The following is a 57,671-nucleotide window of genomic DNA, read 5'->3' on the forward strand; positions in this document are numbered from 1 at the left end:
ATTAACACCATGAAGCGTTTTGGTGGCAAGCTCAGCTCACGCACCACACCAAAAGGTGAAGCCAAACCATACGAAATCAACATCAGTTTATGGGATGCCTTGTCAGGTTCCGCTCACCAAGGGCCAGACCAATGGCAGTTTGCTCGTTTCCTTTGTGCCGCTGGTGTGATGATGGCGTTGGAAGGCGTTCCCGCGTTTTATATTCACAGTCTATTCGGGACAGAAAATGACTTTGAACGGGTCGATAATACGGGGCACTTCCGATCAATCAATCGCCATATTTGGGACATGGATGAATTAGATCACGCGCTGAATACACCGACGCACCATCAAAAAGTCTTTAACAGCGTCACCAACTTGTTAAAAGTTCGTCGCGCTCAACCGGCTTTTCACCCCAATGCTACCCAATACATATTGCACATGGGGGAAAACCTCTTTGCCTTTTGGCGCCAAAGCCTAGACAGGAGACAAAGCCTCTTTGCGGTATACAACATGACAGATCAGCCACAACATTTTAATTTGTCAGAGCTAAATCTAATCGCAACGGACATTTGGACCGATCTTGTTTCGGAACAGGTATATGAAGATCATCTGGGCAAAGTCACCCTAATGCCTTACCAATTTGTTTGGTTGGCCAATAAGAAAGGCAAAATCAAAGACGACTAAACCTTTCATGAATGCAGACCAAACGTAAAAGCTCACGCGAATCTGCTCTCAAAAAGACAAATAAAAATGCGACCTCGTGAGGTCGCATTTTTTGTCACTAGAGAATCAATAACCCATTCATCTAAACAACAATCATGTCAGCGTTATACGGTCTCATCTGACTCTAACGCCACATCTTCGGCCAAAAAACCACCTGTCTGATGTGCCCAAAGCGCCGCATAAATGCCTTTTGCATTGACTAGTTCGTCATGACTGCCCTGCTCAATCACATGACCCTTGTCCAATACGATCAATCGATCCATTGCAGCAATGGTCGATAAACGGTGGGCAATGGCGATGACGGTTTTGCCTTGCATGAGCTTGTACAAACTGTCTTGGATCGCTGCTTCGACTTCAGAATCGAGGGCGGACGTGGCCTCATCTAAAATCAACAAAGGCGCGTCTTTTAGCAACACCCGAGCGATGGCCACACGCTGGCGCTGACCACCAGATAGCTTAATGCCGCGCTCTCCGACCATGGCGTCGTAGCCCACATTGCCATATGGGTCGGTTAACGTCTGAATAAACTCATGAGCTTCGGCTTTTTTCGCTGCCGCAATCATCTCTTCTTCTGTCGCATCAGGGCGACCATATAGCAGGTTCTCACGCACTGTACGATGCAATAATGACGTGTCTTGCGTCACCATGCCAATTTGTGCCCGTAACGATTCCTGAGTCACTTGGCTGATGTCTTGACCGTCGATGCACACTTGACCTGACTCCACATCATGAAAGCGCATCAGCAAATTAACAATGGTTGATTTACCCGCGCCTGAACGCCCAACCAAACCCACCTTTTCACCTGGTTTAATCGATAAAACCAAATCCTCAATGACTTTACGGTCTGTCTTGCCGTAATGAAAATTCACCGCTTTGTAATCAATTTGACCTTGTGTCACTTGTAATGCAGGCGCGTTTGGCTTGTCTTCAATTTCAACCTCACGGGACAGGGTTTTCATGCCATCGTTGACCATACCAATGTTTTCAAACAAGGCACTGACTTCCCACATAATCCACTGGGACATGCCATTCAATCGAAGCGCTAAGCTCACCGAAATGGCAATGGCACCGACACTAATCACACTGCCTGACCACAACCAGATAGACAGAGCGGCAATCACGAACGCCAATATATAATTACATGCTTGCACGCCAACATTCAGGAAGGTTACTAGGCGCATTTGCTTGTACACTGTTTTCAAAAAGCCATCCATACCTTCTTTGGCATAGTCCGCTTCACGATCATGATGCGAAAACAACTTCACTGTCGAAATGTTGCTGTAACTGTCGACCACACGACCTGTCATAATAGAACGGGCATCCGCTTGCTCCGCCGATATTTTTTTCAACTTAGGCACAAAGTACAGCTGCAGCAACACATAGCAAACCAACCAACCCAACATAGGCAGCATGAGACGATAATCCGCCTTAGCAATTAACACCACCATGGAAATAAAGTAGACACCAATGTAAACCAATACATCCAATAACTTCATCACTGTTTCACGAACGGCCAATGAGGTTTGCATCACCTTAGTAGAGATCCGCCCAGCAAATTCGTCCTGAAAAAACGACATACTTTGCTTGAGAATAAATTGATGTGACAACCAACGGATTCGCATTGGGTAATTACCCAACAGTACCTGATGTATGATGGCTGAATGGAAAAAGGTTAACAGCGGCATGGCCACCAAAATCATCAAGCCCATTAACATCAAATGCGTACCCTCTTCAGCAAAAAAGGTACTTGGATCCTTGTCTATCAACCAATCCACCAACTGCCCCAAGAAGCTGAATAATGTCACTTCCAAAATCGCAATGAATGCCGTCAAACACGACATCAGTACCAATGGTAGCTCAACGCCTTTCGAGTAATAACGACAAAAAGCGTAAAGGGTATTTGGCGCTTGCCCAGCATCCTGTTGAGGATAAGCAGCAACCCATTTTTCAAAAAGTCCTAGCATAATAGTCCTTGTCACAGCCCAATGCAGATCAATTCAAGCATCCACTAAAATAGGGTGAGAAAATAATAAATTGACGAAATTGAAACATGTAAGGCATTTGAAAACCACACAATATGGAGCATCAAACGATATCCGACAACGCCTTTACTTAGTGTTTACACAATTAATTCCGCCTAATAGATCTGCAAAAACATTATAATAACGGCTTCTTTTATCCACTACCTCAATCGAGAATCCCTCAAGCCATATTATGTCCTTAACCTTACCCATTATTCTCATTCTAGGCTTATTGTCTGGTCTCACGCCTCTCGCCGTGGATGCGTATTTGCCGAGTATTCCCAGCATCGCCAAAGATCTGAACATTGATATCAGCTTGGTGCAAATGACCTTAAGTTTGTATTTAATGGTGTTTGCTTTTTTGCAAATCCTATTTGGCCCAATCTCCGATGCCATTGGACGCCGTAAAGTGGTCGTGGGCGGGCTAAGTGTCTTTGCTATTGGTAGTTTTATTTGTGCTTTATCACCTAACTATGATGCCCTCATGGTGGGACGTGCGATACAAGCATTAGGCGGTGCGGCCGTGGCCGTATGCATTCCAGCCCTAGTAAAAGACGGCTTATCGATTAATGAGTTTGCTAAAGCCATGTCGATGATCATGTTGGTGATGGCGTTAGCCCCTCTCGCCGCACCGATTTTGGGCGGCGCTATTCTCACCTTGTTTAGCTGGCATTCTATTTTTACCTTTCTAGGGATTTTAGCCTTACTTGCCATTGTGCTCTTTTGGATCAAAATTCCAGAAACACTCGCCAAAGAAAAACGCACTCCTTTTTCTTTATGGGGCGCCATCCGCAACTATGGCATTCTCATCAAGAACCCAACTGTGTTAGGTTACATTGCTGCTGGCGCCTTTTTCTTTTCCGGAATGATGAGCTTCATCACTGGCTCTTCCTTCGTTTACATTGAGCTTTATCAAGTCGACCCGTCTCATTTCGGATTTCTCGTTGGAGTAAACGTCATTACCATGATGATCGCCTCAACCATCAATAGCCGCGTTGTTGATAAACTGGGGACCGAGGTGCTCTGCAAGTACGCCAGTTTTATTCCCTTAGCCGCATCCCTCTTTATGCTAATACTGTGTTTATTTGACAAGCCACCTTTGCCACTTATCATGCTTGCCAGCATGCTTTTTGTTGGGCCGATGGGGATTTTAAGCAGTGGTTTTATGGCTGGCGCCTTGAAAAATGCTGGCAACAATAATGGCAGTGTAACCGCTTTAGCAGGCACCTCACGCTTTGCCTTGGGTGCTTTCAGCGGCGCCATGGTCAGTCTGTTTCACAATGGTAGCTTTGTGCCCATGCTTGCTACTATGGCGAGCTGCGGATTATTATCCTTTATCATTTTTAAATTGACCGTCAAATACAGCCAATAAAGCGAATGTATTTGAGGTGACCACCAACCTAGCTGGAGTTGTCATGCTAAGCACACAAACCTTAATCGAATTAGTCAAATCATCACCAGAACAGGTGGCATTTAAAGACGTCATTGCCGTGATTGATCATGAATACGAGTTCACACCCACTGCCTTTACTAATGGCAACCAGAGTAATGCCACTAACGAGAACAATGGTTCTTGCAAGATTTTTGCCTTTGCCTCACTAAACCAGTTAAGCGAAGCCGAAACTCTGGCTTTATTTGGTGATTTTTATCGTATTGATGTATTGCAAAACCCACAAGGCAACGACCACCAAAACATCCGTCAATTTATTCTAAAGGGTTGGAAAGGCATCGTTTTCTCAACGCCAGCATTGGCTCAAAAATAGTTATCTATGAGGGCTGTTTTCCTCCATAAAAACGGCCCTCTCTTCTCTTACAGATCCTTTTTTTCTAACCAAAAACAAAAAATCCACCTGGCAAAGGTTGAAGTCCAAAGTCACAAAGTGCGATAGTGCTCACTCAATGAGACGAGGTGACTATGGAACTAGTAGCATTTGATTTAGACGGTACCCTACTTAATCGACATCAGCGTTTATCTAATTACACCCTAGAAACACTTGAGAAGCTTAAAGCCGCTGGTGTTTTTTACACCATTGCCACTGGACGAACCCATTTGGCCGCCATGCCTTGTATTGCTGGTCATGACTTCCCCAATTGGCAAATCTTTAAAAATGGCGTGGAATGGTGGGAACCTCAAGCCAATCAATACCGCCATCGTCATTTGCTAAACCATGATCACATTGATGATTTATTACATGCCTTTACCGAACACGGAGTAACCCCTTTTATCTTTTGTTTAGCCGATGACGGCTCTCATCAAGTTTACCACGCACCACTTATTGGCCACTTGAGCGATCACATTGCCAATGAACTCGGCAACCATAAAAACATGAGTTTGCATCCTCTAACGGAGCTTTCTAAACATTCTAAAATCACCAACATCAGCGCATTAGGCCATCCAGATTTTATTGAGAAAATTGTTCAAGAAAGCCACAAGCACCATCATCTCACCGCGTATTCCGGTGGTGGCATCTATAACCCTGATGCTCATTGGATCGACATTCATCACAGCAATGTCTGTAAAGGCTCAGCTTTAATGGAACTCAAACAAGAATCTGGCGCCGAAAAGCTCATCGTGTTTGGAGACGGTGACAATGATTTGTCGATGTTTAATCAGGCGGATGAAGCCTTCGCCACAGACAACGCCCATTTGCATATCAAAGAAGCCGCTACCGAGGTCATTGGCCACCATGATGAAGATGGTGTTGCCCGATATTTACGCGCCAGATACAACCTATAAAACACAGGACTTGAAACCCCAAAATTTGACCCTATTAACGAAAAGACAACATATTTCACTTTACCCTGTGGTCATAATGAACCATATTGTTATAAGAATAATTAGTTTGGAGAAATGCCATGTTTGAATTTGTATTGTTCGTAGCTGCTTGTGCGGTTATTGCTTTCTTGGTAGCCAATATCCAGAAATCAGTCTCTCAGCCAAAAACCAAGTTACAGCCGATCAAGATTGAACGCGAAGAAAAGCGTCAACCGGTTCGCCGCCAACGTCCTTACTAAGTTATTTACTTGTCTGTTTTTTGAAATCCCGTTCATCTAGTGCCAACACTGGGTCGGCGGGATTTTTATTTGGCTTGAATACCATACTCTTTGAGCTTATTCGCAATTGAGCTGTGACTCATTCCGACGGCTTTCGCTAAGCGTCTGGTACTTGGATAATGCGGATACAGCTGCTGCAATAATTTCGACTCCCAAGCCTTCACCGTTTGCTCTAGAGAATCATTTTGCAGTGTCAGGGAGAGATGCTTGTCTTCCGGAAGCTCAATGTCTTCCGCCTGCCATGTCTTGTTTTTTGCTTGCAACAAAGTCTGTAAACACACATTTTGTAGCTCTGACAGGTTTCCACTCCATGAATGCAAACTTAGTTTGGTCAAGGCTTCCTTCGAAAGGGTTGGCATTGGCTTACGATAGCGCTCTGTTAAATTCCGCAACAAATGCATCACCAGTCCCTCGAGGTCTTCTCGTCGCTCCCTGAGCGTAGGCATGGTTAAACTGACCTTGGCTAAAGAGAAATACAAAGATGCCTCCAAGCCCGAAGCCAACAAGCTCGCTTGCGTCAAACTCGACAAGGTCACCAAGCGCATTTGACGGTCAAAACTGGTCACCGTATCCGTTTGCTGATGCAACCAACTTGATAGGTTTAACTGTTGTTCAGGAAGCAAATATTCAATCTGATCGATTACGAACCAACCGGAATGTTTGTCCAAACCTCTAATATCGTCCAATTGAATGTCTTTCGCATGACGTACCACCAGCTCTGCATCCTGATCAGATTGACGCTTCTGCCAGTATTGAAATAAGGCCTCGATTAAATGACGCTTTCCCGTTCCAACCTCCCCTTGTACAAATAGTGGTACATTCACCTCTGCAAAGGCTTTCGCTTGTTTTAAGGTATGAGCCATCGCTGCGCTCTTTATCACTTCCGGCTGAAAAAAAGTTTCGAGATGGTTTTCCGCTTCCGGTACTAATTTAAGGTTGGCTGCTTGTCGATCCAAACGTTGCTCGGATTTTAAATAAATCACCGTACCAGCCGGAATGTCGCCCCCTTCATCGTCTACGACAAAAAAAGGCCGCATCTCTAATAACAAGGTCTTATTGCGAATACGAATTCGTTTGCTCATCCCTGCTTTGGGATTGGCCCAAGCACTTTTTGAAAAGTGAATGCCTTTAATAAACTGCTGCAATGGCTGATGCATCAAGTCAGTTACCGATGCCCCTAAATCATCCGCCGCCAATTCAGTCAGCATGGTAATGCGACCAGTAAGATCAACCGCAATCACCCCATCGGGTAGACTTTCCAATAAGGTATAAAGGGCATTATGTTCCCGCTCAAAGGGTGTAAAACGAATGGTTTTAACATCTTCAACACTGTCTAACTTTCGAATTTCAGCCAACAGACTCTGCAATTGCGCAAAAGGAATATCAGAGAAACCACAATAAATACAACGCTGTTTAGAGTCTGCTTCCACTAAGCGCATGTCGATTTGATGAGGGATAAAAATGTCCAGGATTTCCCGTATCATCCCCACTCTATCTTCGCATTGAATTTCTAGCCTCATGCTGTCGCTACCCTTTTGAGCTGAGCAATAATACGTTTTGCTGCGGTGCAAACGTTTCATATAACGGCAATACCGCAGCACCTAACACGCCAGCAGTATAACCAGTTTGTGCGATTTGTATGTCTGGCAGAGGCAAGACAATATTCGCCGATGCCACCTGACGTAACGCCATGATCAGCTGCGTTAAGACCACTTCAGGCAAGCGTCCACCAATTAATATAACCTGAGGATCATACAGAGCAATGACAGACACTAAGGCTGTTTTCACTTCCTCTGCCACCTCCCTAGCCCAGCGCTCAATCTCAATGCGATAAGAAGACGACAACCAGTCGTGATCTTGTTTAGGCCAAGCAAGGCCTTTCGACATAAAATAACGATGTAAGGAGGACAATGACAAAGCCTCTAACACCCATTGGCCATGCTTCCCCGTCGCCGTTGGAATCAGACCAAAGCTACCTGCTTTGCCATTTGCACCAAAGTAGCATTCACCATTTGCTACTAAGCTGCCACCACAAGCCGTACTAACAAACAAATAGAAGAAATCTTTTGAGGGTGGTTTTGGTGCCAATAATAATTCACTGGTTGCCGCCGCTGCGGCATCATTCTGGCAAAAACAGGGCAACCCTGTAACGTCAGCCAACCAATCTTCAAACGCATCGGATTGCCAATAAGCTAATGCACTTTTCAAGGCTTCTAGATCACCACGCTGGTCTGAATTAGTCACCAAACTGTCCAGCCAAGAGTCCATATAATCCGGTTTGGCCAAGCCTATCCCTTTGACTTTTAACCAATCATGGCCAAGCTTTTGTTTCACTTCTTCAATAACATCTTGGGCAATGCTTTTCGCCGAGGATTCAGTTGGAAATGATACGGCTCGCTCCAACAGTAAAACTTGCGCGCCACTAAAATCTAATAAGGCAGCACTAATATGGTTACGGTCCACATTAATCCCTAAACCATAAGCGCCTTGCTGATTAATGCTTAATTTAATAGAAGGTTGCCCGCGACGCCCAGTAACCTTTCCCAGCACACACAGCAACTCTCTCTCCAACAAAGAAGAGGTAATCACAGAAATAGTTTGGGCACTTAATCCAGTCCGTTTCGCAATTTCCACTCTGGAAATCTCGGGGTACTGTCGAACCAATTGTAAAATGATTCTTTCGTTGTATATGCGACTTTGCTCAGAAGTACTGCCTGACGACTTCATTTCAACCTTACCTTTTTTAGAGGCCTGTAAACTAACCACTTCTATTTATTAAATCTAGTTGATTTAATAACCTAACCTATTAACATAGACTTGACACCTAATTACGTAACAAAAATAACAAGGTCATCTCGACCACATTAAGGATAATACCATGCCAGCACTTGCGAACTTTCAATCTATCGACTTTCTCAAGTCTCATATCCAATCTACCTTAGCGTTTTATCACCCTCGTTGTATCGACCCTAATGGCGGCTTCTATCATTTCTATAAAGACAATGGCGACATTTATGACGTCGACACCCGCCACTTAGTTAGCAGCACTCGCTTTGTCTTTAACTATGCAAAAGCCTATCTTGCCGATCCACAACAAGCTTATCTTGACGCCACCAGACACGGTGTTCACTACTTGCGCCAGCGCCATTTACGAGAAAATGGCGGTTATGTCTGGCTGCTCAATGGTGAGGATAACCTAGACGAGACCAATCATTGTTATGGTTTTGCCTTTGTCATGTTGGCGTATTCAATGGCTTACAAAGCTGGCATCCGGGAAGCAAAAGCTTGGTTAGAAGAGACCTTTGCGACAATGGAAGAACATTTCTGGGATGATAATCACGAGCTTTATAAAGACGAAATCTCAGCGAATTGGCAAACTGTGTCACCGTATCGAGGGCAAAATGCCAACATGCATTCATGTGAAGCCTTGCTTGCCGCTTATGACGCTACTCAAGAGATTCATTACCTAGATCGTGCGGAAACCTTAGCCCATAACATTTGCGTGCGCCAAGCTGGACTTGCAAAGGGAGAAATCTGGGAGCATTACCAGCAAGACTGGCAAGTCGATTGGCAATACAACCAAGATGACCCGAAGCATTTATTCCGCCCGTGGGGATTTCAGCCAGGTCATCAGACAGAATGGGCTAAGCTGTTACTATTGATTCATCAGCGTCGCCCACAAGACTGGCTTATCCCAACCGCTGAACGCCTGTTCAATCAAGCCTGGAACAAGGCTTGGGACCAACAACACGGCGGTCTTTGCTATGGTTATGACCCACAAGGAAAGGTGTGTGATGGCGATAAATACTTCTGGGTACAAGCTGAATCCTTTGCCGCCGCCGCGATGCTCGCCATTATGACGCAACAAACTCACTATTGGGACAAGTATCAGCAGCTTTGGCAATACAGCTGGGAGCATATGATTGATCATCAATATGGCGCATGGTTCCGTATTCTGACACAAGACAACCAAGCCATTGATGATTGTAAAAGCCCTGCCGGAAAAACCGATTACCATACCATGGGCGCTTGTTACGAAGTCATTGAACAACTAAGCCAAGAAGCCTAACCCCTAAATTGGCATAAGCGAATATGGGGCAGTCATTCTATTCATTCGAGAAATAGAGTATGATGCAGCCCCATTGTTAGTGGACACGGCCCCCTCTTCATATGCAGCTAGACAAAATAGATCTCAATTTACTTCGTTATTTAGACTCTTTATTAAGAGAACAAAACGTGACTCATGCGGCCAACCAGCTTGGCATCACACAACCTGCCATGAGTAATGGACTAAGACGACTCAGAGATTTATTTCATGATCCTCTATTGGTTAGAACCAGCGATGGCATGATGCCAACCGCTCTAGCCATTCAGTTGCAACCAAGAGTGCAAAATATTCTGCAATCAGTCGATGAGGTATTGCATCTGGGTCAAAGCTTTGAGGCCGAATCCAGCTCCCGTGTATTTCGCATCATGGCCAGTGATTATGCAGAAGCCACACTCATCCCCCCGCTGATGAAAAAACTACAGGAAGAAGCCCCTAACGTCATTCTGGATGTGATGAACCCGAGCGATGTCAGTTTTCATGATGTTGAAAAGGGCAAGGTCGACTTGGTTATCAATCGATTTGACACCTTACCTCAGTCGTTTCATCAAAAATCCGTTTGGGTCGACCAATTCTCTTGTCTCATTCCAACCAATTCAGACATTGCCAAGAACTTCAGTCTAGAAACCTATTTGTCTTCACCACACGTTTGGGTAAGCAAAACGGGATTCGGTGTTGGGGTAGGCATTCAGCCTGAAGAAGTACAAAAACTGGGCTGGGTCGATGGCACTTTAGCGGATCTAGGTTTCAAACGTAATATTCGACTTTTTACTCGAAATTATAATGTCGCTATGCGTGCAACCGAACAACTGGGGTTAATTGCAACCTTACCTTCATTAGCCACACGTCTAATGAAAGACAATCCTCATGTGGTGGTTGTACCGCCCCCTTTTGAGATTCAACCAGTCGAGCTAAAAATGCTCTGGAGCCCACTATTGCAGCACGACCCGGGCCATATCTGGTTGCGCTCTAGCATTGCGGTTTGCGCTAAAGCCATTGCTGAAAGCAACAATCTATAAATATCGGATCTAGCTTGCGCTAAACACCATGCGCCAGTAAAAAAATAAAAAGCCTCTGAGCCTTAGTAACAAAGGATCAGAGGCTTTTTTATTCATGCCAATTATAAGTTATCTAAACTTTCTTTTGCTTGCTGGGCATCAGATACCGAGACGTTCAAATCCGTAATATGGCCGTTATCAATGCTGTAACACCAACCATGTACATGCAATTCTTGTCCTTGCTTCCAAGCATTTTGCACTATGCTGCTTTGGCACACATTGGACACCTGTTCCATAACGTTCAATTCACACATGCGATCAAAACGTTGATGTTCATCTTCAATGGCATCGACTTCCTCACGGTGAAGGCGATAAACGTCTTTAATATGACGCAACCAATTATCAATCATGCCATGCTCTTCTGTTCCCATCGCGGCTTGAATACCACCACAACCATAATGTCCCACGACCATAATGTGCTTTACTTTCAGGACATCGACGGCAAACTGAATCACGGACAAACAGTTTAAATCTGTATGAACGACAACGTTAGCAATGTTGCGATGAACAAACACCTCACCCGGCAGTAAATCGACAATCTGATTGGCAGGCACTCGACTGTCAGCACAACCGATCCATAAGTACTCTGGTTGTTGCTGCTCTGATAGAGTCGAAAAAAAATCAGGATCTTCCGCGGATACTTTAGCTGCCCAATCTCGGTTCTTCTTAAAAAGGTCTTCTATTTTTTTCTTTGGCATAGTCTACTTCTCTCCCGTCTTTTTTCGATACCAGCGTAACTTAATGTCGGCGGTAATGGTCATCGTCTCTATCTTTTGAATGGCCAACTTACCCTCATATGACGCTTTGTGAATGTGTGGCGTCATACTCAATAAATCTTGGATTTGTGCTTGGCCGTGTAACTCAAATGAAAAGCATTTGGATGTTTCTGACTGCAATTCAAAGCTTGCAATACCATCTGGATAGGTTGGCTTATAATCATGAATGCGATCATAGAGAACCTCTCGCAATTCAATCAAATGACGCGGTCCAGATTCGACTAAAAGCAAGCTGCCAGAGTCGTCTAATGCGCGTGAAAACTCCTCAAAAACAGGAAAGCCGAACAAACATAAAATCACATCAAAGCGTTCGTCAGGCACAGGCAAACTGGCATTACTACCGACAATCCAGCTGATGTTTTTATCACGCTTACTGGCTGACATTATGGCCCATTTGGATATATCCAAACCAACTCGATCGACCTCAATATTGTGTTTTTCGAGCGCTTCACCAAGGTGTGATAAATAATACCCTTCACCACAACCCGCATCCAAAATACGAACAGCTGAAGAAGTTTGGGGATTCGGCCAAGACGCTAATATCGCCTCAACAATCGGATAGTAGTGCTGTTGATTAAGAAAAGTTTGACGTGACAATACCATTTCTTTGCTGTCACCAGGGTCTTTCGAGCGCTTGTTTTGCACTGGTAGTAAATTCACATAACCTGTTTTGGCTAAATCAAAACAATGGCCATTAGGACATCTTAAACTCCGACCTTCAAGTTGAAGATCAGCATCATCAATAGGACAAGATAAATTTTCGAGGGAAGGCACAGTTAATCCGTCAATTACAATCTGGCGCCTAGGTTAAAAGGTTCCTGATAGGGTCGCAAGTAATCATTCAGAAATTGACGAATAATTGCAATTTATAATGAGCCCGTTTCAACAAGAGCAAAAGACTCATGCCCCACTTGCTTTTGCATGAATTGCACAAAATCATCACTGGGTAATGGTTTGGAATACAAATATCCTTGAACTTCCTGGCAATCATAACCACCCAAGGCATTCACTTGTGATCTGTGCTCTACCCCTTCTGCAATGACTTTAAGATTCAAACTTTTAGCCATTGCAATAGTGGCTTTAACAATCGCATCATTATCACTGTCGATGCCAATATCATGTATAAAAGAACGGTCAATTTTTAGCGTTTGAATAGGAAATTTCTTTAGATAAGACAGTGAGGAATAGCCGGTACCAAAATCATCGATGGAAAGTGTTAATCCCAGCTTTCTAAAACTATGAAGCTTCTCAATGGATTGCTTGGCGTCCGTCATCAACATACTTTCTGTTAACTCTAATTCCAGATACGCAGGATCCACCCCAGTTTCTTCCAGTATCGCCTGCACCATATCCACCAGATCGGCTTGCATAAATTGACGACTAGACAGATTAACCGACAAACAAATCGCAGGATAACCTTTTTCACGCCACTCTTGTAACTGGCGACAAGCACGACGAATGACCCACTCCCCCAAAGGCAAAATCAAACCACTCTCCTCTGCTAGTGGGATGAATTTAGCCGGGCTCACCATACCTAAATCAGGATGATTCCAGCGAATTAACGCCTCTGCACCCACGACATTTTCATCTGGCAAGGCCACTTTCGGTTGATAATGTAATTCAAACTCTTCATTTTCAATCGCCTTACGCAAACCGCCACCCAAGGTTAAATGGGCGTTAATATTATCGGCCATATGATTTTCGTAGACAAAATACAAATTATGTCCCGTGGATTTAGCACGGTACATAGCGGCATCAGCATTTTTAAGCAAATTATCTACGTCATCAGCATGTTGTGGGTAACTGGCGATGCCAATACTGGCGCTGATCATCATTTCCATCTTCGCAACAGGATAAGTGTTACTGGCATTTTTCATAATGCTCTGAGCAATGTCCTCAAGTTCAGACAAATCATGCGTATTTTCTAAAACCACAACAAATTCATCACCACCCAAGCGGTATAAACAAGCACCGGAAGGAATACTTGATTTAATGCGTTCGGCAACTCGTTGAATGAGCTCATCTCCAACTCGATGGCCAAAGTTATCATTCACTACCTTGAATCCATCAAGGTCCAGATACATCAAACCAAATTGACGATCGCGCTTTTTAGCATTCTGCAACGCACTTTCAAGTTGTTGGTACAATAAATTTCGATTCGGTAAATTGGTCAAATTGTCGTAATTATTTAACCGATATAAAGCAACTTCGTGATCTCGCTCTTCCTGAATATCATGCGCTAATAAATATATTTGACCTAAATTGGCATCAAAACTGGCCTCAATTCTATGCCAACGAACGCCATTTACCGTCGACAACATAATCTCTTGCGATAGATTCGACAAACCGTTAACACGAGACATAAAACTTTTTGCCGCAGAAGACACGGCAAACAGATAATTAATGTGGCTTACTTCACCAAAATGGTTAATAAAGGAATCACTGGCGTTGATAAATTGACCATCAAGGGAAAAGATAGCAAAAGATAAGGTTTTGAACTGTTGCAACAAACTCGTGTCTGTTTCTAGAACAAGTGAAGGAGGTTGAGTAACCTTTTCTAATCTTACCTCAAGCAACATGCCATAGCGGCCATCTGGTAACTGAACTGCACGACCGACGCACTGATGACTTTGTTCTAGATTGGATGAAAAAGGCCATCGACATGAAAAACTCTGACCTTTGTTACAACTGGCCAATCGGCTTTGCCATTTCTGTTTTAACGGAAGTGGGATTTGACGCTGACCAGACTGTATTGGACCCAATGAATTCACCAGTAAACTTTCTGCCGCCTGATTCAACATAGGTATTGTCGAGTGTTCGACATCAATAACCCATGCCGCCGACGGCATTTTATTTTGGAGAATTTCTTCTAAGTCAGTCATTTAATACTACTCAAATACATCAGATGCTACAGCGACTTTAACTAGGCTAGATGAGCCGTTTTACCACGTATCGGGAACCACAAAAACATGTTTTTTTACCCCTTCCATCTCCGCTAAAGTAGAATTCAGACAGAGATGCAAAGGGCGATCATCATGTAGGAAATTGCTTACAAGATTGTATGCAGTTTCAGGAGAAAAGAAAGTAAAATCCTCCTTAAAACACGGAAAAGCCATCCAATGTGGTTTTTCCAAAATAATAAAGTGCGAAAAGTATTTCCTTAACCATAAAATATCACCAGCTCGGATCCATGCCCCACTTTCTTCAGACAGCCACTCATGCAAATCGGATGCTGTGCGAAGCGCTCTATACAGACGACCAAATACAAGTAAACTGGCCGCAATATCATTATCGTGAGACAAATCTCGAACACTGTCCGCACCTTCTTTTGTCTTCAGAATTTGCAGCTGATGCTGCCTTGCTCGAGTGACCTTTTTAACCAAACTATCATTCTTATTTGGTCCAATCCAGTCATTGGGTGCCAAATCAGCTCTGTGCAGATAGAACTTAATGGCCACTTCAAATTGTTGCAGTTGCCCGTCAGGCAAGGCGACAAGCATATCCACTTCACCTAATGTCTGACCTTGGCGAGTTATTTGAAAATGCTCACGTTTGATACTCAATATAGACAACTCAGAAACAGCAAAACTGAATAGGGTTTCAAAATAGCTGCCTAAGAAATGGGATTTGGTTTGCTCAAGCTTTGCCATCAACGGGGTTGGATTTTGCTTGAGCAAGGCAAGCTTTTCCTTCCAATCGGTTCGCCAGTATGAAGCCAACTGAAAATCAGCAAGAATATAATGCCCTGTTACCAGCCACTCCAAGTCCTCTAACACTTGCTCGACATTCAACGACATCATCCTTTACTGGCCGCTCAAATGTTGATCGATTTGATCCAAACATTCGATTATGCGAGATAAATCGACACTGTCATCCCCTTTAAAAGCCTCTTCCGCCATGGGCGAAATATGACAACGATTGGGCAAAGCTGAACCACTTTGTAGCAGATCTTTAAACTTTTCAATCATCACATATCGAAGCCACTGTTCAAACGACATAGTATCAATGCAAAAGGGTTGCTGACTTTGCAACGCTTCGTGATTGGGTTGCTCACACTCCCATAGCCCACTGTCTTGTAAGCTGATTTGCAGAGCAATTAAAAGATCCGCCAGAGTATGATGACCAGAAAAGGTTTGATTCAACCTGATTTCTCCTTATAAAAACGGTAAAATAGGTTTTCTGTTTATCACCGATAAAAACACATTGGGTAGTTTATCGGCCACTTGAGCAAATATTTAGCATGAATAAAATTGAATCCCTTGGCGACTTATTTGATATGGTCGGTTGTGATGTGACCTACTACGATCTTGGACGTTGCCTTCATAAAATCACACCGCAACAAGCCATCCAATTTGATCGTAAGCAACAGGCTTATCCTTACCCTTTTCGCCAACACGCATGGTTAGCTTGCCTATTAAAAGACAAAAACGCCACAAAAGATGACATCCTTAACGAAGGCGTTATTTGGTTTTTGAAGTTACCACTGGATGAAGCTGGCACATTGAATTTAGGGACTCGCGACCACTTTATCAAAACCATCGTTGATAAAATTCTACACAAGGGCGAGCAACAAGGTTTATCCGAAGCCCTAGAAGATAGTCCTTATGCCTTTAAGCCAGATCAAGAACGCATGGCAAGCTTTCATGCGCTATTAGCCAGAGACTTAAATAAAACGGCCTCCCATTACTATCACGATGTCATCCGCTATTTGCAAAATGACATTGCCGCCCAACAAGACCAATGGCAGAACCTTGGCTTACAGGGCATTGCTGAGATGGCCGTTCGAATAGATGATGAAACACATTGTGAGTTAGCACGAAAAGCATTATCTCACGCCCCTGCAGCCTTTGTTTCTGCTCTTTGTCATGCCTTAGAGCATCAACACTTACCAGAGAACCTGCAAAACAATTTGATTGAGAAACTGTCGTCTGAACAAGATGCGTTATTAAAAGCCAGCTATGTTCGTGGCCTTTCTAAAGCACCATTCAATGATGCATTATTGTTACCTTTGTTTGGTATGTTAGGAGACTTAGCCAGCTGCACAGATGACGACATTCACTTGATCGCAGCGTTAGCAGCCAAATGCCCTCATTGGCTGAGTACCAACCCACAACTGCTTAGAATTGTGATGGAAAAACTCGCACATCGTGACGATGGCTATATTGCTTTCAAGCAAGTCACCGCTGAACTGAGCCAACATCCAGAAACCAAACAACCATTATGGCAACTGCTACGGAGTGAACGCATTAGCCCTAATTTGGCTCAAGCCGTCGGTCATTTATTTACTCAAACTCACAGTTCAATTCAATAAATGCGATTAAAAAAGGCTAAAAAAAACCCAAACTTTTCAAAAATGAAAGGTTTGGGTTAAACAAGCAGAAACACCACTTAATGACGAACAGGAACAACTTCGTTGGTTTCTCTCATACGTTTACGATGGGCTACAAATTCTGCACTTAAAATGTAATCACCTTGATCTGTGTAAGATAATGCACCTCGGTTGACTAAAGCATCTAACGTTTTGGGAAGCACTTTTTGCCTTCTCTCTCCCTTCACAAAGTAATATTGCTCCCCCATCTGGACCAATTTAAACCCGGACTCTAAAAATCCAACACATAAATTTTGAGTTGGCGTTAACTTGAGCTTCATCATTTCCCTCTCATTGCCGTCTCGTTAAATGACCCTTAAAAGTAACTATAGACGTTTTTTTGGAAAACGAAATTTCAACTAACTTAATATTACAAAAAGATAAAAAACATAAAAAAAAGGGAAGACTTTTAACAAAGTCTTCCCTTTTTCATCAAGCTTTTAGCGATCTAATCAGCAAAGACTACCGTCTTATTGCCATGCACTAATACTCTGTCTTCTAAGTGGTAACGCAAACCTCGAGACAGAACCAACTTTTCAATGTCTTTACCCAGCCTCACCATGTCTTCTGCAGAATGACTATGACGAACTCGAATGACATCCTGTTCAATGATTGGACCCGCATCCAAATCCGCAGTGACATAATGACATGTCGCACCAATCAATTTCACTCCTCGTACGGCCGCCTGATGATAAGGTTTAGCACCGATAAAGGATGGTAAGAAACTGTGGTGAATATTAATGACTCGATGCTTGTATTTCTCACATAAATACTCTGGAAAAATCTGCATATAACGAGCCAATACAATCGTATCCGCACCTGTCTCATCGATACGTGCTTCAATTTCTTGGAACGCCGGCATCTTGTTTTCTTTCGGTACTGAAATGCAAAAATAAGGCACATTATACCATTCCACCATAGAGCGAAGATCTTCGTGATTGGCAATAACCCCGACGATCTCACAATTCAGTTCACCTGTGTGCCAACGATGCATGATGTCATTTAAACAATGAGACTCTTTTGTTGCCATCAAAATGACTTTTGGACGGTCTTCACTGTCTTTAACATACCAGCGCATGTTGTATTCTTCAGCAATTGGGGCGAATTCCTCGCGGAAAGTCTCGACATCAATTGAAAGGCTCTCTGCGTCAACATCATGACGCATGAAAAACCATTTTTGCTCTAAGTCTGTGTGGTGACTCGCTTCAATAATCGAACCAGAGCGTTCGTTTAAGAATTGACTCACGGCCGCTACAATCCCCACTCGGTCGGGACAACTAATCACAAGACGAAATGTTTTTCTCATACTAGAAACTTATAAACCTTTTAAAATCAGTAAGTTAAACAACTTACAAGTAACCCAAATTAATTTTTAGGAAATTATACTGGATCCAACGCTTAAGGCACAGATTTATGTTTAATAAGATAGCACTGGTGAATCTTATTATTACGCTCAAAATCCGGATCCAATGTAGAACGTGTAATGTCCTGTACGTCAAATTCACTCATGAGGTCCTCATCCAAACGAAAACGGCGGTAATTATTGGAGAAAATAAGCTCGCCTGTAGTCGCCAGTCTGGCCATTGCCAACCTAACCAAATCGCCATGATCCCGCTGAATATCTAGCACATCCGCCATTTTCTTTGAGTTAGAAAATGTTGGTGGGTCCATAAAAATCAAATCGAATTCGTCACGACTCTGCTTTAACCACTCAAAACAATCTGCTCGCACCACAGCGTGATCTCGCTCTGAAAATTCATTTAGCTCGATATTACGACGTGCCCAGTCTGTATAGGTGTTTGACATATCAACACTTAACGTCGTCAAGGCACCACCTTGACCAGCATGAACAGACGCCGAAGCGGTATAACAAAATAGATTTAAGAAACGCACACCATCGGCTTTCTGTTGAATCAATTTACGAACCGGTCGATGGTCTAAAAACAACCCAGTGTCTAAATAATCTTTGAGATTCACAATAAAGTCACAACCGTATTCTTCTACAATCATTTCATGTTGTGATTGATCCAGCTTTTCATACTGGCCTTTACCCGCCTGACGCTGACGATGTTTTACCACCACGTTCGATTCCGCTATGTTCAATGCGTTCGGGATCGCGGACACCACTTCGAATAAGCGTTGCTTAGCCTTTTCTGGGTCAACACTTTTTGGCGCTTGGTATTCTTGTACATGAGCCCAGTCGTTATACAAGTCAATAGCAACGGCATACTCAGGCATATCTGCATCGTACACTCGAAAACATTGAATCTTGTTTTTGTCCGCCCATTTTTTCATTTTCTTCAGGTTTTTTTGCAAACGGTTCGCCACCATTTGCGCGCCTGGTGTCATCACAGATTGAGCCACCGCGTCCGCTTTAATATTGGCATCCGTCACTGGAAATTGATAAGCGCGACACTCAATACCACCATTAATAACCCGTGTACTTTTTTCCGGACGAACAGGAATCTGACGAGCCAGATGATCATTACTGGTTAGCATCATAAATGGCCAGCCATGAGCATGCTTCACGACCCATTCACCCAGTTGACGATATAAGGCAATCAATGCCATTTCATCCCCCAAACGCTCACCATAAGGAGGGTTCGTAATCACCAAGCCAGGTTGCGCTTCTTCAACAATGAATTCATGTTCCTGGAATGGCGACATACTCACATCAATAATGCCAGTCAAACCCGCTCGTTTGATGTTTTCTCGTGCGGCGGCAATGGCTTTTTGCTCTCGGTCTGTCCCCTGAAAACGAATACCTAAACTTTCAGGATCTTTTTTACGATTTTTAGCAAAGTCATTTAACTGCTGCCACAAACGATGGTCGTGCTGCTTCCATCCCTTAAATCCCCAGTATTGACGACGCAAGCCAGGCGCGATATCCAATGACATCAATGCCGCCTCAACCAAAAATGTGCCCGAACCACACATGGGATCAATTAGCTGCTTCAGGTCTGAGTCAACGCCCCAGCCCGCCCTGAGTAGCAAACCCGCGGCTAAGTTTTCTTTTAATGGTGCCATTGCCCCTTGCTGACGATAACTGCGTCGATGCATACTCTCGCCTGACAAATCAATGCTTACCGTGACGACATCGCGTTTAATACGCACCGCAATGCGGACATCAGGTTGATTCTTCTCAACACTTGGACGCTCCCCTGTTTGAGCGACAAAGTAGTCCGCAATGGCATCTTTTGTTCTCACAGCACCAAACTGAGTGTTACGAATGTGATGGTTAGTGCCATGACAATCAATCGCAATGGTATTACTGACCAACAAATGCTGCGACCAATCAATCACCTTTACCCCATTATACAAATCGTCCGCTGATTCCATTTTAAATTGGGCGATGGGCAACATAACGCGAGTCCCAACACGGGACCAAAGACACGCTTTGTAGATGCCTTCCAAGTCCGTTGTCAGTTTAACTTGCGCTTCACCTAAGCGAGTTTGTGTTAAGCCTTCAGCGTGCAGCTCTTTTTCAAGAACATTTTCCATGCCTATCGGACAGGTTATTTCTAGTGCGTACATAGCTTGTTCTGGTACTTCTGTGTTTGGGTTCATTAATCAATACTTTTGTTCAGTGTCATGACAATATGGTCAAGCCATAAATAAGAAAGGCGGGATCAAATCCCGCCTTGGCATAAGGGCAACACTTTCGCCACTCATGCTGAATTATGTTTGGTCAATCAGTTATTCAAATCTCGCTCTCGATAATAAGCATCTGTACTAGCAATGGCCTCTTTAACCAATTCAGGTCCACGATAAATAAAGCCAGAATACATTTGTACTAATCGGGCCCCCGCTTGCAACTTCTCAACGGCATCCGCACCACTTGAAATACCACCAACACCAATAATAGGCAGAGTATCTTTCAGGTGTTCAGCCAACACTCGCACCACATGAGTAGAGGCATCGCGTACTGGAGCACCGCTCAAACCACCCGCCTCTTCAGCAAAACGATGTCCGCTTACAGCATCACGCGACAAGGTTGTATTGGTTGCAATGATGCCGTCAACTTGTTGTTCAACCAAGGTATCGGCAACCAGTTTAATTTCATCGTCCGACATATCTGGCGCGATTTTTACCGCCAACGGAACGCGTTTGCCATTCTCATCTTGATAGCGATCTCGCGCTTCCACCAAAGGAGAGATCAATTCAGCAAGACTCTCACCAAATTGCAAACTACGCAGACCTGGCGTATTCGGAGAACTGATGTTCGCCGTAATATAATCCGCATAAGGTATCACCGCTTCCAAGCAAGCAAGATAATCGGCGGCCGCATCGTCAACCGAAGTACTGAGATTCTTGCCGATATTCACCCCTAACATACCAGGGTAACGATGCTTTTGAATACGCGAAACCAGATGATCGACACCCTTATTGTTAAACCCCATGCGGTTAATAATGGCATCGTGTTCAGGCAATCGAAATAAACGCGGTTTTGGGTTGCCTGCTTGGCCTTTCGGCGTCACTGTTCCGACTTCCACAAAACCAAACCCGCACGCACCAAGTGCCTCAAACGCATCCGCATTCTTATCTAAGCCTGCTGCTAACCCAACGGCGTTTGGAAAGCGTAAGCCCATCACATCCACCGGTTTCGTGGAGGGTAAGCTGGCAAAGAACTTATTCAAGCCCAATCGACTACTCGCTGCAAGCAAATCCAAAGACAGCTCATGAGACACTTCTGGGTCTAATTTAAACAATAGCGAGCGGGCAAACTGATACATAAAAAAGCTCCTGAATGGGATCATCTGCAATGCTGGGTGTCATCTCAGTTTAGTCACACCCAGCAATTTATTCCTATTATCAAATTCGACTTCAAACAGACCATAAATGCCTTGATGGGTAACAAAAGATTGAAAGGCCGACAAAGGTAATTGTACTTTACGTCCATCTAAGCTGCTTGCCACCAAATTCTTTGCCGCACCAGCATACATAGCTTTATACTTAAACGCAGGCAATGCCACATTTAATACAAGTTTCGCCATTATTTCGTCCTGCGCTTACATTACCCTTACAAAGTTCACTCTGTGCGTAAAGATTTGAATCCGATAAGATGGACACTATTATATGGCCTTCACACCCTTTTTGATAGAAGTATAAGGAATCTCAATTCGATGGTAACTCTTGTTGAGCAATTAAAAGACCACCTCAATCAAGCCATTATTGGTCAGGAAGAATTAACGCACGAATTATTGGTCGCTCTCATCGCCAATGGCCACGTTCTTTTAGAGGGCCCACCAGGCATTGCCAAAACAACGGCAGCCAAGGCGTTGGCCAATACCATAGACAGTCGCTTCCAACGCATTCAGTTCACACCAGATCTGCTACCTGGAGACATAACGGGCTCCGACATTTACCAGCAAGAAACCGGACAGTTTAGTTTTGTTGCTGGACCGATAATGAATGACATAGTGTTAGCGGATGAAATCAACCGCGCCCCCGCAAAAGTACAATCCGCATTATTGGAAGCCATGGGAGAGAAACAAGTCACGGTTGGCAATCAAAGCTACTCACTACCCGCTTTGTTTTTTGTCATCGCCACGCAGAATCCAATTGAGCAAGAAGGTACCTACCCTCTTCCTGAAGCTCAACTCGATCGCTTTATGATGAAAATCAACCTCAGCTATCCGAGCGCCAGCAGTGAATTAGAAGTATTACGTCTTGTTCGTCAACAAGACTTACACAAAACCACTACCGACAGACCTCAAGCACTCTGTCATCCCGAACAGATATTAGCCTTACAACAGCAAGCACTTGGTTTATACATGTCTGAAAGTGTTGAGCAATACATTGTTCAGTTAGTGGTGGCGACACGCCAACCAGAGCTGTATCTTAGACAACAGGCTCAAGACTTGAAATTGATCGAATTTGGTGCCAGTCCACGAGGAACATTGGCATTAGATCGTTGCGCTCGCGCCAACGCACTGCTTAATGGTCGGGATTTCGTGACGCCTGACGATGTTCGACAAGTGGCCTTGCCAGTCCTCAGACATCGAATTATTACGTCATTTGAAGCCCAAGCCTCTGGCCTTTCGACAGACGATTTACTGAATCGCCTTATTAGCCATGTACCAGCCCTATGATTAATCCAGTTTAAATTACTATGAGTGGTCTTTTATCCCCTTCTTCACCTGAATTAAAAGAAGTTGATTTTGCCCAACTAGGGCATTACGCCAAACACCTTGGACGAGCACCACGAGCAAAGCACTTCGCCCTAACCAGTGGCGAACGTCATGCTCATGTAAAAGGACAAGGGCTTGAAATGCTGGAGCTTCGTGCTTATCAAGCCAGTGATGATTTACGCCATATCGATTGGCGAGTCACAGCGCGCACAGGACAAGCTCAGACCCGTCTCTATGCACAAGAGAATGAGCACCAAAGATTGCTGCTTATGGATCTCTCAAACGAAGCGTATTTCGGCACAAAATACAGCTTTATTTCGACTCGTTTTGTTCAGTTGGCGGGGATTTTAGCTTGGCGCACAAAACAACAAGGCGACAAATTGGCCTATCGTCTGTGCTTTGGTGGCCAAGACATTTGGCAGCAGACAACGCCCCTGTTAGCAAAACTGTTCCAACCCTTATCGCAAGCCAGTTCAATAGGATCACGCGGTCATTCGGTGTCCTCGCTACAAATACTGTCGCCGAACCTGATCAGTCTAAAAGCACGCAACAAAGATGTGATCATTTTAACCGATAAGCAACAACTCAGTCGGCCTGAAACTCTTTATTTAAAGCAACTAGCCCAACACAACAAGGTTTTTTGGGTGCAGATAGTAGACGCCAATACCTTTAAACTCGCTCCGGGCCAATATCAGATTAAAAGCACCTCTGACGAGGCCCTAGTCAATATCAGTGAACGCAGTTCAACTCTGGCTCAGCAAGCTTTTCTAAGGCAAAATCAGCAGCTCAAGAAACAGCTCAATCAGCTTGATATCCAGCATCTGGTTTTCGACTTATCAGAGCCCCCCGAAAGCATCGCTCGATATTTACTGTCATTGGGAGCCATTGGATAATGACCAAATCTACACCAATAGACTTACCCAACAAAGGCTATTTACTGCCCGATGCGGTTGCCATGTGGCCACCCGCTTGGTGGACTTGGCTTGTGCTTGCCATGCTCTGCATACTGTTAATTGGCACTCTATTAAAGCTATTAAAGCGTCATAAGAAGCGAGCCTATCGACGGGAAGCTCTGGGCATTTTAAAACAACAAACAAGCAACCAAATAGACAACAGCCATATTATTTTGTGTCACGAGCTGATTCGACGCTGCCTTATCAGTGCTGGCCAAGAACAACAAGCGGCTTTAAGTAGCCGAGAGTTGATACCCTCTTTAGATCAGCATATGAGCAAAAAACACAACTTCGCTCAGCTTGGTGAAGCCTTTATCGTCGCACCATATCAAGCCAACACAAAAGTCAGTGCCAAAGAGATTCAGAAAATGCTAACAACAACTTGTTATTGGATAAGGAAGCACCATGCTTGAGCTTGTTTGGCCTTGGTTCCTTATTGCATTGCCCGTTCCATTATTGGCTCGCTGGCTGTCTAGCGCCAAACCAAACGGCGATGTTCTCTGGTGGGCGCAATCTCAACACTTTATTCAACACCAAGACAAGACCACAACGTCTGGTCAAGCCATCTTAGGAAAAAGCTTTTTATGGTTGGCTTGGTTACTGTTAGTCATGGCCATCAGTCGCCCCACTTGGGTTGGGGAACCCACGCAAGTGACGCCATCTGGACGCGATTTATTAATTGCCTTAGATTTATCAGGCAGCATGAAAATCACCGATATGACACTCAACCAACAAACCGCTGATCGCTTACAAGCTGCCAAAGAGGTGCTTGCTGACTTTATAAAGAAACGTCGTGGCGATCGCATTGGCATCATCGTCTTTGGTACTAAAGCGTTTCTTCAGGCTCCTCTAAGCTTTGACACCAAAACCATTAATCAACTTGTACAAGAAGCTCAAATTGGTTTTGCTGGGCAAAGAACCGCCATTGGTGATGCCATTGGTTTGGGCATTAAGCGCCTAGAAGACAAACCTTCCGATCAAAAAGTCTTGATTCTAATGACCGATGGCGCCAACACAGCGGGACGAGTTCAACCCAGCCAAGCCGCCGCATTTGCAGCCTCACAAGATGTCCGCATTCATACCATAGGGATTGGAGCAGACAGCATGTTGGTACGAGGTTTTTTTGGTCCAAAAGAAGTCAATCCATCCAGCGACCTTGATGAAGACTTATTAAAGGACATTGCCAAGCAAACAGGTGGCCAATATTTTCGCGCCAAAAGCACCGAAGATTTACAACACATCTATCAACAACTGGATGAAATGGAGCCAACCCCTTCGGAAGAGGTTTGGCAACGCCCTATAACCACGCTATTTCATTGGCTTGCCTTATTCGCCATTTTAAGTTTTACCGCTTCGTTCGCGCTTAATAAGAGATTCTATTTCAGTGTTAGGGAGCGAACATGACACTCTTCGATATTCTCCACTTTGAGCGACCATGGTGGCTCTTTTTTATTCCGATGACGCTATTATTGGCAATGCTCTTCGATAGCAAAAGAGCGCAACAAAAACAGTTAAACCAGTTGGTAGATGATCATTTACTACCCTATTTACAGGAAAGCTCTCCACAGCCTTCAATTAACAAATGGCTCGGCGTGATTTGCTTATCACTTTGCTGGATCGGCTTAACTGGAATCAGTTGGCAACAATCGCCTCATAAAATGTACATCAGCACTCAAAAAACCATCTTTGTTGTCGATCAATCTCTCTCCATGTACGCGACGGACATCAAGCCCAATCGCCAAACACAATTAAAACAAACCGTCCGCGATATTCTAGAGTACAGCCAGGGTGGTGATATGGCATTGGTCGCCTATGCTGGAGACAGTTATGTCATTAGCCCATTTAGCCAAGACAAAGAGACCATCATACATTTCCTACTGGCTTTAGAACCCATTATCATGCCTGTCTATGGCAACCGTTTAAGTCAAGCCATTGAAACCGCCTTGACCTTAAACAAACCAACATCTCCCTTACACCTTATCGTCTTAACCGATGATCTTGCTGATAGAGATAAGAATGACATTCCGGACCTGTTAGACGATCAAAATGTCAGATTGGACCTGATTGCCTTTGGTACAGATAAAGGCGGTCCAATCAAATTACCTAATGGCCGCATACTAAAAAAAGCGGGGCAGACCATCATTCCAAGCACACCATTAGCAGCATTAGAAGATTTCACTAATGACCTCGGCGGGCATTTTTACCATGGCCGCTTAAAGCAACTGGATTTGCAACAGATCAACCAAATCCAGCCACAACAAAGTCAAAATAAACAGGCCGATAACAAAAGCATCGTTTGGCAAGACCAAGGCCACTGGTTTGCTTTGCCCTTTTTAGTTTGGCTAGCTTATCAATTCCGTCGAGGCGTGCTTTTTCTTTTATTGATCGGCATTCTTTCCTCACCAAGCAAGCCATTGCACGCCTCCCCTCTTGATTGGTTTAAAACATCAGACCAACAAGCACAACAGGCCGTAGATCAAGGCGATTGGCAAACCGCTGAAAAACTGTTTAAGCGGCCAGACTGGCAAGCAGCCTCGTCATACGCACTGGAGAAATACGACCAGACCATTAAGCTATTAGAGCAAACAAATCGCAATGCCGCCGATAACTACAATCTAGGCAATGCCTATGCGCTTGCTGGCCAAACAGACAAAGCCATACAGTCTTATGAAAAAGCACTCGAGCAAGACCCAAAACTTACAGCAGCGAAAGAGAATCTCGACTATTTAAAGCAGCAACAAAAAGACCATCAACCACAACAAAAGACTAAAGCCCCTTCCCCTAAAAACGATCAACACCAAGGACAGGACAAACAAGAAAAATCATCTGATGGCGAAGAATCCACACCTCCAAACAACTCAAATGACACAAAAAAGTCTAACAAAACGAACGAAACACAAGACAAAGACAAATCACCAAAGGATAATGAACAATCAGAGACGGACAACAATCAGTCTGCTCAAGCAAATTCTCAGCAAAGCATGGAAAGCAAACAAGCTCTGGAACAGTGGTTACGTCAGATCCAAGACGACCCAGGTACCTTACTACAGCGCAAGCTAGAGTATTTGCATCAAGAAAAACGTAATCAAAATCTATTATTGCAAGAGGATGGGATAAACCCATGGTAAGTCAGTCACAATTCACTTTATTCCAGTCACGCCTAAGATATGCATTGCAATCTTGTCTGGTCATAAGTCTGTTGATTGCCACCCCCTCACTTTATGCCGCCAGCGTAATTGCCAGTCTCAACAAAGACGTTGTTACTGAAAACTCACTCGTACAACTTACTCTGAGAGCCGATTTCAGCGACACGGGAAACGGCCCTGAACTGTCTCCCCTACAAAAGGATTTCGAAATCCTAGGAAAAAGCCAAAACAGTCAATTTAGTTTCAACCTTGGCACCACCAAAGCACTCAACTTCTGGGTGGTTTCATTAATGCCAAAATCGGTTGGCACCCTCGAAATTCCTCCCATTAAAATTGGTGAGCATCAGTCGCAAGCCATTAAATTACAGGTAAAAAGTGCCCCCCAACTATTGGATGACAATGGCAATCCACCTGTTATCATGAAACTACAGGCATCCGAAGTTGAGCCTTATCTACAACAACAAGTGATCTTAAGCGTTAAGCTCTATACTTCCGTTGCCTTACAAAACGCCAACCGCTCAGTGCCTGCTCAACCAAACCTAGTCATTGAACGCCTCATTGATGACCAAATGAATTACGAAACCATCAATGGTACTCAATATCAGGTCATCACTCGCGAATACCTTAGCTTCCCTCAGCGCAGTGGCCCAATGACCATACCGCCGCAAAGCGTTCAAGCCATGATCAATACGTCTTCGGGACGTAAGCTCATCAAGGTACAAAGTGAACCACTAAATTTACAAGTTCTGCCCATTCCAGCCAGTTACACCGCCGATTCTTGGCTACCCAGTGAAGCGGTAACGATAAGCACCAAACTCAGCGCCGCTACTGATGCCCCGAGAGTTGGCGACACCCTCATGTGGGATATCAATGTTCGTGCAAAAGGCTCATTACCTGAACAAATACCAACCTTGGATTTCAACAGCACCCGCCAATATAAGCTGTATCCTCAACCGCCTAAATTTAGCAATCAAAAAACGGCCATAGGCGTAACAGGGGAACAAAACATTCAGGTTGAAGTCGTGCCAACCGCTGAAGGCGAACTCGTTCTTCCGAACATCGACATTGCCTATTGGGATACAAAAACACGCCAGATTGCTCATGCCAGCGCCGCGACAAAAGGCATCGTTATTGCCGCTTTGCCGACAGGACAAGCCACAGCAAGTAAACCCAATATAGATACCTCTCCATTACCTGCGCAACCGAGCTCCACCGCACCAATCTCTTTAGTAAAGAAACCTGAGTCGGAGAAACAACAAATACAAAATGAAGAAAAAGCCATTCCGCTAACATCCCAACAACAAGAAAACCTTCCCCTTTCATTTCGTGATTGGCTTATCTATGCTCTTTTGACCGTCGCAAGCCTACTGCTGCTAGCAGGCCTGTATAAGCGCTTCAAGAAATCAGAAACCGAACTATCAGCCGAAGCTCATGTGCCGACCTTGCAGGAATTTGCCCCTTTATCAACACCCGATGAAGCAAGTGCCTTCAAGATTTTGATTCAATGCTGTCAGCAGAACCAACTTTCTGAATTACGCTCAAACCTGCTAGAATGGGCTCGCCATCGCTGGGGAGACCAAGAAATTCGCACACTGGATGACATTAAGCGATTAACCTCTGTACAGGTTACGCAATTATTAATGGAAGCCGAGCTGATGATGTACTCCAAGAATCCGATGCACCAATGGCAAGGCAATCCACTTGCTGACGCCCTTGAAGAGTACTCAAGTGGTCAAGCAAAGCCATCGCAAGCTAGTCAACTCAAGGCCCTATACCCGAATTTTTAAAGTTAGACTTTCAAAGGAATAAAGACATGACACCATATCAGTCTGGCATCATCGCAGAACCCTCTAGCGATGCGTTTTTTATCACCCTAAACGTCAAACGCTCACTGATTTCTGAATTCAAAAACGCACTAGCCGCCATTCCTGAGCTGGTGAGCAAAGTCCAAGCAGAGTTCGCCGATGCCGAATTACATGCTGCAGTAGGTTTCAGCAAACTCATTTGGTCAGAACTGGACATCAAACAACCACTAGAATTGGATCTCTTCCCATCCCTAAAAGGCCCAGAGACAGAGATTTCACCAACCGATGTCGATTTGGTTTTACACATACGCTCAATGCGTCATGACGCCAGCTTTCAACTCTCTCAAAACCTGTTCAATCTATTTAGTGATTGTGTTGAGCTGGTCGAAGAAGTTCAATGTTTCCTTTACAAAGACAGTCGTGACCTAACGGGCTTTGTCGACGGCACCGAAAACCCGCAGGGAGAGCAACGCAAGGCCGTTGCGTTAGTCGGAGATGAGGATGCACATTATCGTCATGGCTCTTATTTCAACTTGATGCGCTTTTCACATAACCTAGCCAAGTGGCATAAAAAAGATTTAAAAACCCAAGAAGACGTTTATGGTCGCACAAAAGTAGATAACGAAGAGTACCCATCTGCTGAAAAATCACCACATGCCCATACAAAACGCACTTCATTAAAAGACCAGCACGGCAAATCCATTGAAATTCTTCGCCAAAGCATGCCATACGGCAACTTAACCGATCAGGGCTTAATGTTTGCGAGTTATGGCAAGAGTCCAAGCCACTTTAATCTCATGCTAGAAAGCATGATCATGGGTGACGAACAAGGTCACACAGATCATCTAATGAAATACACCACAGCCAAAACGGCTCAAGCGTTCTTTATGCCACCTAACAGCTGGTTTAGTAAATTCCAGCAATGACATAAAGACAGCACGGTAAAACAACAGAATTTAGATCCGCCAAAACCAAAAAAGCCACTTCATCGAAGTGGCTTTTTACAGAACAGGAAGTCAGATCTCAATTAACGCTCAATATCAGCCTGAGTCGTCAGATAAGCCTGTTGAGACTGAGTACTCAAGCTAGCCTGATTCTGACTCAAATAACGCTCGTAGGCTTGCTGCTGCTCGTCAGTGACAGGATCACTACCGACAGCTACTTTATTTAAGCGAATCAAAGCGATATCACCATTCGACATGTCTTTAATGTCGGTTACAGAACCTTGCTCTGGGTGCGGCAAAGAGAAAGCCAATGAAGTGACTTCATCTTGTCCACGCTTGGCATTTTCAACATTTGTCCATTGTGTTGCTGAAGAAGTCTTTGCGGCAAGGGCTTTTTCTTTCAACGATACCTGCGCCTTGTCTTGAATGACAATAGACGCTACTTGGTCCTTCACGTCGTCAAAGCTCTGCACTGACTCTGGTTGATGATCATTCAAATGAATCACAACAACTTCGTCGTCATTCAACTCAATTAGATCACTATTTTGACCATCTTCTAACACCGAGGCACCAAACGCAGCCGCAATCACAGCCGCATTAGCCGTGACGTCATCCGTACCACCTTGACGATCAAAGTAAGCACTCTGCAACACATCCACACCGTACTCTTTAGCAATGCCTTGTAGATCATCGCTCGCATAGGCCAAATCGGTAATGTCTTCATGAGCGGTTAGTAACGCATCACGCGTTTTGTCCGCCATCAATTTTTCGGTCAGTTGCGCTTTTTCAGAGTCAAAACTAGGCACATCAACTTTGGACACGTCATCCAATTGAATAAGATGGATACCATAGTCCGTTTTAGCTTCTTTCACATCGCCCTGCTGCATAGAAAACAAGGTATTTTCAAAGGCTTCATCCATTGAGCCTTTCTCGATGTAGCCTAGGTAACCGCCATCATTTTTTGAACCAATGTCATCTGAATATTCAGCGGCTAAACTAGCAAAGCTCTCACCTGACGCCAACTTCCCTTCCACTTCTTTTGCAATAGCTTGCGCTTCATCTTGCGAACGATCAGAGGTTTCAATCAGGATATGGGAAGCTGAACGCTCTTCCGGTGCCGTTTCCGCAACCAAGGCTTGATAGGCATTTTGCAACTCAGCATCCGTCACGTTAACCTTATTTGCAAAATCGTCACTGGATACCACAACATAGTCAACTTTCACCTGCTCAGGTGTTTTAAAGCCTTCTTTATGCTCATCATAGTAAGCCTGTAACTCTGCGTCCGTTGCACTGGTTTGCTCAGATTCATCCGCCAAGGAAAAAGCAACATAATCATAGCTACGAACTTGAGATTGTAAATTCGTCACTACATCTGTCTGATAGGGCAATACAAACTCTGAACCCGCGATGGCATTACGTGGCTGCTGGATTAAGACATCTTGCTTAATACGCTCTTTGAACGCCAATGGTGTAAAACCTAAAGAACGAAGAAAATTCAGATACTTAGTTTGATCGAATTGTCCGTTTGTTTGAAATTGTTCAGCTTGCAACAAGTAGGTATTTACCTGCTCATCCGATATCCCCAAACCAAGCACATCAGCTTGATTGGCTAACACAGCGCGCTGAATCAGCTCATCCAAAGCGCGACGCTGTAATAAATTGTCTTCCAACAAAGCTGGATTAATTTGACTTCCCATCATAGAAATCAATTGACGGCGTTGTGTTTCTGCACCCTGTAGCATTTGCGTACGGGTGATTTCTACCCCATCTACCTCAGCGACTTTATCAGATGAATTAAAACTCGTAACCAAGGCGTCAACGCCAAATAGAGCAAAAGTCACGACGATAAAACCAACAATGATCTTGACAACAATGCCTTGTGACTTATCTCTGATATCTTGGAGCATTACTGCCTCCACATGAAATTAATAAATTACCCAATAAAAAAGGTGTATTCCGCTTGGAATACACCTTTTTGTATCTAATGGCGGAACAGACGGGACTCGAACCCGCGACCCCCTGCGTGACAGGCAGGTATTCTAACCAACTGAACTACTGCTCCAAATGCATTAGTTTACAGCGTCTTTTAGACCTTTGCCGGCTTTAAAGCCAGGAACCTTAGCGGCTTTAATTTGGATTTCCGCACCAGTTTGAGGGTTGCGGCCAGTGCGTGCGGCACGTTCTTTAACAGCAAAAGTACCAAAACCTACAAGTGTTACCTGGTCACCTTTTGCCAAAGCCGTTTCAATTGCTTTTAAAGTAGCGTCAAGAGCATTGCTCGCAGAAGCTTTAGATAAATCAGCAGACGCTGCAATAGCATCAATCAATTCAGATTTGTTCACGTTGTACCCCTTCAGTATTATCGTGGTTCCTTAGTTTTAATTCGGCGCAGTATAGACATGCCAACCGACAAGGCCGAGCGAGCAGTTATACAAGCCTAACCTACTCCCTGTCAACACAGGATGGATCTAATGATGACTTACAGACTCTTGTTCATCAACAGTTTTTTCACTCGAAGGTAATGTTTCTACCTTTTTTGGTGAAGGAATATACTCTAAAGCAATATCTAGTACTTCATCAATCCATTTTACTGGGATAACGTCAATATCAGCTTTGATATTGTCTGGGATCTCCTTCAAGTCACGGCTATTTTCTTGTGGAATTATCACTGTTTTAATGCCACCTCTATGAGCCGCCAGAAGCTTCTCTTTCAACCCACCTATAGGTAGGACCTCTCCGCGCAGCGTAATCTCCCCTGTCATCGCCACAGAAGCTTTAACAGGCACTTTTGCAAGCACCGACACAATAGCCGTACACATTGCCACACCTGCACTTGGCCCATCCTTTGGTGTCGCCCCTTCTGGCACGTGTAAATGCAGGTCAACTTTCTCGTGAAAATCCTCATCAATTCCTAAGCCAGATGCTCGACTTCGCACCACGGTTAAAGCCGCTTGAATGGATTCTTGCATCACATCACCAAGAGAACCTGTTTTCACATGACGACCTTTACCAGCCACACCCGCCGCTTCAATGGTCAATAATTCACCACCAACAGACGTCCACGCCAAACCAGTCACCTGACCAATTTGATTTTTTTCTTCTGCTTTGCCATAGCTGAACTTGTGAACACCAGAAAAATCTTCTAGATTTTCACTCGTAACAGAAACCGCTTCTGGTTTTTTCGCTTTCGCCAAGGCTTGTTTTTTCACGACGCGACGACAGATTTTACTGATTTCACGCTCTAAGCCACGCACACCAGCTTCTTTGGTGTAGTAACGAATCACATCCATCAAAGCCTCGTCCGTGATGTCAATTTCATTGGCCTTCAAACCAGCTAACTTCACCTGTTTCGGCAACAAATAACGTTTAGCAATATTCAGCTTCTCATCTTCGGTATAACCTGGGATACGAATCACTTCCATACGATCCAACAAAGGACCCGGAATGTTCATGCTATTAGACGTACAGATAAACATCACATCGGACAAATCATAATCCACTTCAAGGTAGTGATCGTTAAAGGTATGATTCTGTTCCGGATCAAGCACTTCCAACAAAGCAGAGGCCGGATCACCACGCTGATCCATGCCCATTTTGTCGATTTCATCTAATAGGAAAAGTGGGTTTTTCACCTTTACCTTGGTCAGCTTCTGTAGCAATTTACCCGGCATAGAGCCGATGTAAGTACGACGGTGACCACGAATCTCAGCCTCATCACGCACGCCGCCTAAAGCCATACGAACGTATTTACGATTAACCGCTTTCGCAATCGATTGACCTAATGAGGTTTTACCCACACCCGGCGGCCCAACCAAACACAACACAGGGCCTTTTACTTTTTTCACTCGTTGCTGCACCGCCAAAAACTCAAGAATGCGCTCTTTCACATCTTGCAAACCATAATGATCCTGGTTCAATACTTTTTCGGCATAAGCCAAATCATTACGAACTTTACTGCGTTTTCTCCAAGGCAGTGACACCAACCAATCAATGTAACCACGCACCACCGTCGCTTCCGCAGACATAGGCGACATCATGCGCAACTTTTTCAGCTCCGCTTCCGCTTTGTCTTTGGCCTCATCTGTCATGCCAACTTCCACGATTTTTTCCTGCAGCAAATCCAGTTCATTGCTACCGTCTTCCATATCACCAAGCTCTTTTTGAATAGCCTTCATTTGCTCATTCAAATAGTATTCTCGCTGACTTTTCTCCATCTGCTTCTTAACACGGCTACGAATGTTCTTTTCCAGATGAGCAATGTCCAGTTCACCATCCATTAAACCAATCAAATACTCACCGCGACCCACTAGAGAATCAACTTCGAGCACTTTTTGCTTGTCTTCTAACTTCAAGCTCATATGACCAGTAATATTATCGATCAATTTAGCCAAATCATCGATGGACTTAAGAGACGCCACCACTTCAGATGGAATACGTTTGCTGCCAGCAACGTATTCATCCAATTGTTTTAATAACGCACTTCGGATCACGTCAAACTCGGCCTGATCCTCTTCAATTTGCTCTAACTCTGTCACTTCACCTAGAACAAATTCAGCCTCATCCTTCATTGACTCAAGACGCGCCCGCTTAACCCCTTCTACCAAGACTTTGACCGTGCCATCAGGAAGGCGCAAAAGCTGCATTATCTTCGCAGTGGTACCAATTGAATAAAGGTCTTCCGTAGTAGGATCATCTTTTGAAGCGTCTTGCTGAGCCACAAGAAAAACATGCTTATCCCCTTCCATCGCGGACTCAAGCGCAGCAATTGACTTAGCGCGACCAACAAATAACGGCAGTACCATGTGGGGATAAACCACTACATCACGTAACGGCAACATTGGAAGAAGCAAAGAATCTGACATATAAATTTCCAATTTGGGCGCATTAACAAAAGGCGCACTTACTATCTATTAAATTGAGGATTAAGAAAGAGATAAGGGCAAAGCAGAAAAATACAAGCACTTATATTCATTCAATTTAGCTTAGATCGGCATTAAAAGCGAAAAACAAAAAAGCCGAGATTAAGAAATACTTAAACTCGGCTTTTTATAACAGGCAAGGAAACTAGGCGTTTTTCGCCACGTCTTCCTTCTCAATCACCATCAAGGGCGCAGATTCACCACGAATAGACGGTGCATCCATCACTACCTTAACCACATCTTGTCGTGTTGGCAGATCATACATGCAGTCCAACAAAGCGGACTCCAAAATGCTGCGCAAACCACGCGCCCCCGTCTTACGCTCTAGCGCTAACGACGCAGCCTCTAACAAGGATTCCGGCGTAAACTCTAACGCCACACCCTCTAATTCGAACAGGTGTTGATACTGTTTCACCAAAGCATTTTTAGGCTCACTCAGAATCGTAACAAGCGCTTCTTGATCCAGTTCAGACAAAGTCGCCACGACAGGCAAGCGGCCAACAAATTCAGGAATCAAACCGAATTTTACCAAGTCTTCCGTCTCAACATTGTGAACCGTTTCAGAGAAAGACTTACCCTCATCTTTACTCTTCACTTTGGCAGAGAAACCAATACTACTTTTCTCAGTTCGCTCACCAATCACACGCTCAAGACCCGCAAAAGCCCCGCCACAAATGAACAAGATGTTAGAGGTATCTACTTGCAAAAACTCTTGTTGCGGATGCTTACGACCACCTTGAGGCGGAACCGATGCAACCGTACCCTCAATCAATTTCAACAACGCCTGCTGAACACCTTCACCAGATACGTCACGAGTAATCGAAGGATTGTCTGACTTTCGAGAAATCTTATCGATTTCATCAATGTAAACAATACCACGCTGGGCTTTCTCAACATCGTAGTCACAATTCTGCAGGAGCTTTTGAATGATGTTTTCAACATCTTCACCCACGTAACCCGCTTCAGTTAACGTGGTCGCATCAGCAATTGTAAAAGGCACATCCAATACACGCGCTAAAGTTTGCGCTAACAAGGTTTTACCACTACCCGTTGGACCGATCAGCAAGATATTACTCTTACCCAATTCAATACCAGAATCTGACTTACCTTGATGGCGTAGACGCTTGTAGTGATTGTAAACGGCTACCGCTAAAACTCGTTTTGCACGATCCTGACCAATAACATAATCATCAAGTGCCGTACTCAGTTTCATTGGTGTTGGCAACTCATCCTCAGAAATGGACTCACCATCCACCTGCGACAACTCTTGCGTAATGATGTTATTGCATAAATCGACACATTCATTGCAGATATAAACCGATGGACCAGCTATGAGCTTCTTAACTTCATCTTGGCTCTTGCCACAGAAAGAGCAATATAATAACCGATCGGAGTGGTCGCCACGGCTAAAATTATCATCCGACATTTATTCCACCCTTAAAAAATTAAACTGTACGTTTTTGTAAAATATCATCAATTAATCCGTACTCTTTTGCTGTTTCAGGATTCATAAAATTATCCCGATCAGTATCAACAGCAACCTGATCTATTGGCTTACCAGTATGGAATGAGATAATTTCATTAAGCTTATTCTTAATACTCAAGATTTCACGAGTATGGATCTCAATATCAGAAGCTTGTCCTTGATAGCCCCCTAAAGGCTGATGAATCATGACTCGAGAATTTGGCAGACAATAACGCTTACCCGCCGCACCTGCCGTTAGCAAGAGCGCCCCCATACTCGCCGCCTGACCAATACACATGGTACTCACATCTGGCTTAATGAACTGCATTGTATCATAAATAGACATGCCAGCCGTTACAGAACCGCCAGGAGAATTAATGTACAAGTGAATATCTTTATCTGGGTTCTCTGACTCTAAAAACAACAGCTGAGCCACCACTAGATTCGCCATGTGATCTTCGACCTGACCAACCAAAAAGATGACTCGCTCCTTCAGCAAGCGAGAATAAATATCGAAAGACCTTTCGCCACGAGCAGTTTGCTCAATAACCATAGGAACGAGGCCATTACTTGTAATTGCTACGGGGCCGGTAGTTGGGTTCGTCAAATTCATATCGCATTCCTTAAAACAAAAAAGTCGACATAACCTAAGCTATGTCGACCTTATTCAAAAAAGATAAGACAGAAGTCTTATGCTTCTTCTCCAGCCTCTTCAGCTTGAGCGTTTGGTTTGATAGCGTCTTCATAGCCCAAAGTTACTTCAGTTACTTGAGCGGATTCCAACAGTTTATCAACAACCTGCTCTTCAAGTACAGCAGATTGAACTTGAGCGAGTTGCTCTTTGTTCTTCAAGTAGAAGTCAATAACTTGCTGTGGCTCTTGATAAGCTTGAGCCATATCTTCCAAGAAAGCACGTACACGATCATCATCTACTTTGATATCATCTTTCTTGATTACTTCAGAAATCAACAAGCCAAGTTTAGCGCGTTTTTTCGCTTCGTCTTGGAACAACTCCGCTGGCAATTGAGAAGCATCAAAGCCCTCACCACCAAACTGCTGAGCCGCTTGCTTACGAAGAGCATCAACTTCTTGATCGATCAGAGCGGATGGTACTTCCACTTCATTGATCGAAGAAAGACCATCAAACAAAGCTGTTTTCAATTTTGCTTTTACCGCTTGGTTAAGCTCACGCTCCATATTCTTACGCACTTCAGCACGCAAAGCATCAAGCGTCGCTTCTTCTAGACCAAACTTCTCAACAAACTCATCATTCAGTTCTGGCAACGTTTGCTCAGCCACTTCTGATACTGTGATTTTAAATGTCGCTTCTTTACCTTTTAGGTTTTCCGCTTGGTAATCTTCAGGGAAGGTAACATTAATAGTACGCTCTTCACTGGCTTTAGCACCAAGGATGCCGGCTTCGAAACCAGGAATCATAGTATTAGAACCAAGGACCAGTTTATGCCCTTCAGCCGCGCCACCTTCAAAAGCTTCATCGCCTAGGTAACCTACGAAATCAATCGTCACTTGATCGCCATCAGCGGCTTCACGCTCAACCGCATCCCACTCTGCATTTTGCTTGCGCAACGTTTCTAGCATAGTGTCGACATCAGTATCGTTTACATCAGAAATAACACGCTCAACCTTGATTGCTGAGTTATCTGCTAGTTCAACTTCTGGATAAACTTCCACTTTAACAACAAACTCAAGATCAGCACCTTCAGCAAAATTCTTAGGCTCAATGGCAGGCATACCGGCTGGTTGAATGTCTTCTTTTTGAATCGCTTCAACATACGCATCACGCATGATTTGCTCTACAGCATCAATACGAATGCCTTGACCGTAACGTTTTTTAACAACACTTACTGGCACTTTACCTTTACGAAAACCATCAATACGAATTGTCTTCGCTGTTTTCGCCACTTCAGTATTTACTTTCTCGTCTACACGAGCTGCTGGAACAGTGATATTCAGTACGCGCTCAATTGGAGACGTTGTTTCTACAGAAACTTGCATAAAATTTCCTCTCGGGAACTTGCTTTAATTTGTTGGTTTCGATCTGACCTGAAAGGTCACTCATGTAATACAGCCAACAAAACCTAAACTTATTAAAGTAATGGGCTGAAATGGCGCGCCTGAAGGGATTCGAACCCCTGACCGTCCGCTTAGAAGGCGGATGCTCTATCCGACTGAGCTACAGGCGCAATACTCATTACATTTCTTGTGGTGGGCTATTATAGGGATGGAATAGCAATCGTCAACCGATAGACATAAAAAAGCCCAGTTAAACTGGGCTAAAATGACTATTTGTTACTAAGGAACCGAGAATAGTTAAACTCTACTACTCCGCAGCACAAATATCACAAAAGGAACAAGATGAATATTACTACTGACTGCACACAAATACAACCAAAATGCGCCAACAAATAGCACATTGCACTCTTCTTGTGCATTGTGCATAAATCCCCACACTATTACCTAGCCACTCGGCCTATGCTATCGTATTACCCCTCTTTCTCACTGAGTGAAGCAAACAAATACAATGACCGATCGCATTTTGCACTTAGTTACCGTTTTCAAACGCTATGGGTTGCTGACCTTAAACCATTTTAAGACAAGTGCTTTATCGCAAAAAGCCGCTCAACTCACGCTATCAAGCTTATTAGCCGCCGTACCTATCATCACCATCATTCTCGGCATCCTTAGCTTTACCCCTACATTACAAACCATGCAGGCTCAACTCCTCAACTTCATTGAACTGCATCTGGCACCAGGCTCAAGTGAACAGGTTCTGCCATATTTAATCCAATTCTCTGAGCAGTCCAAGAAATTACCAATCGCGGGCCTAATCGCTCTTTTTATAACCGCGCTGTTATTGCTTAACAACTTTGAGTCAAGTGTTCAATCTATCTGGCAGATCCAGCAACGCCGAAAAATCAGAGAACGTCTGCTCACCTATTGGGCCATTCTAACCCTAGGCCCTATCTTATTTGCGACCACACTCAGCCTTTACGGCACATTAATCTCATTAGAGTTTCAGCAAGATAACACGACCACTTGGCTTAACAACCTACTTGAACTGGGGAGCATGGTGTTATATTTCTTAATGTTACTTACGTTAAATTATCTGACCCCGAATGCAGAAGTATCCATCAAACTAGCCAGCATCGCCGCCCTATTTGGCAGCATCGGATTAGTAGTTCTCAACTATATTTTCAGTTCATTTGCGCAGTTTTTCACCAACTATCAAATTATTTATGGCGCCTTTGCAGCCTTGCCCATTTTCTTGATCTGGTTACAACTGTCTTGGCTCGTCGCTCTTGCTTCAATTTGCTTGTGTGCCACACTTCATAAGATTAAGACTTAGCATCTGGTCAAGTTTAATGTAAAATCGCGCCTATTTTTAAAAACAGAGCTAAAAATGACAAACACGATCGATCAACTCAACCTAATTTTAGACGAAGCAGATTGTCTAGTAGATGAGCATCAAATTGATGCAGCACTGGATAAAATGGCACAACAGATAACCACTGACTTGGGCGACAAGCTCCCTGTTGTATTGTGCGTTATGAATGGCGGCTTAATCCCTACGGCTGCGCTTATCGAGCGTTTAAACTTCCCTCTTGAGTTAGATTACATTCATGCCACTCGCTACGGCATGGAAACGGAAGGCACTAGCCTAAATTGGTTGAGCTACCCTAAGACAAATCTAAAGGGACGTCACATTTTAGTGGTTGACGATATTTTCGACCAAGGCCACACACTGCAAGCCATCAGCAAGTGGCTTGAAGAGCAAGAAAGCAGCGCCGTTTACACTGCTACTGTGATCAACAAATTACATGACCGCAAAACGGACATGACACCTGATTACATTGGTGCAGATGTTGTTGATCGATTCCTATTCGGTTATGGCATGGACTACAAAGGCTACTTCCGCAACCTGAAAGGCATTTACGCGGTTAAAGACAGCTAAATCCACTGACATTAAACCTGCCCCGTTTAAAGACGGGACTCCGGGAGTCAACTAACAAAAAAGGCGCTTTGCAATGCAAAGCGCCTTTTTTAAAACTGCCATTTATGCGAACAACTTAAAAGACTCGGTTAAAACCATTCAAGGCCGCCACTCGATACGCTTCCGCCATCGTAGGATAGTTGAAAGTCGTATTTAAGAAGTACTTTAAGGTATTTTGTTCGCCAGGCTGTTTCATAATAGCCTGACCGATGTGAACAATCTCAGACGCTTGGTCACCAAAACAGTGAATTCCCAACAACTCCAGCGACTCACGATGGAACAATATTTTCAGCATCCCTACCGCTTCACCAGTAATCTGGGCTCGAGCCGTGTTTTTAAAGAAAGCACGACCCACTTCGTAAGGCACTTTTTCAGCCGTCAATTCAGCCTCGGTTTTCCCCACTGAACTGATTTCTGGAATCGTGTAGATACCCGTCGGCACCTCACTGATAAACTCACCACCAGGCATACCCAGCATATTCGCTGCAGCCGCCCGACCTTGATCATAAGCCGCACTAGCCAAACTCGGCCAACCAATGACATCCCCCACCGCATAGACATTTTCAACTTGCGTTTGGTAAGTATCATTCACCGCTAACTGACCACGACTATTCACATCTAAACCAATAGAATCTAGCCCCAAATTATCGGTATTTCCTGAACGACCATTACAGAACAACAAAGCATCTGCACGCAATTTCTTACCAGACGCCATGTGCATCACGACACCACGCTCCGTTGTCTCAACCGAATCATAGGTTTCGTTATGACGAATCAATACACCGCCATCACGCAAGTGATAGCTCAACGCATCAGTAATCTCATCATCTAAGAAGCTTAACAGCTTCTTAGCTGGGTTGATCAATTCAACACGCACACCCAAACCACAGAAGATAGAAGCATATTCACAACCGATAACACCTGCACCGTAAATAATCAATGAGCGTGGCGTATGATTCAAACTTAAGATTGTGTCAGAACAGTAAATACGAGGATGTGAAAAATCAATGTCCGCTGGACGATAAGGACGAGATCCTGTCGCAATCACCACTTGCTTAGCAACCAATAATTCTGGCCCACGCTCATAGGTGTTTACTTCAATAGTATTCGCGTCTTTGAACTTACCACGACCAAAGTAAATGTCGATACGGTTACGTGCATAGTATTCGGTGCGACCAACAACCTGCTTATCAATAACCTTGTTTGCTCGGTCCAACACTTTAGGGAAGGAGAACCAACGCGGCTCACCAATATCACGGAACATGGTATTCGTATTAAAGGCAATAATTTCTTTAACCGCATGACGCAAAGCTTTTGAAGGGATGGTCCCCAAATGCGTACAACTACCACCAACTTGCGAACTTGCCTCTATGACAGCGACTTTTTTACCTGCTTTCGCCGCACTCATGGCCGCGCCTTCACCCGCAGGTCCTGTACCCAGAACTACAACATCATAATGTCTCGTTGTCATAACACCCTCTATTTCGTTCAATTATTTAGATGCGTCGTAAAATACGTCATCTGAGACTTTCGCGGCGGCGGCTTTTTTCGTTTCTTTTTCGCATTTGCCTTTATCGCCACCACAAATATCACAAGCCACTTCCATTCCAAGTGCACTCATGCCACCACAAGAACCGGAAATAGGCTTACGCCCCATCAACACACCTACTGACATTGCAGTTACTACCAACAACATCGCAGCAAATACGATAATAGCTGTTAACATAACGCCTCCAAAAGCAAATAATTTTCCTAAGCCTAGTTCAAGTAAGGCTTAAACGCATCCGATGGACGCTCTTCAAAACCAAAATCTGTTTTCACCAATAAGTAAGCAGCAATACCATTCTGCTCAGCAAACTCAAGACCTTTTTCAGGTCCTAATACCGTAATGGCAGTGGCCAAACCATCTGCCATAGTGGTGGTTTTGTCTATTACAGTAACAGAAACCAAACGATGGGTAATGGGTTTGCCCGTTAAAGGATTAATCGTATGAGAATAGCGCACGCCATTTTTTTCAAAGTAATTACGATAGTCTCCTGACGTTGCTACAGCCATATTGTCTAGATCAATCACTCGCTCCGCCATTTCATGACCGCCAGCCGGGCTCTCGATGGCAATTCGCCACAGCGTACCATCTGGTTTTTCACCTTTAGAGGCAATTTCACCACCCACTTCCACTAAAAAACTTTTAATACCCTTGTCTTGCAGAACTTGCGCAACCGCATCAACACCATAACCCTTAGCTATCGAAGACAGATCCACATACAATTCTTTTTCTTTGGTAAGCTTACCACTCTCTAAAATCAAACTCTGATAACCCACTTTGGATTTTGCCGTTTCGATTTCAGCCTCGCTTGGCACCCTATCCTCACGATTTCCTGGACCAAAGCCCCACAGGTTAACCAAAGGACCAACGGTGACGTCATACTCACCTTTTGTCATCTGACTAATCAACAAAGCCTTATCAATGACATAGGCCATTTCATCACTGATCAGCAAAGACGAACCGGCTGGCATTTTATTGAATTCTGATAATTCAGAGCTCGGATCATAAGTCGACATCAACTCATTTACTCGCACCAACGCGGCATCCACATTCCCTTTTAAAGACCAAGGGTTTGAAATATCACTCGTGGTATAGAATTTTACCGTATAGGTGGTGCCCATAGTAGGGCCAGAGAAACTAACAAGCTCAGGGGTAAAAGAAGAACAGCGATAAACCACTGCTAACAGAATCACTACACACGTCGAAAATAGTATTTTTTTACGCATAACACATCTTTTTAGTTAGCAACAAAATAAAGACCCACCAAGTGGTGGGTCTTTATTCAGGCATTAGCCACCGAAATCATCCAACAAGATGTTTTCTTTCTCTACACCTAAATCTTCAAGCATCTTAATGACAGATGCATTCATCATTGGAGGCCCACACATGTAGAACTCACAATCTTCAGGTGCTGGGTGATCTTTCAGGTAATTTTCATACAAAACGTTATGAATAAAGCCTGTTTTACCTTCCCAGTTATCTTCTGGCTGAGGATCAGACAACGCCAAGTGCCACTCGAAGTTATCATTCTCTTCTTGCAACTTGTCGTACTCATCCATGTAGAAGGCTTCACGCATACTACGCGCACCATACCAGAAAGAGATCTTACGCTTAGACTCTAAGCGCTTAAGCTGATCAAAGATATGTGAACGCATTGGTGCCATACCAGCACCACCACCAACGAAGACCATTTCTGCATCAGTATCTTTCGCGAAGAATTCACCGAAAGGACCATATACTTTGATCTTATCACCTGGTTTCAAGCTAAAGACATAAGACGACATTTGACCCGGAGGTAAATCGTCTTTACCTGGAGGCGGCGAAGCAATACGGATATTAAATTTAACCAAGCCCTTCTCTTCTGGGTAGTTCGCCATAGAATAAGCACGAATAACCGTTTCGTCTACTTTAGAAGTAAATTTCCACAAGTTAAATTTATCCCAGTCACCACGGTACTCTTCTTCGATATCAAAATCTTTGTAGTGAACAGTGTGAGCTGGAGCTTCAAGCTGAACGTAACCACCGGCACGGAAGTCAACGTTTTCACCTTCAGGCAATTTCAAAGTAAGTTCTTTGATGAAAGTCGCTACGTTTGGATTGGACTCAACAGTACATTCCCACGCCTTAACACCGAACACTTCTTCCGGCACTTCTACATCCATATCTTGCTTAACAGACACCTGACAAGATAAACGTAAACCTTCTTTCTCTTCACGGCGAGTAAAGTGAGACTGCTCAGTGGATAGCATAGAACCACCACCGCTTGTCACCTTACACTTACACTGAGCGCAAGTACCACCGCCACCACAGGCAGAAGATAAGAAAATACCACTGTTTGCTAATGTTTGAAGCAGCTTACCGCCAGCTGGCGCCGTCACTTCTTTTTCACCATTGATGCGGATTGTAACGTCACCAGTACTCACCAAGCGAGCACGAGCAGCAAGGATGATTGCTACCAGTGCCAACACGATGGCAGTGAACATTACCACACCTAGAATAATTTCTAAGTTGACCATGTTAGTTAAACCCTATTCTTCGTTGTCCAACTGTGCGACAAATTAAAGCTGCACACCAGAAAATGACATAAAACCTAAGCTCATCAAACCAACAGTGATAAAGGTAATACCTAGACCACGTAGACCTGCAGGCACGTCTGAATACTTAAGTTTCTCCCGAATACCAGCTAGGGCTGCAATCGCAAGCGCCCAACCAACACCAGCACCCACACCATAAACAAGACTTTCACTGAAGTTATAGTCACGTTCAACCATGAAAAGTGACGCACCCATGATGGCACAGTTTACGGTAATTAGCGGTAAGAATACCCCTAAGGCGTTGTATAACGCTGGCATGTATTTATCCAACGTCATCTCTAGTATCTGAACAACCGCTGCAATAACACCGATGTAACTCAACAGACCCAAGAAGCTTAGATCAACACCAGGCAAACCAGCCCACTCTAGAGCGCCATCAACCAAGAGGTTGGTGTACAACAGGTTATTCAAAGGCACGGTAATGGCCAATACAACAATAACCGCAATGCCAAGACCTATGGCTGTTTCAACTTTTTTCGACAGCGCCAAAAAAGTACACATACCTAGGAAGAAGGCAAGGGCCATGTTTTCAACAAATACAGCCTTAACAAATAGACTAATTAAATGTTCCATTTATAGCGCCTCCTGTGCACGTGAGTTTGCCGCAATCTTAAACTCTGGCTCTTCAACTTGCTCTGTCTTGTAAGCACGCAAAGCCCAGATCACCAAACCAATCACAAAGAATGCACTTGGTGGCAGCAACATCAAACCGTTAGGCTGGTACCAACCACCATTTTGGACAGTGGCAAAGATCTCAACACCAAACAATTTGCCAGCACCTAATAGTTCACGGAAGAAGGCAACAACAATCAACATTGCACTGTAGCCAAGACCGTTACCGATACCATCAAGGAAACTCATGCCTGGGCCATTCTTCATAGCAAAGGCTTCAGCACGCCCCATTACGATACAGTTAGTAATGATCAAACCAACAAATACAGATAACTGTTTACTGATTTCAAAAGCAAAGGCTTTCAAAACCTGATCTACCACAATTACCAAAGACGCAATGATGATCATCTGTACAATGATACGGATGCTGTTAGGGATATGGTTTCGAATAATAGCAATAAAGAAGTTTGAAAAAGCCGTTACTAGGGTCAAAGCAATTGCCATAACCAAACTAACACTTAAACTGCTTGTTACTGCCAAAGCAGAACAAATACCCAAGATCTGCAACGCGATCGGGTTATTTGATAGGATTGGTCCAAAAAGGACACTTTTGACTTCAGACATTATTGAACTCCTTCGCTACGAAGATGAGACAAGAAAGGACCAAACCCTTCTTTACCCAACCAGTATTGAACAAGATGCGTGACACCACGACTCGTCAAAGTGGCACCAGACAATCCATCTACTTTATGAGATGCGTTCGGATCAGAGCTATCTACCCCACCTTTAGCCAGCGCAATAATCGCTTGACCTTGATCGTTGTAAACCTCTTTACCTTTCCATAGTGCTTTCCAGTTTGGATTATCAACTTCACCACCCAATCCAGGTGTTTCACCCTGATCGTAGAAGCCAAAACCAATCACGGTATTGAAGTCGTCTTCCAAGGCCATAAAGCCATACATAGTCGACCATAGGCCATAACCATGAACTGGAAGAATAATACGCTCAATATCATCGCCTGATTTCACCAAGTAAACGGAGGCAAAATTAGCACGTCGTTTAATGCCAGCAGGATCATTTTCACCAGACAAAGAAACAGAAAGACCTGGGTCTTTAGCGGCTACTTTTTGGTCAAATGTGTCAGGATTAATTCCTTCTGCTTGCAATTCTTCAGCCGTCGCAAACTCACCTGTTTGCAAGTCAACAATACGAGTTTCTACTGATGCAAAGATCTCATCAACTGATTTACCCTCTTGAAGCATACCCGCCGCAGACAAAATATTGCGCTTACGGTCTTCATCTTTGTTGGCATTCTGAATCGGCTTCAGTCCAACCGCCGCAGCGGCAACAAAAATCGAACAGACCAAGCATAATGAAAAGGCGACTAAAATGGTCTTTTTAATACTATCGTTACTGCTAGCCATTGCGTGCAATCCTCCGTTTAATGTTCGCCTGAACAACAAAGTGGTCAATAAATGGCGAGAACAAATTCGCAAACAAGATCGCCAACATCATACCTTCTGGGTACGCTGGGTTAACAACACGAATCAAGACAACCATCACACCGATCAAAGCACCGTAGAACCATTTGCCGCGATTTGTCATAGAGGCTGAGACAGGGTCCGTTGCCATGTACATCATACCAAACGCAAAACCGCCCAATACCAGATGCCAGTACCAAGGTGTAGCAAACATTGGATTGGAGTCAGAGCCGATGACATTAAACAAGGCCGACATAGCCACCATACCAAGCATAACACCCGCTACGATACGCCACGCAGCAATGCGCATGATCAACAAAGCACCACCACCGATCAAGATTGCCAACGTCGAGGTTTCACCCATTGAACCCTGAATAAAACCAAAGAAAGCATCAGACCAAGCGACTGTGACACCAGGTACACCACTTGCCGCTAGTTGGCTTAGTGCTGTTGCGCCGGAGAAACCGTCAACTGCTGTCCAAACCGCATCACCAGACATAGACGCTGGGTAAGCGAAGAACAAGAAAGCACGACCTGCAAGGGCTGGGTTCAAGAAGTTTTTACCGGTACCACCAAAGACCTCTTTCGCCAGTACCACACCGAAGGTAATACCCAAAGCAACTTGCCATAGCGGAATTGTCGCTGGCAGAGAAAGCGAAAACAGGATAGAGGTAACAAAGAAACCTTCGTTTACTTCGTGCTTACGCACTGAGGCAAACAAAACCTCCCAAAAACCACCCACAACAAAGGTAACAAGATACACTGGCAAGAAATGCATCGCACCATAAATCATGTTGTCCCAAATGCTGCCCGGATCATAGTTAGTTAGACCGCCGATTACGGCATGACGCCAAGTATCTGCAGCTGTAACCCCCATGGCTTCCATGGCTGTATTGGCTTGCAAACCTATGTTGTACATACCAAAGAACATAGCTGGGAAGGTACACATCCAAACCAGGATCATGATACGTTTCATATCAACCGCATCACGAACATGAGAACCATTTTTCGTTACAGAGCTTGGACGATAGAAAATAGTATCAACCGCTTCAAACAGCGCGTACCATTTTTCGTATTTACCACCTGAATGAAATTCAGGCTCGATTTTATCAAGTACTTTTCTAAGTCCCATGAATTAACCCTCTTTCTCTATTAGAGTTAGGCAATCACGAAGAATTGGACCGTACTCAAACTTACCTGAACAACTGTAAGTACATAACGCCAAATCTTCATCGTCTAACTCAAGCGCACCTAGCTTTTGAGCCTGCTCTGTGTCATTTACCACCAAAGCACGCAGCAATTGGGTTGGCAAAATGTCCATCGGAATCAAGCGTTCAAAATTACCAAGCGGCAACATAGTACGGTCACTACCATTGGTCGTCGTCGACATTTCAAATGATTTCTTGCCCGTCAACTTAGAGATAAACACGTTCATTAAAGAATGCTTCTCTACACCGGCTCGAAGGTAATGCATCATTTGGCGTTCACGACCTTCACGCAATACAGACACCTGGTGATGGTAACGACCTAAGAAAGCAAAAGGACCAAATGCATTACGTCCAGACAATACCGAACCAGAGATAACACGATTGTCATCGTCAGACATTTCGCCTGCGGTCAGTTGCTCAAGACTTGCACCAAGTTGGGTACGGATCAGACGAGGATTCTTAACCTGCGGTCCAGCTAATGCCACCACACGCTCAACACTCAGCTCACCAGTAACAAATAACTTACCGATGGCAATCACGTCTTGGTAATTAACAGACCAGACCGTTTTTTTGTCATTTACAGGATCAAGAAAGTGAATGTGTGTACCAGCAAGACCCGCTGGGTGAACACCAGAAAACTCTTCCACAGTCACATCAGACGTGGTTGGAATCTTAGCACCTGGCGCTTTACATACGAACACTTTACCTTCTGTCAAACGCGTCAATACCGTCAGACCATCAGCAAAGGCTTCCGCTTGTTCGGCTAATACCACTTCAGGATTCGCCGCCAATGGATTAGTGTCCATTGCCGTAACAAAGATAGAGCTCGGTGTCGTATCGATACCAGGAACTTTTGAGAAAGGGCGCGTACGGAACGCAGTCCATAATCCAGATTCAACAAGATTATCAACAACTTTACTACGCTCTAACGATTTTAATTCTGATCCTGAATAAGCCGCAAAGGTTTCGGATTCGTCACCTTCGACATTAATCAGGATAGATTGAAATACACGTCGCTCACCGCGGTTAACCGCAGCAATCGTACCAGAGGCTGGGGCAGTATACTTTACACCTTCCGTTTTTTTATCCGTAAAGATAACTTGCCCTTTCTTTACCTTATCCCCTTCCTGAACCAGCATGGTCGGTTTCATTCCATGATAGTCAGGACCGATCAAAGCAACCGTTTTTGCTGCTAACGTACTCTCAATCACTTGCTTGGGAGCACCAGAGATCGGAAGATCAAGGCCTTTTGTAATTTTATACATATGTTCTGCCCAACAATAAATTGAACACAAAAGCGTTATGTGTCATTGCTTGCACCCCCCTCCGGGAAAGCATGTACAAGCGTCTAGCTAACGTAAAGACAGCTAAAAACACAAACTCACTTCACCTAAAAACCGACGTATTATAATGATCATTGTCGACATTGACCAGCGTATCGCACCGCCTTTGAGCAGCAAGTTTGATCGAAAACTACGAGTTTTTACTCATTCGTCTATTTTCCGTACAAAAAATGTGCCTTTCTTGTTGGTTTATCACAACAAACTTTTTTAGCACCCTCTACTTTTCTGTAAACAAAGCAATCCTAAAGCCACTTTTTCCAGTATAGGAAAAAGCATTCTGATTGCTAAGTTGATATAGCAGAACGAAACCGCCACAATATCGCTTACTTATAAATAGTGGGCCCATCAAACAGGGAAGCAAATTTTATGATCAAACCTGATGCTCAGATTCATATTAACAATTTACGCCTGCGAACCTTTATTGGATTCAATGAATCCGAAAAAACCAACAAACAAGATGTCGTCATCAACGCTTGGATTCACTACCCTGCTGGCCAAGCTTACAACACCGACGATGTCGAAAATGCGGTAAATTACCGAACCATCTGTAAACAAATGATAGCCCACACTGAAAACAACCGCTTTTTATTACTGGAAAAACTCACTGCAGATTTGTTAGAGATTTGTATGTCGCCAAGTCATGTCACGTTTGCCAAGGTAGAAGTTGCCAAGCCACATGCCTTAAGATTTGCTGATTCCGTTTCCTTAACCCTCTCCGCCACTCGAGACCGATAGCCCCCAATGACACACAACATGTCCATAACCCTAAAGCCGGGATTCAAAAATCACATCCAAGGCCTAGAAGGCAGCCGTAAAGCGCTGCAACTTCTCGCCTTAGCAGCACAATACAACAAGCCTATTCTGTATATGGTTAACACCGTTGCCGAACTCAATGAGCTAGAAGATGAAATTCACTTCCTCAAACCCTTGCAACAGCAAGTACTCAGATTCAGCGATTGGGAAACCTTACCCTATGATGCGTTTTCACCACATCAAGACATCATCTCCCAACGATTGGAGACGCTTGCCAAAATAAGTGAGAGCAAAAACCCGATCATACTGGCCACTGTGGCATCCTGCTTAACTCGCTTGTGCCCGAAGCAGCACCTTGATAGAGAGCGCTTCCACCTCAAAGAAGGCCAACAACTGCCACTGGAAACACTAGCAGATAAATTAAGCAAAGCAGGTTATTTAAATGTAGACAATGTTCACGAACACGGTGAATTCGCCATTCGAGGCGCACTCATGGACATCTTTCCTACTGGGGCAAACCAACCAATTAGGATTGACTGGTTCGATAATGACATTGACTCTATTCGCTGGTTTGATGCTGAAACCCAACGTAGCATTAGCAAAGTGTCAGAAATCTATATGCTGCCCGCTAAAGAGTTCCCCACAACAAGCCAAAGCATTCAACAGTTTCGCCAGGCCTTTCGTGAACGCTTTGACGTCGATCCTTTGGCTTGCCCAATTTACCAAGACATTTCCAGTGGTTTAATGCCAGCTGGTATTGAGTATTACTTACCTCTGTTCTTTGAACAAACGTCAAGCTTGTTTGACTACTTGAGCAACGACACTTTGGTTATTCGCTCTGATGCCTTTCATGAACAGTTAGCGAGTGTGCAACTGGACTTTCGCAGTCGCTACGAATCATTAAGCTACAATATAGAGCGACCGATTTTAAAACCCGAAGAAGTGGGTTTAAAAGAAGACGAGGTATTCAGTCTACTCAATCAATTCAGCAATGTGGTTTTTTCCACACAAGGGGATCATCCACAATATCAAGCCATAGACGATGTTAAAATTGACTCGAAAGCCGACACCCCATTAGCGAAATTAAAACAATATTTAAACGCCACTCAGAATCGTGTATTAATCGTGGCCGAATCCGCAGGGCGACGAGAGGCTCTACTAGACCTTCTCAAAAAACATCAAATTACCCCTAAACAAGTCAATAATTGGGCCGATTTCTTACAGTCGGATCATCCGCTCGCCATCACTGAAGGATTAATTGGGCGCGGCTTCACCATTCAAGATGACGTCTCGCTGATTCCCGAAAGCGACATACTTGGTGAACGAGTGTCACAACACCGACGCCGCAACAAACAACAGAACATCAGCGAAGACGCCATCATTCGCAACCTCACTGAGCTGAGACTAAACGCACCCGTGGTCCACATTGACCATGGCGTAGGACGCTACCTTGGTCTGACCAATTTAGAAATTGATGGCCAAGAAACCGAACTACTGACCCTCGGCTACGCCAACGATGCCAAGCTTTATGTTCCAGTATCCTCATTGCAGCTTATTTCACGTTATACCGGAGCCGATGAAGATACTGCCCCACTACACAAATTGGGCACAGACAAGTGGAGTGTCGCCAAACAGAAAGCCGCCGAAAAAGCCCGCGACACCGCCGCCGAACTGTTGGAAATCTATGCCAAACGGGAAGCCAAAATAGGCCATAACTTCGCCAAACCAGACGATCAATATGAACTCTTCTCGGCAGGCTTCCCTTTTGAAGAAACACCAGATCAACAAATGGCCATTGATGCTGTCATACAAGACATGTCCGCCAAAAAAACCATGGACAGATTGGTTTGTGGCGATGTGGGCTTTGGCAAAACCGAAGTCGCTATGCGCGCGGCCTTTTTAGCCGTTCAAGATGGCAAACAAGTAGCAGTTTTAGTTCCAACCACCCTACTTGCCCAACAACATTACGAGAACTTCTGCGACCGTTTTGCCGATTGGCCCGTCGAGATTGAACTCTTGTCTCGCTTCCGATCAGGCAAGCAAACAACAACAGCCATTGAACGCTTAGAGTCAGGCAAAGCCGACATTGTGGTTGGCACACACAAGCTGATCCAAGGTGACATTCGATTTGCCAACTTAGGTTTGGTGATCATAGATGAAGAGCATCGATTTGGGGTGAAACAGAAAGAACAATTCAAAACCCTCAGATCAGAAGTCGACATCCTAACCCTGACCGCAACCCCGATTCCGCGTACGCTTAACATGTCTCTATCGGGCATTCGAGACCTGTCCATTATTGCCACACCACCCGCCAAACGCTTGTCGGTTAAAACCTTCATCAAACAAAAGGACGAGCACCAGGTCAAAGAAGCCATTTTACGAGAGCTGCATCGTGGTGGTCAGGTTTACTTCCTACACAATGAAGTGCAAACCATTCAAAAAGCCGCCGAGGAATTAGAAGCCCTTATTCCAGAAGCTCGGGTCATGGTTGGCCATGGACAAATGCGTGAACGAGAGCTGGAACAGGTGATGTCTGACTTCTACCACAAACGCGCCAATGTGCTGGTCTGTTCAACCATCATAGAAACCGGCATTGACATCCCCAATGCCAACACCATTATTATTGAACGTGCCGACAAATTTGGTCTTGCCCAGCTGCATCAATTGCGTGGTCGCGTGGGTCGCTCCCACCATCAAGCGTACGCCTATCTGCTGACACCAAATGACCGCAAAGTCACTCCAGATGCCGAAAAACGCCTCGAAGCCATTAGTTTGGCCGATACGCTCGGCGCTGGCTTTACTTTGGCAACCCATGATTTAGAAATTCGTGGCACAGGGGAATTATTGGGCGATGGGCAAAGTGGCCACATTGAACATGTTGGCTTCTCTCTCTTTATGGAAATGCTGGATCGAGCGGTAAAATCTCTCAAGAATGGCGAATCACCTGATGTCGATATCTCAACGCCTGCGCAAACCGACATCAATTTGCGCGTGCCAGCCCTCATTCCAGAAGACTACCTAGGCGATGTGCATTCACGCTTAATTTTGTATAAACGCATTGCCAACGCCAGCACCAGTGAAGAGCTGAAAGACTTGCAAGTGGAAATGATTGACCGCTTTGGCTTATTACCCGATGCCACTAAGAATTTGTTCCGACAGACAGAGATCAAACTAAAAGCCGAACAACTTGGCATTAATAAAATTGAAGCAAACGCAAAAGAAGGTAAAATCTTCTTTAATAGTAAAACGCCTGTTGACCCAATGAAGTTAATCAGCCTGATTCAGAAAAAGCCAGAGACATACAAACTGGCCGGTTCGGATACTCTTAAGTTCCTTGCCAGTATGAACAGCTCTGAAGATCGCTTCCAACAGACCACCAAAACGTTGGAATTATTACATTGAAAAAAATAACCCTAACTCTCTTTACGCTGCTTTTTATCAGTAGCCCAAGTCAAGCGATTGATGAACCCATCGACCCTGACACAGCCAGAGCCTATGAAGGTTACCTTGTCACCTTTATTTGGCCAGACGATAAAACCAGTGAGCAAATTGACTACAAAAACATCCTCACCACACAAGGTCTATTCCGTCTTCCGGAAACAGCCCCCGATGGCTCTGAGCCTTTGCAAGGAGCCCCTACCACGGAAGCAGAAATGCTAGAGGATGAACCGATCAGTCAACCAGGCTTACCAACGCCGCTGATCAAGATCGCGGAAAAATTAGGGCCGCATGTGCGAGTCTTATTGAACCAACAATGGACACTGATCTTTAAACGCCCAGGCGACATAATTGAGAAATCCTTTCACAGCGATGAAATAAAGGATGGTTACCCTGAATTAACCGGAGACATTCGTATCAAACTGGGTCGATATCTAGAATCGGAAATCCAATACAAGCATTTCTTGTTTGATAGCTTTACCCAACCGGATACGTCCATGCCCATTGAAAAGAATCAAAACAGCCTATTTTTTTCTAATCAAGAGTCCAACCAAGGTGAACAAGCCAACACAAGAGATTTAAAAGCGTTTGAACCTGCCCTTGTTTTGGCCCTCGACATGCGCAACAAGACAGCCAGCAAAAAACTCAACTACCTGGATCACCCGACGATTGGGACACTGCTGTACTTTCAGCCACTAGAACTTGAAGAAGCGGTTGAAAAAATTGCCCTTCAAACCATGTCACCTGAAACTGGCCAGAGCCTCACATTTGATACATTAAACAGTACCAATGAGCTTACTCGACCTCAGGCGATTACAGCACCAGTGCAAATTGCCCCAAGCGAGTAACGCCTTAGCAGTATCATCAACCCAAAAAGTACCGTTTGTCATGTTTGCTCTTAGCAAGATGACAAACGGTACGATAAAGCGTGCCTTTAGAAACCACGTGATTGAGTCAATTTACCCAACCAAGTAACCGCTTTTTGCTCAAACGCCGAGAACACAGATAAGCCTAAACGTTCAGCCATGCCCTTAGGTTGCTTATAAGACACTTGCACAACCTCTGAATCTTTATATTGAGCAACCAAATAAGCATCACTGGTCATGACTTGGTCTACCAACTTATTCTCTAATGCTTCACGGCCATACCAGGTATCACCCGTTGCAATGTCATCAATGACAAGTTGAGGTCGCTGTTCTGATACAAAGCTTTTAAATAAGCCATGAGTATCTTCTAGGTCTTGCTTAAATTTCTCGCGTCCTTCATCGGTATTTTTACCTAACATAGTCAAGGTACGTTTGTACTTGCCCGCCGTATGTAGCTCCACGTCAATCAAACTCTTATCCAGTAGACGATGGACGTTAGGCACTTGAGCAACCACACCAATCGATCCCAAAATGGCAAAAGGAGCAGCGATAATTTTATCGGCCACACACGCCATCATATAACCACCACTGGCGGCGACTTTGTCGACACAAATTGTCAAAGGGATTTGCGCTTCGCGAATACGCTGCAATTGAGAAGCCGCTAAACCATAGCTATGCACCATACCACCACCACTTTCTAGACGCACAACCACTTCGTCTTTTGCCGTCGCCACACTTAATATTGCGGTGATTTCTTCGCGCATTGACGCCACAGCTGAGGCTTTAATATCACCATCGAAATCCAACACATAAAGGCGTTTTTTAGGCACCTCTTGCGTGTCTTTGGCGGCCTTTTTATTGGCTTTCTTATCAAGCTTTTCTTGTTTCTTCTTTTCTTTTAACTGGTTTTTTAGCGTTTTCTTATCAAGCAGTTGACGATCCAAGTCTTCTTTCATGGAATCGTAGTTTTCATTTAACTTAGTGACAGATAAACTGCCCGGCTGCGATTTACGTTTACCATTTGCCACCATCGCAAGTAACACACCAATTACTAAAGCCACACTTACCAACTTCAATAAAAAACCAGCATAGTCAGTTAGAAATTCCAACGTCATCTTCCTCTACATTCTATAAGTCTTTGTGATAATGGGGTAATAAACGCAAATAACAATGCTTTATATGCAATATCCGCTATAGATACCCTGCTATTTATCCCTTATTATTCTGCCCATTAAAAATAAGCAAAACTTGCACACAAGTTACGTCTCAAAGGAGCCATTAATGAAAACCTCTATATCACATGCGCTTGGAAACAATTTCCTAGGGAGTTCCCCTCTCTGGTATAAACAAGCCGTGATTGCTTTTCTGATTCTCAATCCCATTGCCGTTGTTACTTTGGGCCCTTTTGTGACTGGCTGGTTACTGATTATTGAATTTATTTTCACCTTAGCCATGGCACTTAAATGCTACCCTCTTCAACCAGGTGGTTTAATTGCCTTAGAAGCCGTATTACTTGGCCTCACCACTAGTGATGGCGTCTATCACGAGGTCATTAAAAACTTTGATGTGATTTTATTGCTGATGTTCATGGTGGCAGGCATCTATTTCATGCAAGGCATGCTTCTGTTCATCTTTAACAAATTGCTGGTCAAGATTCGCTCGAAGGTCATTATCTCCTTAGTATTTAGCTTTGCGGCCGCAGTAATGTCCGCCTTCTTAGACGCTTTAACCGTAACCGCGGTACTGATTAGTGTCAGTGTTGGCTTTTATTCCGTTTACCACAAGGTCGCTTCTGACCAGACCTCTAGTGGTAAGCACAACCCAAACAGCGATGAAAAAGTCTTACCCGTTAACCAAAATGACTTAGCGGAATTCCGTTCTTTTTTACGCAGTCTATTGATGCATGGTGCCATTGGTACAGCCCTTGGCGGCGTTTCCACTCTGGTCGGCGAACCGCAAAATCTACTGATTGCAAAGGTCGCTGGATGGGACTTCCTCGAATTCTTTATACGCGTCGCCCCTATCTCAATGCCGGTATTGGCGTGCGGCCTATTGACCGTGGTCATACTAGAAAAAACCAAATGGTTTGATTATGGAGCACACTTACCAGAGAACGTTCGTAACATCTTAAAAAACTTTGAAAAGGAAGAGTCGCTTAAGAGTACACCACGACATAAAGCACAATTGATTATCCAAGGCATTGTGGCATGCATTCTCATTTTGTCTCTTGCCTTTCACGTGGCTGAAGTCGGTTTAGTCGGGCTCATGGTCATCGTGTTGCTCACTGCCTTTAACGGCATTACAGAAGAACATCAAATCGGCCACGCTTTCGAAGAGGCTTTGCCTTTTACGGCTTTATTAGTGGTTTTCTTCACCATAGTTTCAGTAATTCATGAACAACATTTGTTCCAGCCAATCATTGATGTGGTGCTAAACCTTCCAACCGAAACCCAGCCACTTATGTTCTTTATCGCCAACGGCTTGCTCTCTGCCATCAGTGATAATGTATTCGTCGCGACGGTTTATATAGGTGAAGTAAAAGAGGCCTTGGACGCCGGTATGATCAGCAAAGAGCATTTCAACACTCTGGCTGTTGCCATTAATACAGGGACAAACTTACCCAGCGTGGCCACGCCAAACGGGCAAGCCGCCTTTCTATTCTTGCTAACCTCAGCCATCGCACCACTGTTGCGATTGTCATACGGTAAAATGGTTTGGATGGCGCTGCCTTATACGTTTGTACTAAGCATTGTGGGTGGTTTGTGCGTGTCCTACCTTCTCTAAATCAATCACAAAAAAAGCGCTTACCTCGACAAGAAGTAAGCGCTTTTTTATGGACTCAAGAAAGTATCAACTTAGGAGTTGGTTCTCAGGAATTGGTTCGCCATAGAGCCTGACCAGATTTTTTCTCAATCAAATCCAATCGTTCTTCATGAGCTTGCAGTTCACGTTCACTGGCACGAATCACTTTTAAGGCTGGTCGTTCAGGGGATAAACGACGAATTTCACCCACACTGCCGTCTTCATTTGAATCTGAATCAGAGCTGTTTGCCAAACCCAGACTGGTTTGGCCACCCGTCATCAACAAGTACACATCAGCCAGGATTTCCGAATCCAATAACGCCCCGTGCAAATCACGATGAGAGTTATCAATGCCGTAACGCTTACACAAGGCATCAAGATTATTTTTTTGACCTGGGTGTTTTTTGCGAGCGTATACTAAGCTGTCAAACACACCACAAACATCCGCCACCTTAGGGTAACCCGCCCCAAGTAAAGCGAATTCATGATCAATGAAACCAATATCAAACGGCGCATTGTGAATGATTAATTCAGCCCCTTTAATAAACTCGAAAAATTCTTGTGCG

Annotated in this window: 51 protein-coding genes and 2 tRNA genes (2 of these 53 only partly in view); 21 read left to right on the forward strand and 32 right to left on the reverse strand. The window is 44.2% G+C overall.

Annotated features, from left to right (window positions below; translation table 11 throughout):
• Positions 1 to 666: the 3' portion of an alpha-amylase family glycosyl hydrolase gene (locus tag MAR181_RS10515; protein ID WP_013796568.1), read on the forward strand. The gene continues 1,092 nt to the left of window position 1, outside the view; the window shows 666 of its 1,758 coding nt (coding positions 1,093-1,758); its start codon lies off the left edge, out of view; it ends in the stop codon at positions 664 to 666.
• Between the two features lie 143 nt (positions 667 to 809).
• On the opposite strand, the gene MAR181_RS10520 is transcribed toward MAR181_RS10515, so the two are convergent.
• Positions 810 to 2,669 carry an ABC transporter ATP-binding protein gene (locus MAR181_RS10520; protein ID WP_013796569.1) on the reverse strand — a complete coding sequence of 620 codons (1,860 nt, stop codon included), beginning with the start codon at positions 2,667 to 2,669 and terminating at the stop codon, positions 810 to 812.
• Between the two features lie 250 nt (positions 2,670 to 2,919).
• On the opposite strand from MAR181_RS10520, the gene MAR181_RS10525 reads away from it, so the two are divergent.
• The 4 genes from MAR181_RS10525 to MAR181_RS18480 all read left to right on the forward strand — a co-directional run bounded on the left by MAR181_RS10525 (position 2,920) and on the right by MAR181_RS18480 (position 5,741).
• Positions 2,920 to 4,098, forward strand: a complete 1,179-nt coding sequence (locus MAR181_RS10525; RefSeq protein ID WP_013796570.1) for a Bcr/CflA family multidrug efflux MFS transporter — start codon at positions 2,920 to 2,922, stop codon at positions 4,096 to 4,098.
• A gap of 43 nt (positions 4,099 to 4,141) precedes the next feature.
• Positions 4,142 to 4,489, forward strand: coding sequence for a HopJ type III effector protein (locus tag MAR181_RS10530; protein WP_013796571.1), 348 nt, complete (start codon positions 4,142 to 4,144; stop codon positions 4,487 to 4,489).
• Positions 4,490 to 4,641: 152 nt separating this feature from the next.
• Positions 4,642 to 5,463: an HAD family hydrolase gene (locus tag MAR181_RS10535; protein ID WP_013796572.1), complete on the forward strand. Its 822-nt coding sequence runs from the start codon at positions 4,642 to 4,644 to the stop codon at positions 5,461 to 5,463.
• Between the two features lie 119 nt (positions 5,464 to 5,582).
• Positions 5,583 to 5,741 (forward strand): hypothetical protein, encoded by a 159-nt coding sequence (locus MAR181_RS18480; RefSeq protein ID WP_013796573.1) that lies wholly within the window; start codon positions 5,583 to 5,585, stop codon positions 5,739 to 5,741.
• Positions 5,742 to 5,806: 65 nt separating this feature from the next.
• Here MAR181_RS18480 and MAR181_RS10540 read toward each other — a convergent pair whose 3' ends face one another.
• Both MAR181_RS10540 and MAR181_RS10545 read right to left on the reverse strand, forming a co-directional pair.
• Positions 5,807 to 7,264 carry a TyrR/PhhR family helix-turn-helix DNA-binding protein gene (locus tag MAR181_RS10540; protein WP_245546150.1) on the reverse strand — a complete coding sequence of 486 codons (1,458 nt, stop codon included), beginning with the start codon at positions 7,262 to 7,264 and terminating at the stop codon, positions 5,807 to 5,809.
• 43 nt (positions 7,265 to 7,307) lie between these two features.
• Entirely contained in the window at positions 7,308 to 8,507 is a 1,200-nt protein-coding gene (locus MAR181_RS10545) for an ROK family transcriptional regulator (protein ID WP_013796575.1), read from the reverse strand.
• A 151-nt stretch (positions 8,508 to 8,658) separates the two neighbouring features.
• Between MAR181_RS10545 and MAR181_RS10550 the strand changes: the two genes are divergently transcribed.
• The gene (locus MAR181_RS10550; protein WP_013796576.1) at positions 8,659 to 9,849 is read left to right on the forward strand and encodes an AGE family epimerase/isomerase; all 1,191 of its coding nucleotides are present in this window, start codon (positions 8,659 to 8,661) and stop codon (positions 9,847 to 9,849) included.
• A 101-nt stretch (positions 9,850 to 9,950) separates the two neighbouring features.
• On the forward strand, positions 9,951 to 10,904 hold the full coding sequence (locus MAR181_RS10555; RefSeq protein WP_013796577.1) for a LysR family transcriptional regulator: 954 nt from the start codon (positions 9,951 to 9,953) through the stop codon (positions 10,902 to 10,904).
• Between the two features lie 101 nt (positions 10,905 to 11,005).
• Here MAR181_RS10555 and can read toward each other — a convergent pair whose 3' ends face one another.
• From can to MAR181_RS10580, 5 genes are all read right to left on the reverse strand, one after another.
• Entirely contained in the window at positions 11,006 to 11,641 is a 636-nt protein-coding gene (gene can, locus MAR181_RS10560; RefSeq protein ID WP_013796578.1) for a carbonate dehydratase, read from the reverse strand.
• A 3-nt stretch (positions 11,642 to 11,644) separates the two neighbouring features.
• Complete coding sequence (locus tag MAR181_RS10565; protein ID WP_013796579.1) at positions 11,645 to 12,493, reverse strand: putative RNA methyltransferase; 849 nt, start codon at positions 12,491 to 12,493, stop codon at positions 11,645 to 11,647.
• Positions 12,494 to 12,585: 92 nt separating this feature from the next.
• A complete protein-coding gene (locus MAR181_RS10570; protein ID WP_013796580.1) occupies positions 12,586 to 14,601 on the reverse strand; it encodes a putative bifunctional diguanylate cyclase/phosphodiesterase in 2,016 nt (671 codons plus the stop codon).
• Between the two features lie 60 nt (positions 14,602 to 14,661).
• Positions 14,662 to 15,510 (reverse strand): DUF1853 family protein, encoded by an 849-nt coding sequence (locus MAR181_RS10575; RefSeq protein WP_013796581.1) that lies wholly within the window; start codon positions 15,508 to 15,510, stop codon positions 14,662 to 14,664.
• A gap of 12 nt (positions 15,511 to 15,522) precedes the next feature.
• A complete protein-coding gene (locus MAR181_RS10580) occupies positions 15,523 to 15,861 on the reverse strand; it encodes a YqcC family protein (RefSeq protein WP_013796582.1) in 339 nt (112 codons plus the stop codon).
• 98 nt (positions 15,862 to 15,959) lie between these two features.
• Between MAR181_RS10580 and MAR181_RS10585 the strand changes: the two genes are divergently transcribed.
• A complete protein-coding gene (locus MAR181_RS10585; RefSeq protein ID WP_013796583.1) occupies positions 15,960 to 17,030 on the forward strand; it encodes a DUF3549 family protein in 1,071 nt (356 codons plus the stop codon).
• Between the two features lie 77 nt (positions 17,031 to 17,107).
• On the opposite strand, the gene MAR181_RS10590 is transcribed toward MAR181_RS10585, so the two are convergent.
• The 5 genes from MAR181_RS10590 to MAR181_RS10610 all read right to left on the reverse strand — a co-directional run bounded on the left by MAR181_RS10590 (position 17,108) and on the right by MAR181_RS10610 (position 22,081).
• Entirely contained in the window at positions 17,108 to 17,371 is a 264-nt protein-coding gene (locus tag MAR181_RS10590; protein ID WP_245546151.1) for a formyltetrahydrofolate deformylase, read from the reverse strand.
• Positions 17,372 to 17,535: 164 nt separating this feature from the next.
• Positions 17,536 to 18,393 carry a formyltetrahydrofolate deformylase gene (gene purU / locus MAR181_RS10595; RefSeq protein WP_013796585.1) on the reverse strand — a complete coding sequence of 286 codons (858 nt, stop codon included), beginning with the start codon at positions 18,391 to 18,393 and terminating at the stop codon, positions 17,536 to 17,538.
• 92 nt (positions 18,394 to 18,485) lie between these two features.
• Entirely contained in the window at positions 18,486 to 20,654 is a 2,169-nt protein-coding gene (gene rlmKL / locus MAR181_RS10600; RefSeq protein WP_013796586.1) for a bifunctional 23S rRNA (guanine(2069)-N(7))-methyltransferase RlmK/23S rRNA (guanine(2445)-N(2))-methyltransferase RlmL, read from the reverse strand.
• Between the two features lie 125 nt (positions 20,655 to 20,779).
• Positions 20,780 to 21,820: a quinone-dependent dihydroorotate dehydrogenase gene (locus MAR181_RS10605; protein ID WP_013796587.1), complete on the reverse strand. Its 1,041-nt coding sequence runs from the start codon at positions 21,818 to 21,820 to the stop codon at positions 20,780 to 20,782.
• 39 nt (positions 21,821 to 21,859) lie between these two features.
• Positions 21,860 to 22,081: a DUF2835 family protein gene (locus tag MAR181_RS10610; protein ID WP_013796588.1), complete on the reverse strand. Its 222-nt coding sequence runs from the start codon at positions 22,079 to 22,081 to the stop codon at positions 21,860 to 21,862.
• A gap of 111 nt (positions 22,082 to 22,192) precedes the next feature.
• Here MAR181_RS10610 and MAR181_RS10615 point away from each other — a divergent pair, with 111 nt between their 5' ends.
• Genes MAR181_RS10615 through MAR181_RS10645 form a run of 7 tightly spaced genes read left to right on the forward strand, consistent with a single transcriptional unit; the run spans position 22,193 to position 30,048 of the window.
• Positions 22,193 to 23,179 (forward strand): AAA family ATPase, encoded by a 987-nt coding sequence (locus MAR181_RS10615; RefSeq protein WP_281003451.1) that lies wholly within the window; start codon positions 22,193 to 22,195, stop codon positions 23,177 to 23,179.
• A 20-nt stretch (positions 23,180 to 23,199) separates the two neighbouring features.
• Positions 23,200 to 24,111, forward strand: a complete 912-nt coding sequence (locus MAR181_RS10620) for a DUF58 domain-containing protein (RefSeq protein ID WP_013796590.1) — start codon at positions 23,200 to 23,202, stop codon at positions 24,109 to 24,111.
• Positions 24,111 to 24,584, forward strand: coding sequence for a DUF4381 domain-containing protein (locus MAR181_RS10625; protein ID WP_013796591.1), 474 nt, complete (start codon positions 24,111 to 24,113; stop codon positions 24,582 to 24,584). The genes MAR181_RS10620 and MAR181_RS10625 overlap by 1 nt, the downstream gene beginning before the upstream one ends.
• Entirely contained in the window at positions 24,577 to 25,575 is a 999-nt protein-coding gene (locus MAR181_RS10630) for a VWA domain-containing protein (RefSeq protein WP_013796592.1), read from the forward strand. The genes MAR181_RS10625 and MAR181_RS10630 overlap by 8 nt, the downstream gene beginning before the upstream one ends.
• A complete protein-coding gene (locus MAR181_RS10635; protein ID WP_013796593.1) occupies positions 25,572 to 27,299 on the forward strand; it encodes a VWA domain-containing protein in 1,728 nt (575 codons plus the stop codon). The genes MAR181_RS10630 and MAR181_RS10635 overlap by 4 nt, the downstream gene beginning before the upstream one ends.
• Positions 27,293 to 29,104: a BatD family protein gene (locus MAR181_RS10640; protein WP_013796594.1), complete on the forward strand. Its 1,812-nt coding sequence runs from the start codon at positions 27,293 to 27,295 to the stop codon at positions 29,102 to 29,104. Before MAR181_RS10635 ends, MAR181_RS10640 begins: the two co-directional genes overlap by 7 nt.
• A 26-nt stretch (positions 29,105 to 29,130) precedes the next feature.
• On the forward strand, positions 29,131 to 30,048 hold the full coding sequence (locus tag MAR181_RS10645) for a Dyp-type peroxidase (protein WP_013796595.1): 918 nt from the start codon (positions 29,131 to 29,133) through the stop codon (positions 30,046 to 30,048).
• Positions 30,049 to 30,149: 101 nt separating this feature from the next.
• Here the strand turns inward: MAR181_RS10645 and MAR181_RS10650 are convergent, their stop codons facing one another.
• From MAR181_RS10650 to MAR181_RS10685, 8 genes are all read right to left on the reverse strand, one after another.
• The gene (locus MAR181_RS10650; RefSeq protein WP_013796596.1) at positions 30,150 to 31,973 is read right to left on the reverse strand and encodes a SurA N-terminal domain-containing protein; all 1,824 of its coding nucleotides are present in this window, start codon (positions 31,971 to 31,973) and stop codon (positions 30,150 to 30,152) included.
• Positions 31,974 to 32,051: 78 nt separating this feature from the next.
• Positions 32,052 to 32,128: transfer RNA gene (locus MAR181_RS10655), tRNA-Asp, on the reverse strand.
• 7 nt (positions 32,129 to 32,135) lie between these two features.
• Positions 32,136 to 32,408 carry an HU family DNA-binding protein gene (locus tag MAR181_RS10660; protein WP_013796597.1) on the reverse strand — a complete coding sequence of 91 codons (273 nt, stop codon included), beginning with the start codon at positions 32,406 to 32,408 and terminating at the stop codon, positions 32,136 to 32,138.
• 126 nt (positions 32,409 to 32,534) lie between these two features.
• Positions 32,535 to 34,928, reverse strand: coding sequence for an endopeptidase La (gene lon / locus MAR181_RS10665; RefSeq protein ID WP_013796598.1), 2,394 nt, complete (start codon positions 34,926 to 34,928; stop codon positions 32,535 to 32,537).
• A gap of 202 nt (positions 34,929 to 35,130) precedes the next feature.
• Positions 35,131 to 36,411 carry an ATP-dependent protease ATP-binding subunit ClpX gene (gene clpX / locus MAR181_RS10670; protein WP_013796599.1) on the reverse strand — a complete coding sequence of 427 codons (1,281 nt, stop codon included), beginning with the start codon at positions 36,409 to 36,411 and terminating at the stop codon, positions 35,131 to 35,133.
• 19 nt (positions 36,412 to 36,430) lie between these two features.
• Positions 36,431 to 37,063 (reverse strand): ATP-dependent Clp endopeptidase proteolytic subunit ClpP, encoded by a 633-nt coding sequence (clpP, locus tag MAR181_RS10675; RefSeq protein ID WP_013796600.1) that lies wholly within the window; start codon positions 37,061 to 37,063, stop codon positions 36,431 to 36,433.
• Between the two features lie 77 nt (positions 37,064 to 37,140).
• Positions 37,141 to 38,466 carry a trigger factor gene (tig, locus tag MAR181_RS10680; protein WP_013796601.1) on the reverse strand — a complete coding sequence of 442 codons (1,326 nt, stop codon included), beginning with the start codon at positions 38,464 to 38,466 and terminating at the stop codon, positions 37,141 to 37,143.
• 111 nt (positions 38,467 to 38,577) lie between these two features.
• Positions 38,578 to 38,654 (reverse strand) — tRNA-Arg (locus tag MAR181_RS10685).
• 338 nt (positions 38,655 to 38,992) lie between these two features.
• Between MAR181_RS10685 and MAR181_RS10690 the strand changes: the two genes are divergently transcribed.
• A complete protein-coding gene (locus MAR181_RS10690) occupies positions 38,993 to 39,817 on the forward strand; it encodes a YihY family inner membrane protein (RefSeq protein ID WP_013796602.1) in 825 nt (274 codons plus the stop codon).
• A 54-nt stretch (positions 39,818 to 39,871) separates the two neighbouring features.
• Positions 39,872 to 40,423, forward strand: coding sequence for a hypoxanthine-guanine phosphoribosyltransferase (locus tag MAR181_RS10695; protein WP_013796603.1), 552 nt, complete (start codon positions 39,872 to 39,874; stop codon positions 40,421 to 40,423).
• A 115-nt stretch (positions 40,424 to 40,538) separates the two neighbouring features.
• Here MAR181_RS10695 and sthA read toward each other — a convergent pair whose 3' ends face one another.
• The 9 genes from sthA to MAR181_RS10740 form a co-directional block, all read right to left on the reverse strand.
• Positions 40,539 to 41,933 carry a Si-specific NAD(P)(+) transhydrogenase gene (gene sthA / locus MAR181_RS10700; RefSeq protein ID WP_013796604.1) on the reverse strand — a complete coding sequence of 465 codons (1,395 nt, stop codon included), beginning with the start codon at positions 41,931 to 41,933 and terminating at the stop codon, positions 40,539 to 40,541.
• 21 nt (positions 41,934 to 41,954) lie between these two features.
• Positions 41,955 to 42,188, reverse strand: coding sequence for a (Na+)-NQR maturation NqrM (nqrM, locus tag MAR181_RS10705; protein ID WP_013796605.1), 234 nt, complete (start codon positions 42,186 to 42,188; stop codon positions 41,955 to 41,957).
• 32 nt (positions 42,189 to 42,220) lie between these two features.
• Complete coding sequence (locus tag MAR181_RS10710) at positions 42,221 to 43,234, reverse strand: FAD:protein FMN transferase (protein WP_013796606.1); 1,014 nt, start codon at positions 43,232 to 43,234, stop codon at positions 42,221 to 42,223.
• Between the two features lie 63 nt (positions 43,235 to 43,297).
• Positions 43,298 to 44,524, reverse strand: coding sequence for an NADH:ubiquinone reductase (Na(+)-transporting) subunit F (nqrF, locus tag MAR181_RS10715; protein ID WP_013796607.1), 1,227 nt, complete (start codon positions 44,522 to 44,524; stop codon positions 43,298 to 43,300).
• Positions 44,525 to 44,566: 42 nt separating this feature from the next.
• Positions 44,567 to 45,175 (reverse strand): NADH:ubiquinone reductase (Na(+)-transporting) subunit E, encoded by a 609-nt coding sequence (gene nqrE, locus MAR181_RS10720; protein ID WP_013796608.1) that lies wholly within the window; start codon positions 45,173 to 45,175, stop codon positions 44,567 to 44,569.
• Positions 45,176 to 45,838 (reverse strand): NADH:ubiquinone reductase (Na(+)-transporting) subunit D, encoded by a 663-nt coding sequence (locus MAR181_RS10725; protein WP_013796609.1) that lies wholly within the window; start codon positions 45,836 to 45,838, stop codon positions 45,176 to 45,178. It lies immediately after the preceding gene.
• Positions 45,838 to 46,638: a Na(+)-translocating NADH-quinone reductase subunit C gene (locus MAR181_RS10730; protein WP_013796610.1), complete on the reverse strand. Its 801-nt coding sequence runs from the start codon at positions 46,636 to 46,638 to the stop codon at positions 45,838 to 45,840. Before MAR181_RS10730 ends, MAR181_RS10725 begins: the two co-directional genes overlap by 1 nt.
• A complete protein-coding gene (locus MAR181_RS10735; protein ID WP_013796611.1) occupies positions 46,631 to 47,827 on the reverse strand; it encodes an NADH:ubiquinone reductase (Na(+)-transporting) subunit B in 1,197 nt (398 codons plus the stop codon). The genes MAR181_RS10730 and MAR181_RS10735 overlap by 8 nt, the downstream gene beginning before the upstream one ends.
• 3 nt (positions 47,828 to 47,830) lie before the next feature.
• Complete coding sequence (locus tag MAR181_RS10740) at positions 47,831 to 49,168, reverse strand: Na(+)-translocating NADH-quinone reductase subunit A (RefSeq protein WP_013796612.1); 1,338 nt, start codon at positions 49,166 to 49,168, stop codon at positions 47,831 to 47,833.
• Positions 49,169 to 49,612: 444 nt separating this feature from the next.
• Between MAR181_RS10740 and folX the strand changes: the two genes are divergently transcribed.
• The 3 genes from folX to MAR181_RS10755 are packed head-to-tail and all read left to right on the forward strand — an operon-like array spanning position 49,613 to position 54,285.
• On the forward strand, positions 49,613 to 49,981 hold the full coding sequence (gene folX / locus MAR181_RS10745; protein ID WP_013796613.1) for a dihydroneopterin triphosphate 2'-epimerase: 369 nt from the start codon (positions 49,613 to 49,615) through the stop codon (positions 49,979 to 49,981).
• 6 nt (positions 49,982 to 49,987) lie between these two features.
• On the forward strand, positions 49,988 to 53,401 hold the full coding sequence (mfd, locus tag MAR181_RS10750) for a transcription-repair coupling factor (RefSeq protein WP_013796614.1): 3,414 nt from the start codon (positions 49,988 to 49,990) through the stop codon (positions 53,399 to 53,401).
• Positions 53,398 to 54,285 (forward strand): hypothetical protein, encoded by an 888-nt coding sequence (locus MAR181_RS10755; protein WP_013796615.1) that lies wholly within the window; start codon positions 53,398 to 53,400, stop codon positions 54,283 to 54,285. The genes mfd and MAR181_RS10755 overlap by 4 nt, the downstream gene beginning before the upstream one ends.
• Positions 54,286 to 54,371: 86 nt before the next feature.
• Here the strand turns inward: MAR181_RS10755 and sohB are convergent, their stop codons facing one another.
• On the reverse strand, positions 54,372 to 55,412 hold the full coding sequence (gene sohB, locus MAR181_RS10760; RefSeq protein ID WP_013796616.1) for a protease SohB: 1,041 nt from the start codon (positions 55,410 to 55,412) through the stop codon (positions 54,372 to 54,374).
• A gap of 172 nt (positions 55,413 to 55,584) precedes the next feature.
• On the opposite strand from sohB, the gene nhaB reads away from it, so the two are divergent.
• Positions 55,585 to 57,087 carry a sodium/proton antiporter NhaB gene (gene nhaB, locus MAR181_RS10765; RefSeq protein ID WP_013796617.1) on the forward strand — a complete coding sequence of 501 codons (1,503 nt, stop codon included), beginning with the start codon at positions 55,585 to 55,587 and terminating at the stop codon, positions 57,085 to 57,087.
• Positions 57,088 to 57,172: 85 nt separating this feature from the next.
• On the opposite strand, the gene dnaQ is transcribed toward nhaB, so the two are convergent.
• Positions 57,173 to 57,671, reverse strand: the 3' portion of a protein-coding gene (gene dnaQ, locus MAR181_RS10770) for a DNA polymerase III subunit epsilon (protein WP_013796618.1). Its footprint extends 218 nt past the window's final position; 499 of the gene's 717 nt are visible here — the last part of the coding sequence; the start codon falls outside the window, past its right edge — the gene reads right to left on this strand; the stop codon is at positions 57,173 to 57,175.

The organism is Marinomonas posidonica IVIA-Po-181 (genome assembly GCF_000214215.1).
Taxonomy (GTDB): Bacteria; Pseudomonadota; Gammaproteobacteria; order Pseudomonadales; family Marinomonadaceae; genus Marinomonas; species Marinomonas posidonica.

What these genes read in the sequence shown, in the direction of transcription:
- MAR181_RS10520 (WP_013796569.1), bottom strand. Translation starts at nt 2,669, where the DNA reads ATGCTAGGACTTTTTGAAAAATGGGTTGCTGCTTATCCTCAACAGGAT.
- MAR181_RS10525 (WP_013796570.1), top strand. Translation starts at nt 2,920, where the DNA reads ATGTCCTTAACCTTACCCATTATTCTCATTCTAGGCTTATTGTCTGGT.
- MAR181_RS10530 (WP_013796571.1), top strand. Translation starts at nt 4,142, where the DNA reads ATGCTAAGCACACAAACCTTAATCGAATTAGTCAAATCATCACCAGAA.
- MAR181_RS10535 (WP_013796572.1), top strand. Translation starts at nt 4,642, where the DNA reads ATGGAACTAGTAGCATTTGATTTAGACGGTACCCTACTTAATCGACAT.
- MAR181_RS18480 (WP_013796573.1), top strand. Translation starts at nt 5,583, where the DNA reads ATGTTTGAATTTGTATTGTTCGTAGCTGCTTGTGCGGTTATTGCTTTC.
- MAR181_RS10540 (WP_245546150.1), bottom strand. Translation starts at nt 7,264, where the DNA reads ATGATACGGGAAATCCTGGACATTTTTATCCCTCATCAAATCGACATG.
- MAR181_RS10545 (WP_013796575.1), bottom strand. Translation starts at nt 8,507, where the DNA reads ATGAAGTCGTCAGGCAGTACTTCTGAGCAAAGTCGCATATACAACGAA.
- MAR181_RS10550 (WP_013796576.1), top strand. Translation starts at nt 8,659, where the DNA reads ATGCCAGCACTTGCGAACTTTCAATCTATCGACTTTCTCAAGTCTCAT.
- MAR181_RS10555 (WP_013796577.1), top strand. Translation starts at nt 9,951, where the DNA reads ATGCAGCTAGACAAAATAGATCTCAATTTACTTCGTTATTTAGACTCT.
- can (WP_013796578.1), bottom strand. Translation starts at nt 11,641, where the DNA reads ATGCCAAAGAAAAAAATAGAAGACCTTTTTAAGAAGAACCGAGATTGG.
- MAR181_RS10570 (WP_013796580.1), bottom strand. Translation starts at nt 14,601, where the DNA reads ATGACTGACTTAGAAGAAATTCTCCAAAATAAAATGCCGTCGGCGGCA.
- MAR181_RS10585 (WP_013796583.1), top strand. Translation starts at nt 15,960, where the DNA reads ATGAATAAAATTGAATCCCTTGGCGACTTATTTGATATGGTCGGTTGT.
- MAR181_RS10590 (WP_245546151.1), bottom strand. Translation starts at nt 17,371, where the DNA reads ATGATGAAGCTCAAGTTAACGCCAACTCAAAATTTATGTGTTGGATTT.
- purU (WP_013796585.1), bottom strand. Translation starts at nt 18,393, where the DNA reads ATGAGAAAAACATTTCGTCTTGTGATTAGTTGTCCCGACCGAGTGGGG.
- rlmKL (WP_013796586.1), bottom strand. Translation starts at nt 20,654, where the DNA reads ATGAACCCAAACACAGAAGTACCAGAACAAGCTATGTACGCACTAGAA.
- MAR181_RS10605 (WP_013796587.1), bottom strand. Translation starts at nt 21,820, where the DNA reads ATGTATCAGTTTGCCCGCTCGCTATTGTTTAAATTAGACCCAGAAGTG.
- MAR181_RS10610 (WP_013796588.1), bottom strand. Translation starts at nt 22,081, where the DNA reads ATGGCGAAACTTGTATTAAATGTGGCATTGCCTGCGTTTAAGTATAAA.
- MAR181_RS10620 (WP_013796590.1), top strand. Translation starts at nt 23,200, where the DNA reads ATGAGTGGTCTTTTATCCCCTTCTTCACCTGAATTAAAAGAAGTTGAT.
- MAR181_RS10625 (WP_013796591.1), top strand. Translation starts at nt 24,111, where the DNA reads ATGACCAAATCTACACCAATAGACTTACCCAACAAAGGCTATTTACTG.
- MAR181_RS10630 (WP_013796592.1), top strand. Translation starts at nt 24,577, where the DNA reads ATGCTTGAGCTTGTTTGGCCTTGGTTCCTTATTGCATTGCCCGTTCCA.
- MAR181_RS10635 (WP_013796593.1), top strand. Translation starts at nt 25,572, where the DNA reads ATGACACTCTTCGATATTCTCCACTTTGAGCGACCATGGTGGCTCTTT.
- MAR181_RS10640 (WP_013796594.1), top strand. Translation starts at nt 27,293, where the DNA reads ATGGTAAGTCAGTCACAATTCACTTTATTCCAGTCACGCCTAAGATAT.
- MAR181_RS10645 (WP_013796595.1), top strand. Translation starts at nt 29,131, where the DNA reads ATGACACCATATCAGTCTGGCATCATCGCAGAACCCTCTAGCGATGCG.
- MAR181_RS10650 (WP_013796596.1), bottom strand. Translation starts at nt 31,973, where the DNA reads ATGCTCCAAGATATCAGAGATAAGTCACAAGGCATTGTTGTCAAGATC.
- lon (WP_013796598.1), bottom strand. Translation starts at nt 34,928, where the DNA reads ATGTCAGATTCTTTGCTTCTTCCAATGTTGCCGTTACGTGATGTAGTG.
- clpX (WP_013796599.1), bottom strand. Translation starts at nt 36,411, where the DNA reads ATGTCGGATGATAATTTTAGCCGTGGCGACCACTCCGATCGGTTATTA.
- clpP (WP_013796600.1), bottom strand. Translation starts at nt 37,063, where the DNA reads ATGAATTTGACGAACCCAACTACCGGCCCCGTAGCAATTACAAGTAAT.
- tig (WP_013796601.1), bottom strand. Translation starts at nt 38,466, where the DNA reads ATGCAAGTTTCTGTAGAAACAACGTCTCCAATTGAGCGCGTACTGAAT.
- MAR181_RS10690 (WP_013796602.1), top strand. Translation starts at nt 38,993, where the DNA reads ATGACCGATCGCATTTTGCACTTAGTTACCGTTTTCAAACGCTATGGG.
- MAR181_RS10695 (WP_013796603.1), top strand. Translation starts at nt 39,872, where the DNA reads ATGACAAACACGATCGATCAACTCAACCTAATTTTAGACGAAGCAGAT.
- sthA (WP_013796604.1), bottom strand. Translation starts at nt 41,933, where the DNA reads ATGACAACGAGACATTATGATGTTGTAGTTCTGGGTACAGGACCTGCG.
- nqrM (WP_013796605.1), bottom strand. Translation starts at nt 42,188, where the DNA reads ATGTTAACAGCTATTATCGTATTTGCTGCGATGTTGTTGGTAGTAACT.
- MAR181_RS10710 (WP_013796606.1), bottom strand. Translation starts at nt 43,234, where the DNA reads ATGCGTAAAAAAATACTATTTTCGACGTGTGTAGTGATTCTGTTAGCA.
- nqrF (WP_013796607.1), bottom strand. Translation starts at nt 44,524, where the DNA reads ATGGTCAACTTAGAAATTATTCTAGGTGTGGTAATGTTCACTGCCATC.
- nqrE (WP_013796608.1), bottom strand. Translation starts at nt 45,175, where the DNA reads ATGGAACATTTAATTAGTCTATTTGTTAAGGCTGTATTTGTTGAAAAC.
- MAR181_RS10725 (WP_013796609.1), bottom strand. Translation starts at nt 45,838, where the DNA reads ATGTCTGAAGTCAAAAGTGTCCTTTTTGGACCAATCCTATCAAATAAC.
- MAR181_RS10730 (WP_013796610.1), bottom strand. Translation starts at nt 46,638, where the DNA reads ATGGCTAGCAGTAACGATAGTATTAAAAAGACCATTTTAGTCGCCTTT.
- MAR181_RS10735 (WP_013796611.1), bottom strand. Translation starts at nt 47,827, where the DNA reads ATGGGACTTAGAAAAGTACTTGATAAAATCGAGCCTGAATTTCATTCA.
- MAR181_RS10740 (WP_013796612.1), bottom strand. Translation starts at nt 49,168, where the DNA reads ATGTATAAAATTACAAAAGGCCTTGATCTTCCGATCTCTGGTGCTCCC.
- folX (WP_013796613.1), top strand. Translation starts at nt 49,613, where the DNA reads ATGATCAAACCTGATGCTCAGATTCATATTAACAATTTACGCCTGCGA.
- mfd (WP_013796614.1), top strand. Translation starts at nt 49,988, where the DNA reads ATGACACACAACATGTCCATAACCCTAAAGCCGGGATTCAAAAATCAC.
- nhaB (WP_013796617.1), top strand. Translation starts at nt 55,585, where the DNA reads ATGAAAACCTCTATATCACATGCGCTTGGAAACAATTTCCTAGGGAGT.